Raw genomic sequence first — 57,671 nt, forward strand, 5'->3', positions numbered from 1 at the left:
GGCTTTCTCAGCACCCTGCTAAAGGCGGATTCGCTGACCGCGACGACATGGAGCGAGGGCACCCTCTATCGGGGCCGGGGCATACGTGTGGACTTGAGACGAGACCAGGTAAACGGCGGTTCCGGTTGGCAGCTGACGACGTCAGCATTCCGCAGCGCGAACTTCGATCCCCTCCGCGTGCGCCTCAGCGACTTTGAAAGTCTGTTGGACGTGCGGCCTTTTCAGTCGGATGGCCAACGCGGACACGCGCTGGTGCCCATCGGGGTCTCGAACGGGACACGTCCGGTGGTGCTGCCGGGTCTGAACGCGCTCACGTCCACCCAGCAGTTCGAGGCCCTGGCTCTTTCGGAGCTCGACCCCGCCGCTCCCCGGGTGCAGTTGGCGCTGTGGAAACGGGAGGGGCAGTTCCGACTTACCGCCAGTCTGCCGGACAGTGTTCCTGCCGCCCCGCGGCCACGGCCCTGAGCCACGCCAAAACTGATCGGACGATGTGAGGGCCGGGGGTGACACCGCACGCCGGGGCCACCCGTAGATACATTGCCTCGTCGCCCAGGTCCCGGGCCTCAGTTCTCCCCGAGAGGAATGTCATGCTGCGTGTCGCCCCCCGATCCCTCCTGACCGGTCGCCGTCCGGCCGTCCTTGCCTCACTCGCGCTGGCGTTGGCGGTTGCCGCCTGCGGTAGCGACAGCACCACCGCGCCCAACCCGGGGCCTTCGCGGCCCACCCTGGAAAAGCCGCCGGTGGTGGCGCCCAACGCCACCGGGCGCGGCGAGCTGGTGAGCGCCACGCCGTTCCCGGCGGTCATTACACGAATCGAAGCGGGCGCGGTCATTGCCGGTGCCGGCGGCGCGGGGGTGTTCACGCCGCGCTTCGACGTCCAGGGCTTCACGGTGCGTTATCGCACGCCGGGCCTCAACGGACAACTCACTGAGGCCACGGGCGCAGTCTATCTGCCTGTTGGCGCCACGGCGGCGCTGCCTACGGTGGCCTACATGCATGGCACGGTCACCGCGCGCAACAATGTGCCCAGCAATCCGTTTGCGGCCGAAGGCCGTGTGTTCGGCACGGTGTTCGGTACCGATGGGCATATCGTCGTCATGCCCGACTACCTCGGACTCGGCGGCAGCACCGGTGTGCAGCTCTATCTGCATCAGCAGACGCATGCGTCGGCGGCCATCGACCTGATGCGCGCGGCGCGCACACTGGCCACGCAGCGCAGCGTGAGTGTCGATCGCAATCGTCTGTTTGTGACCGGCTATTCGCAGGGGGGCGCGGTGGCGCTCGGCGTGCTGCGCGAACTCGAACGCAATTACACCACGGAGTTCCCGGTGCGTGGCGCGGCCGGCATGTCGGGGCCCTATGACCTGTCGGGTACCGTGCGCACGGCGCTGCTGCTCAACCCGCCGTATCCGCCGGCCGTAGGCTACACGGCGCTCATCACCGGCTCGATGGCCACCGTGTACAACCTCGGCGCCCTGTCGCAGTTCGTGCGTCCTGAAGCCGTCACCGTGACCAACGCCATTCTGAATGGTTCGGCAACGGACGCTCAGCTCGCCACGCTTCCGCGTACGCCGCAGGACCTCCTGGTGACCAGCTTTGTGACGAAGTTGGCCGTGGATACCAACGATCTTTTCTGGCAGGCGCTGGTGGACAATGATGTGTATGACTGGAAACCGAACACGCCGGTGCGTCTCTACTACGGCGGGGCCGACATCGACGTGCCGCCGCAGAACGCGATCACGGCACAGGGCATCATGCAGGCGCGTGGCACCGAGTCGGTGGCGGCGGTGAATGTGGGCAGCACGCTCACACACGGGACCGCTGTGATTCCCGCAACCCTCGCGACCAAGCGTTTCCTCGACAGTCTCTTCGTGCGGCCGTAAGTTTCCAGTATTCGCACCACCTTCGCACACCACCACGAGGACTTCGCAATGACCAACACGTTGCACCGACGCCGGGCGACGCGAACGATGATGGCGCTGGGCGCTGTGACTCTCAGCGCTGCCGTACTGAGCGTATCCGCCCGCAGCGTGTCCGCCATGATCGTGCCGCCGCCCAAGGCCGCCACACCGCGCGCCTCCGGCATCACGTTCAACTACCGTGTCACGTCCACGTCGGACGACAAGCGGCGACGCGAAGCGTCGAACATGTACGCCACCGTGCGCATGCAGGATGGCAACATCCGCATGGACTATGTGGAAGGCATGACGCCGCTCGGCAAGAAGGACGGCTACGTCATCATTCAGGGCGACGCGCAGAAGTTCATCGTGGTCAATCCGAAGGACAAGCAGGCCATGATCATGACGGCTGATGGCTTCGGCAGCGGGCTTGGGGCGCTGATGAACAATCCCATGCTCAAGATGACCATCAGCAACACGTCGTTCCGCTTCAAGGACATGGGTGCGGGCGAGCCCATACTGGGTTACAAGACGCGCAAGGTGCGGACCTGGTACAGCAGCACCATGGAACTCAAGGCCATGATGATGCCCGACCAGAAGATCGTGAGCAACGATTCCAGCGATCAGTGGATCGCGCAGATCGACATCGGCCAGGGTTCGTTTGAGCAGTGGGCCAAGTCCTTCGGCTCCGGCGTGCGCAGCACCAACCCGGAACTCGCCGAGCAACTCAAGGCCTACAACACCGAGTATGGCCGCAAGGGCATGCCGCTCAAGACCGTCACCTGGTCGTCGCAGACCGACAAGAAGGGCAAGGTGACCACCGACGTCATGACCATGGAGGTCACCGATCTCAAGGCGGGTGACATCGACGCGGCGATGTTCGAGATCCCCAAGGGCTATGAAGTGGTCGACCTGACCAAGATGATGGCTGACGCCAAGGCTTCGATGGACAGTGCGAACGCCGAGGCGGCCAAGAACGGCAAGGGTGAGGAGAAGCCGAGCGCCAAGGACGCGCTCAAGAAGGGCCTCGGGGGCCTGATCAAGAAGAAGTAGGTGCTGTCGGGCTGTCCTCGGACCGGACAGTCCGGGATTCCCTGATAAAGTATTCGTTTTCAGGGGCCGACATACGGAGATGGGTACCGCAGCGCTGCGGGGCGAAGACGCCTCCGGCACGATGCGGTACCCGTTCTCGTTCCGGACTCCCCTTTGCGCTGGTTTCTCGATCGCCCAATCGCCACCAAGTTGCTGATGGCCTTCCTCGCCCTTGCTGCCGCCGCGGCGGCCGTCGGGGTTGAAAGTGTCGTGACCATGCGGCGCATGACCGCTGCCGACAAGGTGCTGTACGAGCGTATGACGGTGCCGCTCTCGCAGATCGGGCATGTGGCCAAGCAGTTCCAGCGCATCCGCGTGAACGTCCGGGATGCGCTTTTCAATTCCGAATCACCCGCGAAACTCGAAGAGCGACGGCAGGTGATTGCCGATCTCACGGTGGACCTCGACACCACCATCAAGCTGTTCACGACCACCGTGGTGAGCGCCGAGATGCGGGAACTGGTGGATTCGCTCAATGCGGCCCGCCAGCGTTTTGTGCCGCTTCGTGACCAGACCGTCGCGCTGGCCGCGGCCGGTGACTCGGCCGGCGCCAGAGCGCTGATGAACGGCGACATGTTGCGTGAAGCCAAGGCTGTGGAAGGTGCCATCGAGGACATTCAGAAGGCCAAGGTGACGGACGCCGGCACACTGGCCGCCGCCAACGAAGCGGCCGCTGCGCGCGCCCTGTGGGTGACGCTGCTGGTGGTAGTGGCTGCCGTCGCCCTGGCGCTGGTCGCGGGTGTGTTCCTTTCCCGCCTCATCGGGCGACCGCTGCAGGATATGGCCGCATCTGCACGACGTCTGGCCCTGGGTGATCTCACGCCAATCACACCGCTCGCGCAGGCCGACGAAACGGGCGCCCTGTCGCAGGCCTTTGCCAGCATGGTGGACGCGCAGCGCAGTCTGGCCGAGTCGGCTTCCCGCCTTGCGGCGGGTGACCTGTCAGTGCGGACCACGCCACGTTCGGACGCGGACGTGCTCGGGCAGTCCTTTGTGCACTTGCATGCCGCCCTGGAAGGACTGATTGCCGACAGCACGCGGCTCGCCAACGCGGCCACAGCCGGTCAACTGTCCACGCGCGGCGATGCGGACCGATTCAAGGGCGCATTCGCCGAACTGGTGCGGGGGTTCAACGCCACGCTCGATGCCGTCATCCTGCCGGTGCAAGAGGCCTCGGCGGTGCTCACGCGTCTTGCGGATCGTGACCTCACGGTCCGCGTGCAGGGCGAATATCAGGGCGATCATGCGCAGATCAAGAACTCGCTCAATGCGGCCATCGACGCGTTGTCCGACGCTCTGACGAATGTGTCGGCGTCCACCAACCAGATTGCGAGCGCGGCGGACCAGATTGCCACGACGAGTCAGTCATTGGCGCAGGGCTCGAGCGAGCAGGCCGCGTCGCTGGAAGAAACAACGGCCAGCCTCGCTGAGCTGGGTGGTGCGGCGGTGCGCAACGCGCAGTCGGCACGGCAGGTGCAGGCCCTGGCCAGCGAAGCGCGCGACGTCACGCAGGACGGCGTGGCTTCGATGAACGAGTTGGAGCAAGCCGTACAGGCCATCGGCACGGCGGCCAATCAGACGGCGCAGATCGTGAAGACCATTGACCTGATCTCCTTCCAGACGAATCTGCTGGCACTCAACGCGGCGGTGGAAGCGGCGCGTGCGGGTGATGCGGGCAAGGGCTTCGCGGTGGTGGCCGAGGAAGTGCGGGCGCTCGCCATTCGCTCCGCCGATGCGGCGCGGCAAACGTCTGCGCTCATCGAACAGTCCGTGGAGCGCGCGGCGCGCGGCGGTGTGATTTCCCGCCAGGTGGCCGAGCGGCTCGGCCAGATCGATCGTCAGGTGCAGAAGGTGCACGAGGCGGTCGGTGATATCACGCAGGCCTCGGATGGTCAGCGCGAGGGTGTGGATCAGGTCAACACCGCCATGAGCCAGATGAACGCCGTCACGCAGGGAGTAGCGGCGAGCGCCGAAGAAAGCTCGAGTGCCAGTGAAGAGCTGGCGGGTCAGGCGCAGATGCTGGCCGAGCTGGTGGGGCAGTTCCGGTTGGAGGCTGGTAGCGCGAAGAAGATTGGCCGCAACGTCGATCGCGTGTTGCAGCGGGTGGCGTAACCGCAGCAGCACCGTCTCGACTGGAAACTGACACTTGAACGCAAAGCTCAGAGCTGACCGACAGTCCGGTGAGCTCTGAGCTTTGAGTTCAAGTTTTGGGTTCGGGGTTACGACTACCCAAAGCTCGAAACCCGAACCCAACACTCGAAACTGATCAGTTCCGGGTTTTGAGTTCGGGTTTTGAGTTGTTGGTACTTCAGTACGCGGCTACGACGGAGTTCAGTACGCTGCCAAATCCACGTAGGCCTGACGGAACGTCTCCACCTGCGGCAGCGTGGCGTCCTCGAGCGAGGGCGCGTAGCCCACGAAGGTGTCGGCGCTGGCGACTCGGCGCACGGGCGCATCGAGCCAGGCGAAGCACTCGTCGGCAATGCGCGCGGCGATTTCGGCACCGTAGCCCCACGAGAGCGAGTCTTCGGTGGCCACGATGACGCGGCCCGTCTTGCGAACGGAGGCGTAGACGGCTTCCTCGTCCCAGGGCGAGAGCGTGCGGAGGTCGATGACTTCCACGCTCGGGCCGCCCTCTTCGGCGATCTGCTTGGCCGCCACGAGCGCGCGCTGCACCGTTGCGCCGTAGGTGACGAGCGTGATGTCGCTGCCTTCGCGCAACACGGCCGCCTTGCCGAACGGAATCATGAAGTTGGGGCCCGGGTACTGGCCCTTGTTGTACGTCTGTCGATACAGGTGCTTGTGCTCGAGGAAGATGACCGGGTCATCGCCGCGAATGGCCGTGCGCAACAGGCCGTTGGCGTCGAGCGCGTTGCTCGGGCACACCACGCGCAGGCCGGGGTTGTGCGTGAACAGCGACGCGCCCGTCTGCGAGTGGTAGATGGCGCCGCGGATGTAGCCGCCGTAGGTGGTGCGCACCACCACCGGCGCGCTGAAGGCGTTGTTGGAGCGCCAGCGCATGGTGGCCAGCTCGTCACGCAGCTGCATGAAGGCGGGCCAGATGTAGTCGAAGAACTGGATTTCGACGACGGGCTTGAAGCCGCGCAGCGCGAGACCGATGGCGCGGCCCACGATGTTGGCTTCGGCGAGCGGTGAGTTGTACACGCGCGCGCTGCCGAACTTCGTCTGCAGACCGTGCGTGACCTTGAACACGCCGCCCTTGCCCTTGACCTTGCCGAGGTACTGCTCGCGCGAGACGTCGGCCACGTCTTCACCGAAGACGAGGATGCGTTCGTCGCGCGCCATCTCGTCGCGCATGCAGGCGTTGAGCAGGTCCACCATGGTGGTGGGCTCGCCGCTGAACTGCGGGTCGTCTTCCGTGTCGAAGCGCTCCGAGGTGGTGTCCACGTCGGGCGAGTACACGCCGAAGGGCACGGTCTCGGGCGCGGGCTGCGGCTGCGCGAGCGCGTCGTCGGTGGCGGCGAGAATTTCGGCGTCCACCGCTTCGCGCATGGCCTCGAGTTCCGCCTCGGTGGCGAGGCCCTGCTCCACGAGATAGCGCGGGAAGGTCACCAGCGGATCACGCGCCGCGTCGGCATCACGCTCTTCCTGCGGACGGTAGAACACCTCGTCGTCGGACAGCGAATGCGAGTAGGGGCGGATGACCTTGGCGTGCACGAGGGCCGGGCCCTTGCGCTCGCGCGCGTGCTGCACGGCGCGCTGCATGACGTCGTACGAGGCCAGCAGATCGCAGCCGTCCACTTCCTGGATGTAGAGGCCAGGGAAGGACGAGACGAGCTTGGAGATGGAGCCACCCGCCGTGTTGACTTCAACGGGCACCGAAATGGCGTAGCCGTTGTCCTCGACGAGATAGACCACCGGCAGCTTGAGATTGGTGGCCGTATTGAGCGACTCCCAGAACTCACCTTCCGAGGTGGTGCCGTCACCGGTGGTCACGAGGGTGACGTCATCGCCGGGGAAGCTGTCGTCGCCGATCTCGATCTGGCTGGCGCGCAGCGTGGACTCGGCGCTGCCCACAGCCTGCAGGAACTGCGTGCCGGTGGGGGAGGACACGGAGACGATGTTGAGCGCCTTGTGGCCCCAGTGGCTCGGCATCTGGCGGCCACCCGAGTTGGGGTCGATGGCGGCGCCGACGGCGCTGTAGAGCATTTCGGCCGGCGTCATGCCGAGCTGCAGGCAGAGCGCGCGATCGCGGTAGTAGAGGAAGAACCAGTCGTAGGCGGGGCGCAGGGCCATGGCCGCTGCGGTGCCGATGGCCTCGTGGCCGGCGCCGGAGATCTGGAAGAAAATGCGGTTCTGCCGCTTGAGCTGGATCTCCTTGTCGTCGAGCCGGCGCGAGGTGTACATGACGCGGTAGGCGTCGAGGAGCTGCTCGCGGCTGAGAGGGGAAGTCGTCAGCGCGGGCTCGGCGGCGTCACCCTTGCGGGCTCGGCTCGGACGGGTCGAAGTGGCCATCGGCTTGCTCGATGAAAACGGAAGATTATGCGACGAACTCTGGAAATTTAGCGGACTTGGAGCCCAAATGGGGGCGCCGGCGACCGATTTCCGCGCGGGGACGATTGGGATACGCTCACTGGTTGCCGGCCGCTGCCGTTTTCGGCAGGTTGACAGGGTCCGCACAATGTCCCACCTGCCGCCCCACCTTACCCATGCACGCGCCCACCGCTCCCCGCGTCCCTTCGTCCGGTCACTGCATTTTCTGTGACCTGATCCGGGGCGCCGCCGAAGTCTCCATATGTTACGAGGATGCAACGGCCATCGCGTTCATGGACATTCAACCGGTGAACCCCGGTCACGTACTGGTGGTCCCGCGCGAGCACTACGAAGTCTTGCAGGACATTCCGGGGTCGGTGGGGCTGCATCTATACCAGGTGGCCACCAAGCTCATCCCGGTGGTGCAGGCATCGGCCGGGGCCAGCGACATGAATATCGTCGTCAACTCGGGCACTGCGGCCGGCCAGAACGTGATGCACTACCACATCCACCTGATCCCGCGTCGTGATGGCGATGGCTTCGACGTGCCGCTGCCGTTCCCGGGCTCCGTGATGCCCAATCGCCAGCAGCTCGACGCCATGGCCGCGCGCATCGGCAGCCAGTTGCGCGACCCCCTGCGCAACTGAATACCGACTGCTCGGCAACTGTTGGACATCTGATTGGCAACAAGGACCGTGAAAGGCGCACCCCACTCTTGACGAGAGCAGGTTCGTGACCCTATAGTCGCGAAGCAGTCGCTGGCGTGTCCACTTGGTTTCCCAGGAGGATGATGCGCTCCATTCGCGGTAGCTCACGGTCCGGCGGGGCATTGCCCCGCTCGTCCGGCGTCCGGCTCCTTCCGAGCCGTCGTCGTCGCCCCTCTGCCCAATCCCGCCCCGCCTCCGGCGCTCGCGCCGCAGCCGGGGCGTCGTCGTTTCGGGGACAGGTGGCCCGAAAACAGGCGCTGCGCAAAGGCGCCCTGCGAGATTGTGGTCAGCGCTGTGTGTACTGCGCGACGCGACTCGATCAGCGCACGGCCACACTCGATCACGTGATTCCCGTGGCGCGCGGTGGCGCGCACGATATCGGCAACCTCGTGTCGGCCTGTGCGCCCTGCAATCGACTCAAGGGTGATCTGCTGCCCTTTGAGTTCTTTGCGCGTCACCCCTGGGCTGGTGCCAACTTCGTACGCTACGCGCGCAACGTGACCCGCGCGCTCAAGCGTGGGGCCAGACGCGCGGTGAGTCTGGCCTTCGCGGAACCGGACGATCGGATGGCGGCCTGAGCATGCGTGGCGCGCTGCGTCCCTTCGTGTCGGGTTCGACACTGCTCATTCTGCTCTTGCTCACGGCATTGCTGCTGCGCCTGTAGGCGGGTCGCAGTGCGCGGGTCGCAGTGCGATGAACAGCAGATTGCCGGTGGCGGGTTATGATTCCTCATGACCCGCTGCCTGCGTTTGTTGGTGGGCCGAGGCGCCGCAGTGCGGCTCGGTTTGATTCTGCTGCTGAGCGTGCCGGCACTCCCGGCGCAGAGCCGACCATCGGCCCCGTCGGACAGCATCGTACGTCTGGCCGTCGATGGCTCGCGGGTGCGCGGGGTGCCGTTTGTGGCGCTGCTCGACGAGCGGCGCTACCGCGTGGAAGCCGACGGGCGATCGGAGACGACCCTGCGTCAGGTGGTGCAGGTGCTTGACGCCAATGCCGTGCGCGGCGCGGCCGAACGCGCCATCGGCTATCACGGCGGCATGCAGCAACTCACGCTGCATTGGGTGCGCGTGCTGCGCCCGAACGGCGAGGTACTCAGCGACTCGGTGGCCCAGTCGCAGGATGCCGAGGTGCCGGTATCCATGAACGCGCCCATCTACACCGGACAGCGTGTGCGGCGGCTGTCACTGGCTGGCGTCGCAGCCGGAGTCATCATCGACATGTCGTACACGGTCACGCAACGCACGCCACCACGGCCTGGCGATGTGTTTGCGCGCTGGACGCAAAGTGGGCCGGCACCGGTTCGGCAATCCATTTTCGAAGTGGACGCGCCATCGGCCATGCCGCTGCGTGTGATTGAGCGCAACCTGACCACACGGCGCACGGAGCGTGACTCCGCCGGCCGCCGCGTCTTACGCTGGACGCTGAGCGACCCGCCGCCGCTACGTGCCGAACCCTTTGCCGCCGATTCCAACGACGTGGTGCCCAGCGTGGTGGTGGGACCCGCCGGCGATTGGACACCGGTTTCGCGCTGGTATGATGCCCTGGCTCGCACACGCTACACGCTCACACCGGCCGTCCTTACACGCGCCGACTCGGTGCTGCGTGCCGCCGCCGTGCGCACTCGGCAGGACAGTGTGCGCGCGTGGCACCGTTGGGTGGCGCAGGATGTCCGATACGTCTCCATTTCGCTGGGGCTCGGGGGCTATCAGCCACGAACGCCCGACGAGGTACTGCAGTCCGGTGTCGGCGACTGCAAGGACAAAACCACGTTGTTCGTGGCGCTGCTGCGTCATGCGGGTATCAAGGCCGAGCCGGTATTGTTGTCGACGGCGGGCCGTCCGCTGGCCGATGTGCCCAGCGTGCTGCAGTTCAATCACGCCATTGCTGCCGTCCCGCAGGATGGTGGCTGGCAACTCACGGATCTCACCGCGGAGCTGGTGCCGTACGGTGAATTGCCGGTGAGCTATCAGGGCGCCTTCGCGCTGCAGGTGGCGGGTGATGGATCAGCCCGACCCATCACCATCCCGGTCGCACCGGCAGGTGCACACGGCACGAGCACGCGCATGCAGGTGGTGGTGGACAGTTCGGGCCACGCCGAGGGCACGAGTGAGGAAACGGCGCGCGGCAACATGGCGCTGGCCATGCGCGCCGTGATGGCCGCCGCACCGGACTCGGCGCGCCGCGATGGACTCATGCGCGGCATGGCGCAACGCATTGGCAGCGGCGTGCTGGACAACGTGCAGATCACCGCCCTCGAGGGGTTCGACGGACGCGATTTGTCGGCTACCCCGCGATTGCGCTATCGCGTGCAATACGATCGCGCCGTGCGCAGCGTGGGCAGCGCGCGCGTGCTCCAGGTCCCGCCGCCGCTGCGTGGGCCGGCGCGGCAGTTCGCGGCCGCCGTGCGCAGTCTGGAGTCGTCACCCGCACGGCGCCTCCCCATTGATGCCGCGCGTCTCTTGCCCCCCAACGAAAGCCTGATCGAGTGGCAGGTCACACTCCCCGAGGGCTGGGTGGCCGAGTTGCCGGCACCGGTGCGCGCCGTGAGTTTCTTTGGCAGCTACGAGTCGGCGTGGAGTCAGTCAGGCCGCATCCTGACGCTGCGTCGGCGCATCGTCGGCACATCCGGCACCTTCCCCCCGGAGCGGATGCCGGAAGTGTTGGTGTGGTTGCGAGCGGTTGGTGCCGATGACGTCGAGTTCGTGACCATGCGCTCGGCACGTTGAACGTTACGCTGAGCGTTACGCTGAGTTACCCGACTTTCCCCCATTCCCGAGTCACCCATGCGTTGGATACCCGGCGGACGTAGCCGCAACCTCGAAGATCGTCGTGGCGCGAGTGGTGGTGCGGGCGGTGGCGGAATGGGCGGCGGTCCACGCGGCGGCATGCGTCTTGGACTGGGCGGCATGGTGTTGTTGCTGGTGCTCAGTCTCATCTTCAAGCGCGATCTCATTACGCCGGTCATGGGCGGGCTGGATGGCGCGGTGGGCGGCAATGCGCCGTCGGCCATGTCGCCCGGCGGCGCGGCAAGTCCCGCGCCCGTCAACGACCCCGCCGAAGAAGACCTCGTGCAGTTCGTATCGATGGTGCTGGACAGCGCACAGTCCACCTGGCAGCGACACATTCCGCGCTATCGTGAGGCGCGGCTGGTGCTGTTCCGGAACGCCACACCCTCGGCCTGTGGCCTTGGGGAATCGGCGACCGGACCGTTCTACTGCCCGGGTGATGACCGCGTGTACATCGACCTCGCGTTCTTCGATCAGTTGCACGCGCAGTTCGGCGCGCCGGGTGACTTTGCGCAGGCCTATGTGCTGGCGCACGAAGTGGGGCACCACGTGCAGAACGTGCTGGGCACCGAACAGCAGGTGCGTCGCCTGCAAGGCGAGAACCCCGGTGCGCGCAATCGTCTGTCGGTCGCCATGGAGCTGCAGGCCGACTGCTACGCGGGCGTGTGGGCCTTCGACGCAGCACGCGCCAACATGCTGGAAGCGGGTGACATCGACGAGGGACTCAATGCCGCCGCGGCCGTGGGTGATGATCGCTTGCAGCAGATGGGTGGTGGCCGTGTGCGTCCCGAATCGTTCACCCATGGGTCCTCTGCGGAACGCCGGCAATGGTTTCGCCGCGGCTTCGAGTCGGGCGATCCGCGGCAGTGCGACACCTTTGCCGCGTTGGGGCAGGGTCGGTGAGCGAGCGACCGGCATACGCACCACGCCCCGGTGTGGTGCAGGAGCAGGCCTGGCCCGCCATGCGTGAGGGGCCATGGCCCGTCGCACTGCTGCCGTTTGGTGCCACTGAGCCACACAACACCCATCTGCCCTACGGGACCGACACCATCCTTGGCTCGCATGTGGCGGCGCAGGTCTCCGCGGCCTGTCTGTCGCGGGGGGTAAACGTGGCCACACTGCCGGCGCTGCCGTTCGGCGTCAACACCACGCAACTCGATCTGCCGTTCACCATCAATTGCATGCCGAGCACGCAGCTCGCGCTGTTGCGCGATGTGGTGCAGAGTCTTGCGCCTCACGGTGTTCGCGCACTGGTGCTGCTCAATGCCCATGGTGGCAATGAGCTGCGCGCCCTCGTGCGCGAACTGCAGCCTTCAACGCCCGTGGTGCTGAGTATCGTGAATTGGTGGCAGGCCGGTGACCATGCGCACTTTGCCGAGGCCGGGGATCACGCCGGAGAGCTGGAAACGGCCGCCATGCTGCACGTGGCACCACAGCTCGTGCAACCGGATCGCGCGAGCTGGGGCGACGGCCATGCGCGGCCAAGCGTGTTCGATGGCGTGCGCGCGGGATGGGCCTGGATGCCGCGTCGCTGGACGCAGGTTACGGATGACACCGGTGTGGGTAATCCGGCCCAGGCCACGGCCGAACGTGGCGCAGCATTTGTGGCACAGGCGGTGGAGCGCATTGCTGCCTATTGCGTGCAGCTCGCCAGCGTCGATCCCGCCGCCATGTGGCGGGATCGACCGCATGACGATCAGTAATCCACGGGACGCAGGTACGATTCGCCAATGCCGGACTGGCTGACCAGTGCGGTCGCGGGCGGACGGCGCTTCCAGTGCGTGCCGTTGAGTCGGCGGGATACCAGCTGCAGTTCGTCTTCGCCGAACCCACGCGCCAGCAGGGCCTCGTGCGAATACCCGTGCAACAGGCCGTTCAGAATCTCGTCGGCGCGCGCGTAGGAAATGCCGAGATCGTTCTCATCGGTCTGGCCGACAATCAGGTCTGCCGTGGGCGGCTTGCTGACGATGACGTCCGGCACTTCGAGATGCCGCGCGAGCTGCCACACCTGCGTCTTGTACAGATCGCCGATGGGGTTGATGGGCGGCGAATCGTCGGCGTGCCAGGTGAAATAACCGAAGAGCCGTTCGGTCTTGTTGCCCGTGCCAAGGGGCAGGGCCCGATAACGCGCGGAGAGATCGAAGAGCGCAATCATGCGCGTGCGGGCCATGACGTTGCCACGGCGTCCGCCATCCGCATCCGGCTCATTGGCGAGATAGCCATCAACGGCCGCCGAAATGTCGATGGTGCGCGACTCGATACCCAACGCGTCGATCACCAGTTGCGCGTGTTCAAGCGACTCGGTGCTGGACGTGCGATACGGCAGACGTACCCCGATGACGTTCTCGGCACCGAGCGCACGCACCGCCAGCGCGGCCGTGACGGCGGAGTCGACGCCACCGGAAATGCCCACCACGGCCTTGCCGAAGCCACGTCGGGTCATCTCGTCGCGCAGAAAGCCCGTGAGCCACTCTTCGGTGAGTGCGGCATCGAGCGTGAGTGGCGGCGGGCCACCATGGTCGCGCATGCCGTGACGGATGACCGGCAATTGCTCGGGCAGGCCACGCACCACCGACTCGGCGCGCTTGAGGGCCTCGGTGGGCACCGGGAATTCGCCGGTGGTGAACCCCCGCGCGCCACGCAGCAGATCGGCGGCAGCCGGCTCCGGCCCGTCGTACGAAAGCGGAACATTGACGCTGTCGGTAATTCGTCGGACGTTGTCCAGTACATGCGGCAGCGCGACGCGCAGATCACTGAGCAACGGGCTGTCGGCCCGCGCGCGCACCAGATCGTCGAGGTCGAGTGTGAGCGAGACAAAGCTCTCCGTCCACACCGGCGCGCGGCCGCGCACGTCGCCACCGGGGCCCACGAGGTGTGAGGTGCCGAAGAAGCGCTTGCCACCCTCGGTACCCACGAGATTGACGAAACTCGCGTACACGCCGTGCTCCTCGGCAATGTCGCGAATGAGGCGCTCCCAGCGCGCGGCGCTGTAGGGGCCGGGCACGCCGTCATCACGAGGCCAGACGCCACGTGCTGGAGCGGCCGACGACACGAACACCACCTGGGCGCCGTCGAGTGCGGCAAGGGTGCCACTCAACGAGTGCCAGGCGTCTTCGCAGACCAGCAGAGCGGCACGCCCCCAGGGCGTTTCGAAGGCGCGGATGTCGGTGCCGCGCTCCACAAAGCGCTCTTCGTCGAAGAGCCCGTAGGTGGGCAGGAAATTCTTGCGGTGCACGTGACGGATGACCGGCGGTCCGTCATCGAGGCCCATGGTGATGTAGGCGGCGCTGTTGTGCAGCGTATCGCGCCAGCGTTCGTAGAAGCCGATCACCACGTCGAGTGGCACGGCGTCGAGGCCGGCGTTCGCGCAGGCCGTGCGGTAGGCCTCGTCAAGATCGTAGGCCAATGCGCCAGCGGAGCAGGCGACCTCGCGTACGCCGCCTTCCACGAAGTAGCCGGAGAGGGCCGTTTCGGGAAACTGCACGACCTGTGGGCGTGGCTCGAGGGCCGAGGCCTGCGCACACAGGCGACCGATACGGGCAAGGTTGCCGGCCACGTCGCCCTTGCGGGGCGCGAACTGGCAGAGAGCGATGGTCAGCGGACGAATTGGGTCACCGGGCATGGTGAAAAGATAGCATGTGACCCTCGTCACCGAACGGGCGCGCCGTCGCCGTGTATGATTCCCCCATGGCCGTGCCACATGAATCCAGACTGCGCCGCCGCGCCGCGATGATGGGGACGTTGCTGTTGGCGGCGCTGACTGCGCCCGGCCCTGTCGTGTCGCAGGCGTCGTCGCAGGCGTCTCCCTCCGCGTCACAGCCCGCGGAGCCCTGGCGCATCATCACACCGCCGCAGGTGACCCAGGTGCTGGCACGCGACGGGACGCTGATCGGTGAAATTGGTCGCGAGCGTCGCCTCAGTGTGCCGCTGCGTTCACTGCCCCGCTATGTGGGGCAGGCCTTCATTGCCGTCGAAGACAAGCGCTTCTACCAGCACGATGGTGTGGACCTGGTGGGCGTGGCCGGCGCACTCAAGGACGCGGTGACCAAGGGTGATTTGCGTGGGGCCAGCACCATCACGCAGTTGCTGGTGGGCAACATGCATCCCGACATCATCGATCGCCGCGACCGTTCGCCATCGCGCAAACTGCGCGAGCAGGCCGCCGCGCGTGAGATGGAGCGCCATTACTCGAAGGAACAGATTCTCGAAGCGTTTCTCAATCAGATCTCCTTTGGGAGTGGCGCGTTTGGCATCGAGATGGCGGCGCGTCAGTACTTCGGCAAGGGCGCGGCGGATCTCACGCTGGCCGAGGCGGCGTCGCTGGCGTCCATGCCCAAGAGTCCCGTGTTGTACGACCCGGTTCGCAATGCGGATCGCAACCGGCAGCGGCGCAACACGGTGCTCGCGCTCATGGCCGAGCAGGGCTACATCACGGCGGCCCAGGCGGCGGCAGCGCAGCGAGAACCGCTCCGCACCGTGTCCCGCACCGTGAGTCTCGCCCCGTGGGTGACCGACGTGGTGCGCGTGCAGGCCGAGCGTGCGGGTGTGCCGGTGATGCAGGGTGGATTTCGCATTCACACCACCGTGGACGCAGCGCTGCAGCGTCAGGCGCAGGAGGCGCTGGCCGAAGGCATTGCAGAGATCGAGTCGCGCCCGGGGTTTCGCGGCAAACGCTGTGCGGGTGAGGCCTCGGCGTCGTCTGCGGCCAGCAAGCGCCCGCGGGTTGACGACTGTCTTGAAGGAGCCGTCGTGGTGCTCGATCCGGCCAGCGGGGATGTGCGCGCGCTGGTGGGCGGACGTGACTATGCGCGATCGAGCTTCAATCGTGCCGTGGATGGCAATCGCCAGCCCGGTTCGAGCTTCAAGGCCTTTGTGTATGCACAGGCGCTGGCACAGGGACTGACCGCCAATGCCATGGTGGCCGATACGGCGCTGCGTGTGCGTCTCGACAACGGTCAGGTGTATGCACCCGACAATGCCGACAACAGCTTTCTTGGTGCGATGACGGTGCGCGAAGCCCTGGCGCGCTCACGCAATCCGGTGGCGGTCCAACTGGCGTTGGCGGTGGGCATGGACTCCGTGGCCGCCCTCGCGCGTCGCGCGGGCTTGCGCGCGCCCATTGCGCTCTACCCCTCGAGTGCACTCGGCGCGAGTGTGGTGCAGCCGCTCGATTTTGTGGCGGCCTACGCCGCGTTCGACAACGGTGGCGTGAGTGTCGATCCGCGCTTCATGCAGCGCATTGAGGATCGCAACGGCCGGGTCGTGCACTCCGCGAGTGGTGGTGCCATGCGCGCCGCCATGGATCCGCGTGTGGCGTTCATCGTGCGCGACATGATGCAGGACGCCGTCACGCGAGGGACCGCCACGGCCGTGCGTCGTCTCGTGCCCGATCATGTGCCGGTGGCCGGCAAGACCGGCACCACCAACGACAATGCCGACGTGTGGTTTGTGGGCATGACGCCCGAGCTGGTCACGGGCGTGTGGCTCGGCTTCGACAAGCCGGCCATGATTGCCCCGGGCGCGGCGGGTGGGACGCTGGCTGGGCCCATTGCCGGGCGCATTCTGGCGGCGGCGTACGCCGGCAAGTCGGCCGGCTCCTGGACGCCGCCTCCCGGCCTCGTGCCGGTGGAACTCGATCGCAGCACCGGCCAACTGGCCACTGCCAACACGGCGCCGGCGCAGCGTTATACGGAGTGGTTCCTGCTTGGTACCGAACCCGGTGCGCAGGCCTGGCCGCTGAGTCTCTTCCGACTCGGGCCTATTGGTCACTAGCCGCATTCATTGACGAGTTGTTTTGTCGGGAATCTGTACCGTAACTGTACGGGGATCACGCAGGTAGAGAACCGGAATGGAATGGCCGGGGGGAGGTGTCGAGCTTTCGTCCCATGACACCTCCGACCTCTCGCCCCGCGCCTCGTTCAGGCTCCGCTTCGGCACAAGACGCCAGGCAATCCCGCGCCCGCGGCGGGACCGGCATTGTCATGATGAACCTCGGTGGACCGGCGACGCTCGACGATGTCGAACCGTTCCTCGTACGCCTCTTCCTGGACAAGGAGATCATCCAGCTCCCGTTTCAGGACGTCCTCGGCAAGTTCATCGCCACGCGTCGTGCTCCCAAGGTGCGCAAGCTGTACGAGGCCATTGGTGGTGGTTCGCCCATTCTGCGCTGGACGACCGCGCAGGGTGAGGCCATGTGCCGACGTCTCGACGAGATGTCGCCCGGGACGGCGCCGCATCGCTTCTACGTGGCATTTCGCTACACGCAGCCGTTTGCCGATGATGCGCTGCGCGCCATGCAGGCCGACGGCGTGGAGCGCGCCGTGGCCTTCACGCAGTATCCACAGTGGTCCTGCTCCACGACGGGTTCGAGTCTCAACGACCTGTGGCGTGCGGCCAAGCGGACGGGCCTCGAGGATGCCTTCACGTGGAGCATCATCGATCGCTGGGGTGAGCATCCGGGCTTCGTGTCGGCCATGGCGAGCACGGTGGAAGACGGCCTGGAGGCGTATCCCGAAGCGGAGCGTGACGATGTGCTGGTGATGTTCTCGGCGCACTCGCTGCCGCTGTCGGTGATCGATCGGGGCGATGCGTATCCAGCGGAAATCGCGGCGTCGGTCAGTCGGGTGGTGGAGACCATCGGGCTCAGGAATCCGTGGATGGTGACGTATCAGTCGGAGGTGGGCCCGGTGCGTTGGCTCGGTCCCAGCACGGAGACGGTCATCGAGCAGCTGGCGGCGCGTGGGCAGAGGAATCTGCTCGTGGTGCCCATTGCATTCACCAGCGATCACATCGAGACGCTGTCGGAGCTCGACATCGAGTACGCCACGCTCGCGCGTGAGCACGGGATGACGGGCTTTCATCGTGCGCCGGCGCTCAATGCGCGGCCCGAGTTTCTCGATGCGCTGGCCGACATCGTGCACGCGCATCTCACGTCGGGCGCGCCGTACAGCACGCAGTACCGCACGCGCTGCCCGGGTTGCGTGAACGCGGCCTGCCGCGGTGTGCCGTCCAAGGTCGTCTCGGCTGACAGCGTCTCCTGCGCAGCGGAAGCCGCCGAAGACGCTGAACGCGAGATGATCAACTCGATGACCTCGTCGGCCGCGTAACCCGTGTTCCTGCTGCCGTTTCATGTGGTGGGCTGCGCGCATGAGAGCACGCGCGCGGATGTGGTGGGGCAGTTGCGTCCCGACCCGCTGCGTCAGCGTGCGCTGCTGCGCGAGCTGGCCGCACAGGGTGTAGAGGCCGTGCTGCTGGCCACCTGCCACCGCAGCGAGTTGTACTGGTGGGGCGACCATGATCTCGAGCCGTGGTTCGAGACGAACATCGTCGGTGCACATCGCCATGCGGTCAACGTGTCGCGGCACGACGCCGACCTCGCCGTGCGTCACCTGTTTGGTGTAGCGGCCGGCATGCACTCGGTGCGCTTTGGTGAGCCGGAAATTCTGGGTCAGGTGCGTCAGGCCTGGCTGACCGCGCGTGACGCTGGGGCCGTGCGCGGTGAATTGGACAGCGTTTTCCGCCATGCGGTTGACGCGGCGCGCCACATCCGCGCGGCCATTGGCGACGAGGTGGATGGCACGCTGGGTGATCGCGTGGTGGCGCGCCTGGCGTCATTCGTGGAGCGCGAAGCTGCACGCAGTGGTGGACCACTCCCGGTAGTGGTGGTGGGATCGGGCGATGCGGCGCGTGGTGTGCTGGACGCCATGGCCCGGGCCGTGCTGCCGGTGCAGGTCGGCGTCACCAATCGCACGATGTCGCGCGCGGAAACGGTGGCCATTGCGCATGGCGCCGAGGTGATTGCCTGGGAGCAGCGTGAGCAGGCCATGGCGGAGGCGCGTGTGGTGATCTTTGCCATCCATGCCTCCACGCCGTTGCTGCGGGGTGAGGCGCTTGCCGTGCTGAGTGCTGCAGGGCCGGCGCGTTTGTGGGTGGATCTCGGGGTGCCGGGTGCGGTGGATCCCGCCGTGTCGGCCACGCCGTCGGCACGCGACGCGTGGGCGGCGGGCGGGCTCGACTTCGTCACGTTGGACGAGTTGTCGCAGGATGTGGGGCCGGAGCGCCGGGCGCAGCGCAGTCGCAAGGCCACCTGGGCGCTGCAACTGGAGCTGGCGCGATTTGCGCGGGCCACGCATCGGCATGCGCTGGGGGCGCGGCTTGGAGCGCTCGAAGCGCAGGCGGTGGCCGTGGCTACGTCGCAGACGGAGGCCAGCCGGGATGAAGTGGCGCGGAGGGTGACGCGGTTGGTGTTGAGGGAATTGACGAGGCAGTGAGAGGGCGGGCGCTCGATAACTGCGGCCGCTCGATCCACCGTTCTGGGCCGTGAGCTATGAGTTCTGGGTGAGAGTGGTGTTGGCCGCAACACCACGCAATCCGGAAGTTGCGGATCGCGAGATCCCGCCCTTGCACCACTCACACTCAAACCCCATCACACAGATCCCAGAACGGTGGATCGAGCGACCGCAGTTCTCGAGCGTCGCGCCCGCGTCCGCCCTATTCATGCCGAATCGCGTCGATCGGACTGAGTCGCGCCGCACGTCGCGCGGGATACGTGCCAAACACCAATCCCACGACAATGGGTGCCAGCGACGCCACGATGAGCGTGGACAGCGAGAAGCTGGCCTGCAGGAAGCCCGCGTCGGATTGCGCGCGAATGATGGCGGTGATGCCAAAGGCCGCCACCAAGCCAAGGGCAATGCCCACCGCACTGCCGGTGCCGGCCACCGCCACCGACTCGGCGAGGAACTGCAGCAGAATGTCCCGGCGTCGCGCGCCCATGGCCTTGCGAATGCCGATTTCGCGCGTGCGCTCGCTCACCGAAGCCAACAGCACGTTCATGATGCCGATGCCGCCCACGATGAGCGAAATGCCCGTGATGGCGCCAAGGAACAGCTTGAACATGAGAATGCCCTGCATGGCCTGCTGCAGTCTCGCCCGCGACGTTTGCACCAGCACCTTTTCGCTACGCTTGCCCCAGCGTTCGGCCACCCACCCCTGCACCTCGGCTTCGAGCGCCGGCACCTGTTCCACGCGGGGCGCACGCACGATCAGCGTGGTGGGGCGTGGGGTCGCCATGGGCGGCAGCACGGCATGCGCGGTGGCAAAGGGAATGAGCGCCGACTGACTGCCATCGCGCTCGCCTTCAAACGGCTCCAGCACGCCAATCACTTCGGTTGGCTGACCATTGATGCGCACATTGCGTCCGACGATGCTGTGCGGGGCCCGCCCGTCCATGAGATCGCGAGCCAGCAACCAGGACAGCACCGCCACCTTGGCACCACGCGATGCCTCGGCGTCGGTAAAGAATCGGCCGGCATCGAGCTCGAGGTGGCTGAACTCCTCAATGCGGGCCAATGAACCCGTAATCGAGGTCTGCCGCCGTTTGCCGGTCTCGGGCAGGTCCACGGTGGTTGTGCCACTCACCTGCAGGGCGACCGCGTCAGCCAGCGGCACGTCCTTCACGTCGGCCGCGTCCTGTGGGCCAAAGATCGGATAGTCGCGAACCGGGAAGACCTGACCGTCCACCCGCTCGGTCGTGCGGGCCGCGATGCTCACGGTCTGCACATCGGTGGTTCGCTCGATTTGTGATCGCGCGGCCTGCTCCATGCCGTCGCCGAGGCAGAGGACCGCGACCAGGGAGGCCACACCGATCACGACACCGAGGGTGGAGAGAATGGTGCGCAGCGGATTGACGCGCATGGCGTCCACGCCCACCCAGGCGCCGGTCCGAATACTGGTCAGGAAATGAATCATGGGCCCAACTACGAGGGCCGCCCGCCGGGAGTTCCAGCGGACGGCCCCAATCTCCAGCAAAGGCCTCAGACGCCGACGAGTTCCGGTTCGGGCTCGGCGACCGGGGCGTCCACCAGGGCAATGCGCAGCACGTCCCGCAGGGTCTCCACCGGGTGGAAGCGCAGGAGCTGGCGCACCTCCTCCGGCACGTCCTCGAGATCGGCCTCGTTGGCCTTGGGAATGATGACTTCCTTGATGCCGGCACGATGGGCGCCGAGGACCTTCTCCTTCACGCCGCCGATGGGCAGCACGCGCCCACGCAGCGTGATTTCGCCGGTCATGGAGACGTCGCGCCGCACCTTGCGATTGCTCATCTCGCTCACGAGTGCCGTGGCAATCGCGATACCCGCGCTCGGGCCATCCTTGGGAATGGCGCCGGCCGGCACGTGGATGTGTGCCTCGCTCGCACTGGCCACCCGCTCCAGCGGAATGCCCAGCGCTTCGGCGTTGTTGGTGGCATAGGTCAGCGCGGCGCGCGCGCTCTCCTTCATCACATCACCCAGCTGACCGGTGAGAATGAGGGAGATGGGCCCCACACGCACCTGCTCCTCGTCGTCGGTGGGACGCGTGCGGGACCCGCGGCGAATGCTGGCCTCGACGAACATGATGTCGCCACCCATCGGCGTGTAGTACATGCCCGTGGAGATACCCACCTCGTCGTGTTCGGCGGCCCGCTCGGGATGCACCTTGGGTCGGCCGAGCAGTTCACGCACCTCGTCGGCGCTGATGATCTGATCGTCGATGGTGCCGGTGTCGCCCATGGCCACACGCCGTGCCACCTTGCGCGCCACCTTGCCAAGCTCACGCTCGAGCTGACGCACACCGCTTTCGCGCGTGTATTCGCTGATGACCTTCATCACCGCATCGTCGGTGAAGTTGAGATCGCGATTGGACAGGCCCGACTCCTCGAGCTGACGCGGCACGAGATACTTCTTGGCAATCTCCGCCTTCACACGCTCGGTGTAGCCGCTGAACTCCACCACTTCCATGCGGTCGAGCAGCGGACCGGGAATGTTCTGGATGAAGTTGGAGGTGGCGATGAACAGCACCTCGCTCAGGTCGAAGGGCACCCCGAGGTAGTGATCGGTGAAGGAGTCGTTCTGCGCCGGATCGAGCACCTCCAGCAGGGCGCTCGACGGGTCACCCTGGTACGACTGGCCGAGCTTGTCGACTTCGTCGAGCAGGAAGACGGGATTGCGGGTCCCCGCCTGCTTGAGGCCCTGGATGATGCGGCCCGGCATGGCGCCAACATACGTGCGGCGATGGCCGCGAATGTCGGCCTCGTCGCGTGCACCACCGAGGGCCACGCGCACGTATTCGCGGCCCAGCGCGCGGGCGATGGACTTGGCGATGCTGGTCTTGCCCACACCCGGCGGGCCGTTGAAGAGCAGAATGGGGCCGCGGGCCATGGCCCGTGACTTGGCTTCGCGCGTATCGGTGATGGTGCGCTCTTCCCCGTTGGCACCCAGCGCCGGCGTGGCGTCGCTGGTGTCGCCCTTGAGCTTCGAGACGGGGAACTCACCTGTGGTGGCCACTTCACTGGCCACCTGCTGCGCGCGCAACTGACGCACGGCCAGGAACTCGAGGACGCGGTCCTTCACGTCCTTGAGGCCATAGTGATCCTCGTCGAGGATGGTGCCGGCGTTGGCCAGTTCCAGCTGGTCATCGCTGCGCGTGTTCCAGGGCAGCTCGGCAATCCACTCGAGGTAGGTGCGGATGACCTGCGCCTCCATGCTCTCGCGACCGGCGCGCTCGAGGCGACCGAGTTCGCGTTCCACCTCGGCGCGGGCCTCCTTGGGCAGTTCGAGGGCCGTGAGCTTCTCGCGCAGTTCGGCGATTTCCTTGCCGGTGTCGTCGTCGCCCAGCTCCTTCTGAATGGCCTTGAGCTGCTCGCGCAGGAACATCTCGCGCTGCCGCTCGCCAAGCTCTTCCTGCACCTGCGACTTGATGTCTTCCTGCGCTTCGAGCAACCCGATCTGGCGCTGCACGTGCACCAGCACGCGGCGCAGCCGCTCTTCCACGCTCAGCGTTTCGAGCAGGCCCTGCTTCTCGGGCACCGTGAGTTCGATGTAGCCGGCCACGAGGTCGGCAAAGCGGCCGGCGTCTTCCACGGAGTCGAGCACCTGATGCACGACCTCCTCGGGCAGACCGCGCTTCTCGCCGAGTTCGGCGGCGCGCTCGCGTGCTTCCTTGTGGAGGGCGGTGAAGGCGGCGTCCTTGAGGTCGAGCGGCATCATTTCCTCGGCCGGCACGAGCACGGCCGAGAGATATCCGTCGACTTCACTGTACTGCAGCGCGGTGGCCCGCTGTTCGCCCTGCAGCAGCAACTGCACTCCACCGAGGCCACGTTGCACCTGGCCGATGCGGGCAATGACGCCCGTGGTGAAGAGAATGTCGGGTGTGGGTTCTTCGCTGTTGTCGCGCTGGGCGACGGCAAAGACGAGGCGGTCACCCTTGAGCGCCGTTTCGATGGCGCGCAGGGTGCCGGGGCGACCGGCCGCAATGGGTGCGGTGATGCCGGGAAACATGACGGTTCCCCGCAGGGGGAGAACCGGGAGAGTCTGACGCTGTCCCATGAGGAATCCTGAGCAGAAGGAATGACGACTCATACCCCGCACGAACTGCACCGGGACATTACTGCCAAAGTGTCGGGTTCGGAGGGACGACCCTGATCCGATCCTGGCAGCGGCCTGCCGATGTGCCCGGGTCCCGTCACATCGGCAGCGCGTCGCGGTGCGAGTTCGTGACACAGGGGTCCTTTGCGGCACGGTGGAACTTTTCCCGGTCCTGCCTACGTAAGGACGCGGGTCGTCCCAGTTGGCGGCGACCGGCCGGGCTTCCCGGTGCGGTCCGCTGGCCTGGCCGGCCGGCCAGCGATGGCCGGTGACGGCCACCCGTGCTGTTCCGGTTTGTTCCCATGTGCTACACTAGGACAGACCGGCCCGAACTCCCCAGACCCTCTCGAGTGTCCGAACCCGTCCCGCCATCTGCTGAAGACGCCGAGCTGCGCGCCCACGTGGAACAGGCGCTCAGTGCCGCCTATGAGTTGGATCAGGAGATCGGCCGGGGTGGCATGGGCATCGTGTACCGCGCCAAGGACCGCCGTCTCAAGCGTCACGTCGCCATCAAGCTGCTGCCCCCGGAACTGTCGTTCCGGCGGGACGTGCGCTCGCGCTTCCTGCGTGAGGCGGAAACGGCGGCGCAGCTGAGCCATCCCAACATCGTCCCGATCTATTCGGTTGACGAGGTGGGCAGCCTGGTGTTCTTCGTCATGGCCTGCATTGACGGTGACAACCTGGCCACCAAGCTGCAGAAGCGTGGGCCGCTGCCCATCGACGACGTGCGACGCTGGATGATGGAAGTGGGCGACGCGCTTGCGTACGCGCATTCGCGCGGCGTGGTGCACCGCGACATCAAGCCGGACAACATCCTGCTTGACGGCATCGACGGCCGCGCGCTGGTGACCGACTTCGGCATCGCCCGCGCCGCCAGCGACAGCGGCGAAACCTCGCGGCTCACGGCCACGGGCATGGCCATCGGCACGCCCGCCTACATGTCACCCGAGCAGGCGTCGGGCGATCGCGACCTCGATGCGCGCAGCGATCTCTACTCCCTGGGCATCGTGGCCTACCAGATGTTGTGCGGTGAACCGCCGTTCCTCGGCAACAGCACGCCGGCGCTGCTGGTCAAGCATCTGGCCGAGCAGCCGGTGCCGATCAGTCAGCGGCGCGCCGATGTGCCGCCGGTCATGGCGGCCACGGTCATGCGTCTGCTGGAGAAGAACCCCGATCATCGCTTCCAGACGGCGAGCGACATGGTACAGGCGTTGCGCACCGGTGTGCTGCCGCCCGCGCCGCCGGGTTCCACCTCGGCCACCATGCCGGCCCCCGCCGCCCCGGTGTCTTTCAACGGGGCGCCCATTGGTGGGATGCCCATGCCTGCGGGCGCCCCGCCGGGAACGCCTGGCTACCAGGCGCCAGCCTACACGCAGCGCACGCTGACGGGTGAGCCCGCGCAGCGTCTCGAGCCGTTCTGGTACATCCCGTCGGCCGAGGCCCGCGCCGGCGCCATGGCTGCCGATGCCGATGGGTACGTCGCCACAGCCGCCGATCTGGCACGCTGGGAAGCGCCGCCCGTGGTCAAGTTCCGCAAGCATCTCGTGCCGTACCTCGCGGTCAACGGCGCGTTCATGTTCTTCTCCATCTTCGGCAATTCGGACTTCTGGGGCGTGACCACGTTCTGGACCGTGTTCATTGCCTGGAAGTACGCCAAGCTCTGGTCGGATGGATTCGACTGGAAGGACGTGCTGCGTCAGCCGCGGCACCGCCTTTTCGGCGAGGTGCTCGAGGATCTCGGCAACAGCGTGGTGGCGACCTTCAGCCCCAAGAAGCGCGAGGAATTGCGCGCGCAGGGTCGCCTGCGCGGACGTCTGTCGGGTGTGCTGGCCCCGTCGGGACCCGCTCCGGCCACGGGTAATCCGACAGCAGGTGGGCTGGTGCCGCAGGCACCGCTGTCCGAGCAGGACATGGGTGCCTATCGCGATCTGGTGCGCGGAGTGCGCGCGGATCGGGAGGAAATCGGCCGGCTGCTCAGCACCCTGCCACCCGACGAGCGCAAGCGCATTCCGGATGTGGCCAGCACGGCGGTGGATCTGGTGAACAAGGTGGAAACCATCGTGCGGGATCTGGTGCGGCTCGAGGCCTCGGCCGATCCGGGGCAGCTCGCGCGCGTGGAAGCCGAGATCACCACGCTGGAGGCGGAGGCCAATCCGCTCGACAGCGCGCGCAGCGAGTCGCGCGTGCGGCGCCTCGCGCAGCTGCGCCGTGACCGGCGTGCCGTGCTGGACGTGTCGAAGAAGGTGGAGTCGCGCCGCGCACAGCTCGAGAGCTGCCGCCTCGCCCTCGAGAACGTGCGACTCGATCTCGTGCGTCTGCGCACCGGCAACAGCAACGTGCAGAGCGTGACGCTGGTGGCGGAGCAGGCCATGCAGCTGGCGCGCGAAGTGGACATTGCAGTGCAGGCCATGAGCGAAGTGCGGGATCTCACCACGGCGCGCTCGGGATCGTGAGCGTCGGCATGGTGGACACACCAAACGGCGTGCTCGGTCACAAGGCAGTGGGTGCGCCGGATCCCAACAAGGCCGGTGCGTTCGCCACGGACGGACAGGCCCTGCGGGACCGCATCACGGCGGCCATCGGCGACCAGTATCTCATCGGTGCCGAAGTGGGACGCGGCGGCATGGCGGTGGTGTATGCGGCCGAGGATCTGCGGCTGCAGCGCAAGGTGGCGCTGAAGGTGCTGCCGCCCGATCTCGCCTTTCGCAGTGATGTGCGTGAGCGCTTCGTGCGTGAGGCGCAGACGGCGGCGCGGCTCAATCACCCGCACATCGTGCCCATCTATGCCGTGCACGAGGCTCAGGGCATGGTGGCCTTTGCCATGGCACTGGTGCATGGGGAGACGCTCGCGGTGCGACTGCAGCGCGAGTCGCGGCCGCCGTTTCCCGTGGTGGCGTCGGTACTCGAGCAGATGGCCGATGCGCTGGCCTATGCGCATGCGTCGGGAGTGGTGCATCGCGACATCAAGCCCGACAACGTGCTGATGGACCGTGAGACCGGCCGCGCCATGCTGACGGATTTTGGCATCGCGCGCGCCGCCGAGAGTGGATCGCGGCTCACGCAGACCGGCATTGCCGTGGGCACGCCCGCGTTCATGAGCCCTGAGCAGGCCATGGGCGACAAGGATGTCGACGGCCGCAGTGATCTCTATTCGGTGGGCATCGTGGGTTATCTCATGCTCACGGGTCGCCTTCCGTTCGAGGCACCCAACACGCCGGCCATGCTCATGAAGCACGTGAGCGAAACGCCGCTGCCTTTGCGCTCCCTGCGTCCCGATGTACCGCCGGCCTTGTCGGATATCGTTGATCGCTGTCTGGCCAAGCGGCCCGCTGATCGCTGGCAGAGCGCGCTGCAGTTGCGCGACGCGTTGCGTCATGTGCAGCGTGGCGGTCAACTGGATGGCCGCGCGGCGGTGGTGCCATATGCTCCTCCAGCCTCGGCGCCGGCGACTCGTCCGTATTCGCCGAACAGCGCGCGGCCCGACCGCGATGATCACCGCTTCGGGCACCGCGCCGAAGATTGGGCACCGCGCCGCCTGAGCGAGGCGGAGCCCGCGCCGCGCAGTCTGCCGGCACCGGGCGCCCTGCCGCCCATTCCGCAGTTGCCGCCCTTGCCGGCCGGCGCCGATCGCAGTGCCAAGCGCGAGTGGAAGAAGGCCAATCAGGAGGCCATCAAGGATTGGCGACGCGCCGTGCGTCAGCAGCGTGACCTGCAGCAGCAGCTCTGGCGCGAACAGCAGCGGGCGGAAGGGCGTTCCACGTCGCGCTCCCGTCTGGCCTTCTGGCGCCGCGAGTCGCTGGCTCCGGCGGCGCCACCCATGACGCCGGCGCAGATCGCCGATCAGGTCATGGTGTTCCGCAAGCGCGTCAAGGCGCTCGCCATTTCGAGCGGTGTGTCCCTCTCCTCGCTCATTGTCGGCGTCAGTCTCAATTTCGAGCCCATGCTGGTGCCGGTGTTTGCGGGCCTGGCGGGTGCCGCGGTGTATCTGCCGCTCTCGGTGCGCAGCATGCGTCGTCTGTGGCGAGTGGGAATTTCACCGGCGTCGGCCATGGGCGATGCCTGGCAGAAGATCGCAGCCGCCGCCGATACGCGTTCGCACGAAACCAAGCTGCAGGAACTCGTGGCTCGGCATGCGAGCGCAGCGGTGCTTGGCTCGCGCTACGGTGAGACGGTACGCAACGCGGCCGACGATCGCCTCGTCATCCAGGACATCACCAGCCGCCTGCCCGATGCCGAGCGCCTGATGGTGCCCGACGTCGAACCAACGGCCGATGCCCTGCTCGAGCGGGTGGGCGCCCTGGCCAACGGACTCGAGCGCCTCGATCGCGACCTGCCCGGAGCGGCTCTCGACGATCTCGCCCGTCGCATCGCGTCCCTTGAGGCTGAACCCCCCGAGTCACCCGATCGCGAGCGGCGGCTGTCGCTGCTCACGCGGCAGCAGGCCTCGCTGCAGGAGTTGGCCAGCCGCCGCGAAACCATGCAGCGCCAGCTCGACAGCGCGGCCATGGCACTGCGTTCGTTGCGCTTCGACATCGTGAAGCTGCGCACGCTGGGCGTGGACGCGTCAGTCACGGATATCACGAGCGCCACGCAGGAAGCCCGCGCGCTCTCGCGCGATCTGGGCTACGTGCTCGACGCCGCCGAGGAAAGCCGGCGGCTCTGACCTGCCGTGCGTGATGCCCCCCACGCGATACCCTGCGCGCGGGTGATGGCCTCAGAGACTGTCCAGTCGATCTTCGAATTCGGCCACCACCGCGCCGTGTCCGTAGCGTGTGGCGGCGTCGGTGCCCCGCGCAATCGCCTCGCGCACTTCGCTGTCGCGTCCGAGCGTGCGCAAGGTGTCCACATAGCGCAGCCAGCCGTAGCCCTCGTCGTCGTACACGGCGAGATAGGCCTGCAACTCCGCCGCGGCTTCTTCGTGCAGATTGGCCTTGAGCAGTTCGTTGGCCAGCCCGAACCGCACGAGCGCGTTCTGCGGCTGCTTGGCGGCCATGGTGCGCATGGCAGAAAGTCGATCAGTGGTCATGCGAGTGATGTCGGTGTTCGAGGAGCGACGTCGAATGCAGGAGGTGCGGTCCGCTCAGCGCGCCAGCAGTTCACCCACGAGCGTGCCGAGACGGTCCGGGGCTTCTTCCGGGGCAACATGCGCAACGCCCGGCAGCACATGCACACTGAGGTCACGCATGGTGGCCTCCTGCAGCGTGTCACGCAAACGACGCAGGCGCGTATCGCGCAGGAAGGGATCGGTGCTCCCAACCACGAGGGAGGTTTCGCAGCGAATGGCGTTGGGTGCCAGCGCGTCCATGCTGTCATGTCGCGAGGCGGCTAGGGCCCTGAGCTGCGCACACGCTGCGTCACGCCCCTGCTTCAGCATGAAGGGCTTGAGATACACATCGAGTGAGCGCGCGCCCACATCGCGATGCGCAAAGCAGGGCAGCAGCGCGGCGTGCAGCGCCGAGGCCATCCAGGAGGGCGAGAGTCGCGTCCAGAGCGGCACGAGTGCCGCCACGCGCTGAATGCGCCGCGTGAGATAGGCGTCCCGTGGCACGTTGGTGAGCAGCGCGGGATTGACGAGCATGAGCTGCGACACGCGTTCGGGCTGCGTGTGCGCCACCCGCGCCGCGATGGCCGCCCCCATGCCGTGGCCCACCAGTATGGCTTCGCGCACCCCCATGATGTCGAGCAGGGTGGCCACGCGGCTTGTGTGGCCGGCCACCGTCATGGACGCCTCGCCCGGCGGATCGCTGCGGCCGTGACCCAGCAGGTCGAGGACCAGCACCCGGTGGCCCTTGGGCAACCGCGGCAGCACGTCCTGCCACAGGCGCGAGGACGTAAAGCACCCGTGAATGAGGACGATGGGGTGTCCGGCGCCACGCTGACCAAAGGCGTAGCAGTAGAGCCGGGCACCACCAACATCGACAAATTCGCCGCGCATTCAGCGTCGGGACGGGGCGGGGCGGACCATCATGGCATGGAAGGCTAATGCCCCACACGCCACGAGGGCACCGTGCCGGGATGGCGCGGTGCCCTCGTGTGTAACGCGGTTGGTCAGGCGCTGAGCGCTGCCCGCCCCAAAAACGGTGACCGTATCAGCGGCGCAATCAGAGACCGCCGCGGCGCCCCTGGGGCATGGCGGCGAGGTTCTCGTCGAACTTCTTCTTGTGCTCGTCGGTGGTGAGCAGCGCCTTGAGGGCCGCGTTGCGTTCGCCGTTGACCTTCTGCATGGCTTCACGCGCCGCGCCCTGGTCGCCACTGGCGCGCGCGGCCTGCATGGCCTCCATCTGGCTGCGCATGCTCTTCATGATGATGGTGTCGGCCTTGGCCGACTGCTCGGCCGACAGGGTGATGTCCTTGAACAGCATTTCCTTCTGACGGGCGACGCGCTGCTCGGGCGTCATCTGCTGCATGCCGCCACCGCCGCCGCCCTGAGCGTACGCGGGTGCGGCAATGGCGAGGAGCGCAACGGCAGTGAACAGGCGGAGCGAGGTCTTCATGGACGGGATCCGTGTGCGGAAGTGGTGGGACAGGCGGTCGCATGGGGACCGCCTTGGGTGAGACGCCGGCAGGGGCGAAACGTTAAGTGCCTTGGCCGCAAGCGGTTTGCCGATTTCCAGTCGTCGAGAATGCAGGGAATGGCGAGCTCACGTTTGCCTCTGGCGCGGGCCCGGTTTGGCGGTACGTTTGCGCGATATGACGATCCCTCCGTCTGTCCCATTCCTGCCGCCGGATCAGGTGGTCGCTGTGCCCGGCGAACTGCTCGAGGCCCCGCCGGCCCCCCCGGCCCCTCCGCCACCACCGGCCCCCGTTGCGGCGCCCATGGCCTGGTTGCTGGCGGAAGGTGGCGCGGTGGTGCGGGCGCGGCTGCTGCGCGACATCGCCCCGTCGGTGCCGGCCCTGCGCGATGTGCTGGAGGCGGCGTCGCCGTCCGGGGTGGCCACACTGCCGTATGGAAGCCGAGCCGGGTGGCATCTGCTGGGACAACAGGGGGTGGACGGCCACTGGCCGGCCGGGTGGCTCGTGGTGCCTCCGGGGGCTGAGCGGGTGGGGGTGGGCACCATTCCGGCCTATCGGCGACTGCTGGAGCTCGGCTGGGACCCGGAGATTCCGTCGCTGCAAGTCGCCCGTCGGGGCCTGTTCCGGCTGCTGGCCGAAGATCTCGACTGGTCCGTCATGGGGGAGCTGACCCCCCAGTTCGACGACGAAGACCAGATCCGGCATGGCCGGCGGATTCTGCGTGAAGCGGCGGCGGCGGCGCTGGCGCAATCCGGCCATGAGGATGATCCGCGGCTGCGCGGGGCCGCCAGGCGGCTCGTGCAGCGGGTGAACACCTTCCTCAAGAGTCCGCTGGCGGCCAAGCCTTGGGTGCGGCTGGGTAATCAGCATGTGCTGGACGCCGACGCGGCGCCCCCCAGCTTTCACCTGCTGGTCATGCTGGCCTACATGCCCACCTTCCGCAGTGAACACGCGGAGTTCATGGAGCGGCTCTACGAGTGGCTGTCGCAGCCCTGGCCGCGTCAGACGGCGGTGCAGTTGGTGGGCGAGGTGGTGCAGGAGCAACCGCAACTGGCGCTTGGTGACTATCTGGCCACACGCAATACCTTGGACGGCGACATCGTGAGTGCGCTGGCCTGGCTGGAAATCATGGCCCGCCTGGGTTTCCTCAACCGTCACGAGGGCTGGACCCGTCTCCTGGACCGCATGCTGGGCGACCGCGACCGGCGTGGTGTGTGGACGCCGCCACGTTCGGTGGAGGCTCCCGCACAGGTTCCGGTCTGGTCCTGGCCGGTGGCGCCGCTGTTTGATGCCGGCTGGGAGGACGCCGACCGCGGGTGGTCATTGGACGTGACCTTCCGGCTGCTGCTGATTGCCCAGTTGGCGGGGCGGGAATTGCTGCTGGGATAGCGTCGCCCCATATGGCGCTGTCCCATTAGCTTTCAGGGATCCATGACGATTCTCGATTCTGAAGCGACCGTCGGCGATGTGACCTTCGCCGACCTGGGGCTGGCTGAGCCCCTTCTCGACGCCCTGCGTGACGCGGGGTACGAACGCCCGACTCCCATCCAGCGCGAAGCCATTCCGCTGGCCCTGCGTGGCCGGGACCTGATCGGCCTGGCCCAGACGGGCACCGGCAAGACGGCGTCCTTCACGCTGCCGATGGTGCATCGCCTGCTGGGCGGTCCGCGGCGCACGCGGGTGCTGGTGCTGACCCCGACGCGTGAGCTCTGCCTGCAGGTGGAGGAGAGCGTGCGCAAATACTCGCGACATGCGCCGGTGGACGTGATCCCCGTCTTCGGCGGCGTGGGTTACGAGCCGCAGGAGCGCGCGCTGCGCCAGGGGGTCGATGTGGTAGTGGCCACCCCCGGCCGTCTGCTCGACCATCTCGAGAAGCGCAACGTCGACTTCACGTATCTCGAGACGCTGGTGCTCGACGAAGCCGATCGCATGCTCGACATGGGCTTTGCGCCGCAGCTCAATCGCATCGTGGAGCAGGTGCCGCGCTACCGGCAGACGCTGCTCTTTTCGGCCACCATGCCGCCGGAAGTGGAAGCGCTGGCGCGCAAGTATCTGCGCAAGCCGGTGGTGGTGCAGGTGGGACGACGCTCGAGTGCGGCCACGACGGTCACGCACGCCGTGTACCCGGTGCCACGTCATCGCAAGAACGACCTGCTGGTGCATCTGCTCACGGCCGCCGATCACGATTCGGTGCTGGTGTTCACGCGCACCAAGAGCGGCGCCGACCGTGTGGTGCGCGACCTGTCGCAGGCCTGCGTCCACGCCGGCGCCATGCACGCCGACAAGTCGCAGCGCGAGCGCATGCAGGCACTCGAGGACTTCAAGAGTGGCAAGCTGCGCGTGCTGGTGGCCACCGACATCGCGCAGCGCGGGCTCGACATCAGCGGCATCACGCACGTCATCAATTTTGATGTGCCGCAGCAGCCCGAGGACTACGTCCACCGCATTGGCCGTACGGGCCGCGCCGCCAGCACCGGCGACGCGTACACGTTCATGAGCGCCGAGGAGATTGGCCTGGTGCGCACCATCGAGCGCACCATTGGCCAGGAGATTCCACGGGTGAGTGTGCCGGGGTTCGACTTCGGTACCTGAGGGTGAACGGGGGCAACTCCAAACTCAGAACTTGCACTCAAAGCTCACAGCTGACCGAACTGTCGGTTAGCTGTGAGCTTTGAGTTCAAGTGGTGAGTGTCGAGTGCGGACCAACAACTCGGAACTCGAACCCAGAACTCGAAACTGATCAGTTCCGGGTCTTGCGTTGAGGTTCCGGGCCATAGGTCGGCTCAACTCCAGACTCAGAACTCAAACTCAAAGCTCAGAGCTGACCGGACTGTCGGGTAGCTGTGAGCTTTGAGTTCAAGTGGTGAGTGTCGAATGCAAACCATGAACTCGATACTCGAACCCAGAACCCGAAACTGATCAGCTCCGGGTCTTGAGTAGGAGTTCCGAGTCTTGAGTTGAAGGACCGAATCGTCCGGCGCCCGTCTGAATTCGGCCGTAGCTTGACGCCGCCGATGCGGGGCCGCACAATCTGAGAATCAGATGCGCCGCCACGCGGGGCAATTCGGTATTGTGGCGCGTTCGATCAGTCGGGAGCGTATCTCATGCGTGCAATCATTGCCATGGTCCGATTAGCTGCAGTGTATTCGGCCGCACTGTGCGTTGGTGCTGCCGTCACGACTGCCCATGCTCAGTCATCCGACCTGCGTTCACGCGTTGAACCGCGACTTCAGTTCATGGTTGGCGAGTATCACGCAGCGTGGCAGCGGGCCTGGCGGGACAGCGAAGAGTATCGGCGGTTTCGGATCTCGAACGAGTTGTATGCGCTCCGACACACCATGCTTCATTGCCATCCTGAGTATTTTGATGAGGCCCACCGATGGCGTTGGAACTTCCCAGACTCGTTGCCCGTCGCATTCCAAGCCGTTATCAATGCCAAGGAACCGTCGCACTGGCTTTGCCCAGGTTGGCGATTGACTTCGCAGCTCATCGACGCCGCCGATGAATCCGTGTGGCGCGACTTTGCGTTGCGCCCGCAATACCGGACAAACATTGCTGCCAGGCGGTCGCACCTGTTAGCCACGCTCGACAGTGCACAATCCGTTGACCCAGGCAACGCGTGGATCTCGGGTCAACTAGTTCGGCTTCGTCTGGCCGACCTCGACGAACGTGGAGCCGCACGCGCAGCGGCAAACTGTCGAACCGAAGGGTGGTGGTGTCTCGCGCTGAGGGGACTTGTGCAGGCACGGAGTGGCCAATACCTGGCCGCCGATTCCAGCTTTCGTGGCATGCGACAGACCATGGGCGACAGCCTGCGTTGCGAGTGGGACGATGTGTCCGAGCTGCTGGAAGGGGGCGACCAGGCACGATTCCGGTCCATGAGCTGTGCGGCGCGGGAACAGTTCACTGGCACCATCTGGTGGCTAGCCGATCCGCTCTGGCGCGAGCCCGGAAATGCACGGCGAATGGAGCACGATGCGAGGCGCACCGAAATCAACATTGGGCGAATGGCAACTCAGGATGAGCGTTTCAGCTACGACCGGCAGCGTGGCGGAGAAGCGGTGGCCTCGATGATCCTTCGATTTGGCTGGCCAACCTACCGTGGATGGCTGGGAATGTTTGATGAACGCGATCATACCAACTGGCTTACCGTCACCCACAGGGCCTGGCCTCCGTCCCCCCCATACTCGACACTCGAGTTCTCTCTGGACCGCATCCACACGCTTCCGAGTTGGCGCGCTGCGCTGAATCCATTCGAGGCCAAATCCGAGGACTGGCGCTTCATCGACGAAGACAGCACCGGCATGCCAACGGCGATTTGGTGGCCCACCGAGCACTTCCGGCCGGCCCGTCGTCTTGTGCAATTGCCCGAGGGACAGACCGTTTCCGTGCGTCGGCAGTCGTATATCGAAGTGGTCAGCGCCGTCACGATGGGGCATCCTGCGCAACTCCGGGCCCGCGACCGCTACGATGTCATGTTGCTGGCCTCGTCTGGCCCAGAGCGCGCGGATTCGCTCGACCAACAGTGGGCGGCCAGTGGCGACACGGTACGATTGCGTGGGCGTCTCTCCGGTGAGCCCACCCTGCTTGGCATTGAAGCGGTGGGCCAGGCGGCCGACGGTTTGGATGCGCGTACGCGCTTTGGCTTTTCTCCACCGCGGCCGCTGTCGGCGCTGGCTGCCGATGAACCGGCGGTGTCGGACCTCGCATTACTGCCTCCGTTGAGTGCCGCACAACTGGCGGCGCCGTCGGATACGCTGCTGCATCTGCTACGGCCCTCTTCGATGCTGACCGCCAACGACCGTCGCCTGAGCCTTTACTGGGAGAGCTACAACACGCGGCCCAGTGACAGCGTGCAGATCGTATTGCGCGTGGTGCCGGAGAACGGCGCCAGCCTGCTTCGGCGACTGGGCATTGCGGCACGACTGATTGCCGATCCCACCGAAGGCGTGGAGGTCCGGTGGTTGGATTCGGAGCCATTGGGCGGCCAAACCACTCTCGTTGGGCCGGTGTCGGCCCAGATGCGCGCCATCACCCTGGATCTTGGTCGCCTCAAGCCGGGCCGGTACCTGATTGACCTGCGCATGCAGCGGAAGGATGGGCGCATGGCGGTGCAGCAAACGGCCGTGGAGTTGTTGCCATGAAACAACCGCTGCTGGCCCTGGGCTTCCTGGTCTTCGTGGCGAACACCGCACACGCCCAATTGCGAACGCAGGGGGTGTATCGAGGCTCGGTCCCCATTCGCGAGTACGACCGCGAAACCAAGGTGTTTCGCGAGCACGTGGTGGTCAATCTGCCACCCGGCTATCTCGGGGTTCCGCGCCCAGGTCAACCTGTTTCGGGCTACTATGCGTGGAAGCTCAGCTTCAATGGGAACACTCCGTTGACGTTTGTGCTGCGCACCGATTCGGCGCTGGCGGCCAAGGACGATCAGACGGTGCTTCGTGCTGCGCGATTGTATTTGTGCCGAGACAGCGAGCAGTGGTTGCTGGAATGCGATACGCCGGTGCGGGCCACCGCCCGTCGCTCGCGCGAGCATATCGAGTTGGATATTCAGGACCCGGCGCTGGCCTCGAGACTCAGGGCGGGCAAGCCCACGCTGCTGTTCCGGCAGCTCATCGAGCCCGGAGGGCGATTCCGGGTGGATGAGGTGGGGGTGCTGGTCCCCTGAACACCACCCCGAACTCAACACTTGTACTCAAAGCTCAGAGCTGACCGAACTGTCGGTTAGCTGTGAGCTTTGAGTTCAAGTGGTGAGTGTCGAGTGCAAACCATGAACTCGATACTCGAACCCACAACTCGAAACTGATCAGTTCCGGGTGGTGCGTTGAGGTTCCGGGTCATAGGTCGGCTCAACTCCAACCCCAAAACTCGAAACTGATCAGTTCCGGGTTGTGGGTAGAAGTTTCGAGTTCTGAGTTGCTCTATCGTCGCTGCACCCGCCCCAGCCTCGATACCGTCAATGTGTCCGCCCGCCCTCCGCGGGCCAGCACCAGCCGCAGATTCGCGGCTCCCACGCCCAGCGCGTCGGGCCCGTAGGCCATGGAGTCGCGTGTGCTCTGCAGAACGATCCGCCGTTCGGCAAACTCAGCGCGCGCCAACGTATCGCTGCCCCGGTGCACCACCACCCGCCGGCCCGACGCATCAATACGAACCGCCACCCGCGTGCCGCTCGCCCAGGCCTGATCGCGCGCGAAGGCCAAGAGGTCGGCCGCTTCGGCGGCCGCCGTTTCCACGGTCAGTGCGTCGAGCAGCGGTAGGCTGCGGGCGAGGGCCAGGGCGAGCAGCACGCCGAGCAGGGCCAGCACCACCACCTGCTCGACCAGCGTGACGCCGGTGCGGGCACGGGCACGGGCGCGGGCTCGCCGAGGCCGACGACGAGAATCACTGGGCGATGGTCGAGTTGAGACACGCATGCGCCACAGTGCACACAACCGGCGCCCGCTGTTGCACCGTTTTTACGCCAGCGGTGCGCCGGCAACGCAGCAAGCCCTGCTGCAGACCCGGGCACAAAGTACATTACGGCTTCCTCCTACCCACTCCCGATCATTTCCACCCCCATGCGGATTGCCATTTCCACCGGCGGCGGCGACGCGCCGGGTCTCAACGCCGTCATACGCGCGGCCGTGCTCTCGGCGCGCACCCGCGGCTGGGATGTGCTCGGCATCAAGCGCGGTTTTGCCGGCCTGCTTGGCGAAGACGAAATCGTGCCACTCACTGCTGACTCGGTGCGCGGCATCGCGGCACAGGGCGGCACGATCATCAAGACCACCAATCGTGGCAGCCCGTTTGCCTATCCCGTGCAGCAGCCCGACGGGACCTGGGCGAGTGTCGATCGCTCCGACGAACTGGTGGAGAACGCGCGCAACCTCGGCATCGAGGCCATCATCTCCATTGGTGGGGACGGCTCCCTCGCGATTGCGCAGAAGCTCAGCCAGAAGGGGGTGCGGGTGGTGAGCGTGCCCAAGACCATCGACAACGATGTGGCGGGCACCATCACCACCTTCGGCTTCGACACGGCCGTCAACACGGCCATGGAAGCCATCGACAAGCTGCACACCACGGCGGAGTCGCACGATCGCGTGATGGTGCTGGAGGTGATGGGTCGCGAAGCGGGCTTCATTGCGCTGCACGCGGGCGTGGCCGGCACCGCCGATGTGATTCTCATCCCCGAAATCGAGTGGGACATCGAAAAGGTGTGCGCGAAGATCGTGGAGCGTGACGCGTCGGGTCGGCGCTTCAGCATTGTGGTGGTGGCCGAAGGGTCCAAGCCCAAGGGTGGCTCGGAGTCCATCATCGGGGCGTCGCTCCCGGGTCAGGACCGGCGCCTGGGCGGTATCGCCGAGCGCATCGCGTATGACATCCAGCGCATCACGGGCAAGGAAACGCGTTCCATGGTGCTGGGGCATTTGCAGCGCGGTGGCTCGCCGACCGGTTACGACCGTCTGTTGGCCACGCGTTTTGGCGCAGCGGCCGTACAGGCGGTGGCCGACAAGAAGTGGGGGCACATGGTGGCGCTGCAATCGCCGCACATCGTGGCCATTCCCATCGAAGAGGTGTTGGCGGAAACCAAGCGGGTGGACCCGAAGCATGACGTGGTACAGACCGCGCGCATGATCGGTATTTCCTTCGGCGACTGAACAGCAGCCCCACCTGTCCAGTCAGGAGGCCGCCCCTGTCCCCAAAGCATGACAGAAGGCGGCCGGGATGTGACCCGGCGGACCCTCGTACTGTCCGTAGGGTACCGTAGTGTCGATACTTACGACGAAAGCGGCGGCGTTCCCGTGCATGGCACGCCGGTTGCACGTCACTCGCAGTAGGGTGGCCGGCTGTCCGTTCGTGGGGAACGGAGGCTCGGGATACCGGTGGAGAGCGTTCTCATGATTCGAACTTCCTGGCGGGTGCTGACAGCTGGCGTGGTCCTGTCGCTCATGGCGACGGGTTCCTCGGCGTGGGCGCAGGCCAAGAACGCGCGTCCGTCGGGCAAGGCGGCCGAAAAGGACAGCATCCCGAAGGAGTATCTGCCGCCGGCCGGCATGTGTCGGGTCTGGGTGGACGGGGTGCCCGCCAACCAGCAGCCGGCGCCCACCGACTGTGCCACCGCAGTGCGCAACAAGCCCGCCAATGGCCGCGTGGTTTACGGTGAAGACAAGTCGAAAGGCAAGAAGGTCGACGACCTGCCCATCAATCGACTCAAGTCCGACGTGAAGAAGGGGCCGCCGCTCATTCCGCCGCTGGCGGCCAACCCGGACCCTCGGGCCCGCGAGGCCTGGGAGGCCAAAAAAATCTCCGATGCCCAACTTCACGGCGATGCGCCGGCGTCTCAAGCGCCGGCGTCGGCATTTCCGGGTGGGGCCATGTCACCACAGGGGCCCCTGGGGTCATACGGCGGGTACGTGACGCCCGGCGGGGTGGTGGTGCCGGGCGCCGTGTCCGACCCGCGTTACTTCGCCCCGGGCATGACACCGCCGGGCACCGGTTCCTCGGCCTGTCTGGACCGCGATGAGGACGGCTGGTGCGATGATCAGCGCTTCGGGCCGCCGGTCTGTCTCGACCGGGACAAGGACGGGCGCTGCGACGACCTGCCGGAGTTCGCCTCACGGGCCTATCCGCAGGTGCTGCCCATGATGCGCAGCACCATTGATGTGCTGCAGGGGCGGCCCAGTCAGGACATCATGCAGTGGCTGGGCACCAACGAGTTTGTGCTACGGGTGCCCGATCAGGGCCGCGGCGGCGTGCCCTGGCGCGCCATCTTCCTCGACACCAACAGCCAGTTGCTGCAGGTGTGGACGGACGTGAATCGCGATGGCCGGGCTGACCGCATCGAAATCTTCCGTAATGGTCAGCGGGTCAAGCTCATTCAGCGCTGAGTTGTGACGGCCGACGGCCGGCGTGAGATGACGCCGGCCGAGTAGATTGCAGAGTGCGCACACCCATTGATCGCTATCTGCCGCCCGATCCGGCGGCCTTCGTGGCGGCCGCGCCGCCCACCGGACGTGTCATCGTGATCGCGCCAACACGCGCGGCCTGCGAGACCATCGAACTCGCGGTCGGTCTGCACCTCGACACCTTCCTCGAACGCACGCGCGGCGCCGACCTGCGTCGCCTGGCCGGCAGCGGGAAGGGGTTCGGCATCGTCGCGGGCACGGGCACCGGCAAGACGCTCGCCATCCGCCCGATTGCCGAGACCATTCTTGGCACGACGGCGCTGCGTGTTGGGGTGGTGAACCGAGAGCGTGAAGCGACACCGGAGACGCCGTCGTGGAACGTGATCATCGTGACCACCGGCATTGCGCGGCGCTGGTTTCAGGACGGCGACATTCACCCCACGGACACGCTGGTGGTGGACGAGATTCACCAGACCAGTGCCGAGCTGGAGCTCTGTCTTGCACTGGGCAAGCGGGTGGGCTGCCGCTACATCTGGCTGTCAGCCACCGTGGATCCGCGCTTCTATGCGCGCTATCTCGAAAGCGCCGACGTGCTGGAAGTGTCGGCCTTCGATGCCAGCAAGGCCGCGCGCGTGGAGGTGCAGCGCAAACAGCCGCTCGAGTTTCTCGACGAGCGCTTCCTGCAGAAGCTCGCGCGCAGCGAACGTGGCGTGGCCATGTTCCTGCCCACGCGGGCGGCGGTGGAAGAGGCCGCGGAATGGGTGCGGCATCGCTATCCGCGGGTGAGTGCCGCACACTATCACGGCGGCGAACCCATTCGGGTCATCCGGCCTTTCCTCGAGGGCGAGGTGGCCAAGCCCTACTTCCTGGCCATGACGGCCGCGGGGCAGAGCGCGCTCAATGTGCCGGGTCTCGACACGGTCATCATCGACGACACGCGTTTCACCAACGTGATCGATCGCGGACGCAATGTGCTGACGCGTGTGCATCTGGGCGCCAACGAGATTCTCCAAATGGCGGGGCGTGTGCACGGGCGTGTGGAAGGTGGCCGCGTGTACATCCTGAGTGATCGGGACATTCGCTTCGAGGCGCTGCGGCCCACGGAGCCCGAGTTCCAGTTGGCCGGTGACAGCGAGCGCGTGGCGCTGACCTGCGCGGATCTGGGGGTGCGCGCCGATGCCCTGGACCTGCCGGTACCGCTTGACCGTGCCGCCTATCGCCGTGCGCTCGATCATCTCACCACCCGTGGCCTCATCGCCAACGATCGTCTCACGCCCTATGGCCGCGCGGTGGAGGCCCTGCCGGTGGAGCGCGCCTGGGGTGAGCTCATCGTCAATGGCGAAGACGACTTGTTGCCCGTGCTGGCGGTGATGAGCGGCATCGAGTCGCTGCATCGCATGACGCGTGAGGGGCGTGATCTGGAAGGACTGGTGGTGCGCGGCAGTGATCATCTCACGGCGTACAACGTGTATGCCGACGCGTATCGCGCGGCCGGCTACATCGGCGATGTGTATGGCCTGCCGCGTCATCTGTTCGATGCCGATCGCATTGCGCATTGGGCGGAGCAACGTGGCGTGCTGGTCAAGTCGCTCGAAGATGCGGCGCTGGCCATGGCCAGTGTGTATCGCAGTGTGGGCCTGCCATTGCCGCACACGCTGCCACTCGCCGGCCACGCAGTCCATCGGCGATTTGCCGACCTGGTGGCGCGCTTCATGCCCTTTGATCTCGTCATCGAAGAAGAAACGGCGGACGGCCACGAAGCACGCGTGTCCAAGACCAGCGTGTGCGGTTCCTGGGGCGCGGTGGCGGGTACGCTGCGCTACTTCGCCGATCGCCACGGCATTCCGCGCGCGAGCATCGAGGGCACGCAGCTCAGCATGGATCTCGTGCGCCAATATGCGCTGCGGCATCCGCCGGAGCTGGCGCTCGATCCGGAGCGCAAGCAGGCGCCGGTGCTGCTGCGTCGTCGCGTCACGTATTTTGGCTTCGAGCTCTCACGTGAGAGCGAGCCGCTGCCGGAGTTCCCGCCCGATCTGGCCGACGGTGCGCGCGCGTTGCTGGCGGAAGCGGCGGCGCGTGGCGAGCTGCGGCATCCGGCCATGCGACGCAATCAGCCGGTCGTGGACGAAGTGCGCGAGGTGTATCGCCGTCTGGGCGGACGCACGGCACGCCTCGGACAGGCCGAGCTGGCGGCGTGGTATCAGCGGGCCATGGGTCAGGAGCGCAGCTGGGAGCGCATTCGTTCGCTCCCCATGCTGCTGGACCGCCGCGATTTCGTGAGCGACGCAGATCTGGCGGCGGCGCGTGCGCTGCCGGGCAGCGTGGAGATTCGCGACCGCGCGGTCACGCTGGATTACGACGTGGAGGAGCGGGACGGCCAGATCGTGCCGGTCGTGCGACTGCGTCTGCCGGAGAAGCTCGCGCGCACACTGGTGGCGGAAGAGCTGCCCACCCTCGACCGGGCGCTGCGCTTTGTGGTGGTGCGGGGACAGCGTGGTGCGGTGCGCGCGGACACGCTGGAGGCGCTGCATGAGCGGCTCGATGATCCGTACACGGACGAGGAGCGCGCGAGAACAGCAAACCGCGATAGCCGGGGCAGCGGAAGCCGTAGTGACAGAAGCCGTGGAGACGGAAGCCGTGGGGGCAGTTACCGCGGAGGCGGTTCAGGCGGTGGTCGGGGTGGCGGTCACCGTGGTGGTCGGGGTGGTGGCCGCCCCGGTGGCCGCCCCGGCGGGAAGCCTAAGCGGCGTGGGCCACCGCGGTAGGAAGTGCCGAGGTGGCGCCACGGTCACGGTGTTCGCGCAGGAACTGCCGCAGCAGTTCATCAGTGAGCGGGCGGCTGTACAGGTAACCCTGCCCGACATCGCACTGCAGTTCGTGTAGCAAGGCGTGCTGGCCCGGCGTTTCAATGCCCTCGGCCACCACCAGCGCGCCCAGTGACTTGCCGAGCTGCACGATAGTGCGCACGAGCGCACGATCGCGCTCGCCGTCTTCCACGCGTTGTACAAACGCGCGGTCTATCTTCAGTTCGTCGAACGGCAGGAACTGCAGGTAGCTCAGCGACGAATAGCCGGTGCCGAAGTCGTCAATGGCGATGTGCACACCCACGTCGCGCAGTTCCTGCAGCACGCGGAGGGCGCGATCGGGTTGGCGCATGATGTCGCTTTCGGTGAGCTCGAGTACCAGGTGCGACGCGGGCAGTCCACTTTCACGAAGGGCTTCGCGCACAGTGTGCACCAGATCCGGCGCATCGAGCTGTCTGGCCGCCACGTTCACACTCATGGTGAAATCCGCGCCGGCCACCTCGCGTAGCCGAACCGCTTGTCGGCAGGCTTCACGCAGGACCCAACGACCAAGCGGCACGATGAGACCCGTGGCCTCGGCGATGGGCAGGAAGGTGCAGGGGGGGACATCGTCGCGCTTCGGATGTCGCCAGCGCAGCAAGGCTTCGGCGCCCACCACACGGCCGTCGTGCATCTGCACCAGCGGCTGGAAAGCGAGATACAGCGATTGCCGCTCGATGGCTTCGCGAAGGTCGTTCTCGAGCTCCAGCCAGTTGAGGGCGTCCTGATGCATGGCCGGGTCAAAGCGGCGCACCGCGCAGCGCCCATCGGCTTTGGCCGTGTACATCGCCGCGTCGGCGTCACGCAGCGCCGAGATGTCGTCGTCGTCCGGCATGGTGAGCTTGTAGCCGATGCTGACCCCAACTGAGACGTCGCGGCCGCTGATCTGTACCGGACGCGTAATGGACTCCAGCAATCGCTCGGCGAGTCGTTCGACCTGTTCGACGCTTTCGATATCGTCGAGCAGGATGGCGAACTCGTCGCCGCCCAGTCGCGCCGCCGTGTCGCCGGCACGCACCACCGCTTCGAGTCGGCGGGCAATGGCAACGAGCAATTGATCGCCGGCGGCGTGCCCCAGGGAATCGTTGACGCGCTTGAAGCCATCGAGATCGAGCAGCATGACCGCCGCCTGACTGGCATGCCGCGTGCCGCGCGCCAATGCGTGCCGAAGGCGGTCACCAAAGAGGGCCCGATTGGCAAGACCCGTGAGGTCGTCATTGAAGGCCTGACGCACGAGCGCGGCCTCCATGCGTTTGCGCTCACTGATGTCCTGGATCATGCCGATGAGATAGCTCTCGCTGTGCTGCTTCATGCGCGACACGGTGAGCTGGCCCCAGACGATGTGGCCTTCACGGTGGAAGAAGCGACGCTCCACCGTGACCGATTCCCGCAGGCCGTGCCGGAGTTCATGCCCCAGTTCCCGTGTGCTCTCCACGTCTTCGTCGGGCGAGAGCGAGGTGGCCGAGCGGCCAATAAGTTCACCGGGACCGTAGCCGAGCAGGGCTTCGGCGGCAGGGTTGGCCTCGAGGATGACGCCGTCGAAGGAGAGCACGTGAATGGCCACTCCCGCGTATTCGAAAAAGGTGCGGAAGCGGGCATCACTCTCCCGCTGCTTGCGTGCGGCTTGTCGCTCCTCGGTGCGATCGCGCACATGCAGCACGATGTTCTGGCGGTCGGCCAGCGACACATGCTGCAGCGTGACAACGGTGTCCCGTGGCGAGCCATCGCGGTGGGTCAGTACGAGATCGAGGGTTCGCGTGGCGCCCGGCGCGAGCGTCAGCACCTGTGGCGTGAACGGGCATTCGCTGCCGGTCTTTCGGGCCAGCTGATCGAGCGGACGGCCCAGCACGTCCGCCGCGCTGTGGCCCAGCAGGCGTTCTGCGGCGCCGTTCCATGTTTCCACGGCTAGATCGCTGGCGCGCAGGGCGATCATGGCCACCGGGCTGTCCTCAAACAGTCGGCGGTAGCGATGCTCGCTGCGCTCGATGCGCTCGAGTCGCTCGTGCAGTTCTTGCGCGAGAGACTCCATGGCTACTTCATCGAGCTGCCGCTGCTGATCTACATCGTCGAGCAGGCGGCTGATGGCGTGCAGGACCGGCGTCAGCTTGCCGTCATCCTGCACCCAGTGGCGTCGCAACTGGCGTTCGAGATAGGGGTGGATCCGCGGATCCGCGAAAAGCTCTTCGGGTGTGGACATTGAATGGGGCGATCCCAACGGCGGGGGCCAGACACATGGCGTGACTGGACAGTGTCGGCGGCTGGACCCACTTCCTGAACCCGCGCGCTGTCAGAACCCGTGGGAACCGCGCAAGACCGTAGAGTCCTAAAAGTGCTGGTTTCAGTTAGGGTTCACCGGTCCGCGGCGCTCGACCAGGTAGCCATAAAGCCTTGTAAAACAACAGGTTGTGACGCTTGTGGTTTCGGCCTTGCACTTTGGACCGTACGGTCCTACATTGATGCCCATGCAGGAACGCCGAGTACAGATCCTTGATGCCGCTGCGGCACTCATCGCCGAGCGTGGATTCACGTCCACGTCAGTTGATGACGTCATCCGCGGGGCCAAGCTGAGTGGCAAGAGCCACTTCTATCACTACTTCAAGTCGAAAGAAGAACTCGGCTACGAAGTGCTCAATCGTCAGTTCGAGCGCTTTGCCGAGCGTGGTCTCGCGATCCTTCGCGAGCCCATGATCGACCCGCTGGAGCGCCTGTCGTTGTTCATCGACGGCGTGGTGGCGCTGCAGGCAGAGAGCGGCGGCCGTCGCGGTTCACCGTTCGGCAACCTGGCGGCCGAGCTGGCTGATGCGCATGAAGGGTTCCGCGTGCGCATCGAGGCCGTGTTCGAGCGCTGGGCCAGTCAGATCGGTTCGCTCCTGTGGGAAGCGCGTCCGGTGCTGCAGGACGATGTGGACGCGGTACGGTTGTCCCGGTTCATCATTGCCACGCTCGAGGGCGCGGTGCTCATGACGCGTGTCAAGCGTGACCTGACGGTCCTCGAAGGGATCGCAGCTGACCTCAAGCGGTTCATCGCGATGCATGTGCGCGATGTCGAACAGGTGGAGCGTCGTCCATGGTAAGCGTGAACAGCGAAGCACAGCAGCAGGTGCTCGAGAACCGCGATGCAGCGGCACAGGGTGACCGCGCCGAACGTCGTGCCCGTTTCGAGCAGGAGGCGCTGGTCCATCTCGATGCCCTGTACAGCTTCGCGCTCAAACTCACGCGCTCGCGCGATGATGCCGAAGATCTCGTGTCCGATACCATGCTTCGCGCCATCGAGCGCTGGGAGCAGTATCACCTCGGGACCAACATCCGCGCCTGGCTGTTCACCATTCTGTACCACGTGTTCGTGAGCCGTACGCGGCGTATCGACTCACGTGAAGTGCAGCAGCCCAGCGACACGGAAGGTTGGGCGCTGTTCGAAGCCGTGGGCGAGGCCGACCCGGAAGGTCGTTTCTACGACTCCTTCCTCGACGACGAGATCACACGGGCCATTCGCGGGTTGCCGGAGGAGTATCGGGCCGCGGTGGTGCTGAGCGATCTCCAGGGACTGCGCTACGGCGAAATCGCACAGGTGCTCGGTGTGCCCGAGGGCACCGTCAAGTCGCGCCTCTTCCGTGGTCGCCGTCTGCTGCAGCGCAAACTGGCCAATTATGCCGTCGAGATGGGCTACCTGCGCGACTCGGTGGTGCGCGCGGTGCTGCAGCCCGCTCCGGCGCCCCGCGCGGCGCTGACAGGCGCCTGATTCACGAGTGCATCGTATCGGGTCAGTCCGCGAGATGACGGGCTGACCCGGCCAAATCAATGAGCGCGACTTCCACGCGCTCCCCCCAATGACGCAACTGCTCGCGCAACATGGCGAGCTCCTGCCGCGAAGCCGCGGCCTGCGCGGCTGCGTCATCGTGCATCACGGTGAGTTCCACGACGCGCTCGCGCATCACGGAGAGTTCGCCCAGTGCGGCGTGATGCTCGGTCTCGGTTGCTTCGAGCAACTCCTGCATGCCGGCCCGCGTCTGCGTGAGCAGTGTGCACATGGCCCGCCAGGCGTCCCGCTCGAGCAGCAGTTGCCGCCGATCCGCCGCGTCCTCTGCGAGACGATCCCGCAGTCGGGCGAGGCGCTGCACGAGCGTGCCGTTGCCGTTGACCGCCGTGCCGGGGCCCAGCATGGCGAGTGCGGTCTGCAGGTCGCGCTCGAGTTCGGCGACGCGCCGCGTTTGCTCATCGCGTGCGGCGCGTGTTTCGTCGAGTGTGGCGAGTGCTTCGCGCAGCGCGCGCAACTCCACGGCAATACGCCGGACGCCGCGTGCATCGCCTTCGGCCACCAGCCAGCGCAGCGAGGCCACGAAACCCCGCTCCAGTGAGAGCGGGTCGTTTTCCGGTCCGGGCTGTGCGCTGTACTCGCCGCTCACGCGCCGCCCAGCGTGCGAGCGCGATGCCGCGCGGCCTTGGCGCGATTGCCGCAGGTGCCCATGTCACACCAGCGCCGCAGACCGTTCTTGGTGCCGTCGATGAAGACACGATGACAGCGCGGGTCGGCGCAGCGGCGCACGCGGCCCAGCTCCTTCTCGATCAGCGTATCGGCTGCCGACTCGACAATGGGAATCATGAGGCCCGCAAAGGCGTCGCCGGTGGGCACGAAGATGCGGGTAAACCCACCGCCCGGCGTCGGGTCAAGGCGCCGCGTGCCGGCGCTGCGGCCCAACACGCGGTTGATTTCGACAATGGCGTCCTCGCGCACCCGCTCCACCTGCTGCCCGCGCTCAGCCAGGGCGCGCAGCGCGGCGCGCACGCGGCGCGCATCGACGAGGGTGGCGGCGGCCGCAGCCGGTTGCAGCAGCGCGCGACGACGGATGCCGCCCGCGCGCTCCTCGTCCACCACGTCCTGACTCTGCAGCCAGGTGAGCAGGGCTTCGAAGTCGCGCAGCAAGTCGCCACCGGGGGGCTGTGAGGCCGTGTCGGTGTTGACGAAGTCCAGCCAGAGACGGGTTCGCGGGGGAACCGGACCGGGCGCCTGATCGCGCGATTCGGCCCGCCGCGCTTTGGATGAGGTGACGGGCATATGGTCAAAGCGGTGGATGAGAGGTTACTTGTCTACGTGGCTGCAAGCAAGCGGCAGCGGGCAAGCGGCCGCGCCTGTTCTCCCGTTTTTGGTGTCGTGCGATGCATCGGCTCTTCCCGGATGACGCGGTCGTGGTAGTGGGATCGGGCAATCCCGTCAAACTGGCCGCTGTGCGTGCGGTGCTGGCCTCGGTGAATGCGGCGGTACGCGTGGAGGCCATCGAAGTCGCCAGCGGTGTGGCGGATCAGCCCATCGGGGACGACGTCACCCAGGCGGGGGCCCGTCAACGCGCGCTGGCCGCGCTGGCCGCCACGCCGCACGCGCATTTCGGCGTGGGGCTTGAAGGTGGCGTGGTGCGAACGGCCAGCGGCGGATTGCGCACCTGTGCGTGGTGCGTGGTGGTGGATCGCGCCGGCGGTGAAGGCCTTGGCGGTTCACTGTCCATGCCGCTGCCGGAGCGGGTGGCCGCCCGCATAACGGCGGGAGAGGAACTGGGGCACGCCATGGACGCCGAGGCGCGCACGACGGGCACCAAACACGGCCGGGGAGCGGTGGGCATCCTCACGGCCGGTCTGGTGGATCGCCAACGGGCTTATGAACCCATGGTGGCGTATGCGTTCGCGCCGTGGCTGGCGCCCGAGTTTTACGCGCCTTCGGTGGGGCGATAGACGAACACGGGCGTGGTGGCGTGACGAATGACTTCGTCGGTCACGCTGCCCAGCATGAAGCGCTTGAATCCGCCGCGTCCGTGGGTGGCCAGCGCGATGGCGCCAACCTGACGTGTCTCGGCCAGCTCCACGAGCGCGCGGGCCACACTCATGTCCGTCACGCAGACGTGTTCGGTGCCCGCGGGCAGTGTGGCGGCGATGCGGGAGAGGTAGTCATCGCGACCCGCCTCTTCGGCCCGCAGCGCCGAGTCGTCGGCGAGCAGGGCTTCGGCGCCAAATGGGGCCATGGGAATGGCGTGCGGGACGGTGACACCGGCCAGCAGGAGCGGTACGCCAACAGCCGCCGCGAAGGCCTGGGCGTGTGGCAGCATGGCTTCGGAGAACGGGGAGCCGTCGAGTCCGCAGAGCAGCGGTGCGGTGGGCAGTGGCGCCGCGTCGTCGGGCGTGGCGTCCCCGCTGCCGCGCACGAGGTACACCGGCGCCGTGGCGCGCGTCAGGAAGGCCGAGGCCACGGAGCCCACCCGCAGTCGCTCGAAACCGCTGCGTCCATGCGTGGTCATGATGGTGAGATCCACCGCATGACGCTGGCTGAATTCCTCGAGCGCCTCGACCACCGTGCCTTCGAGTACTTCCCCGTCGGCCGTGAGGCCCTGTGCGCGCAGGTGCGCCACGGTGGCCGCCAGCACCTCGGCATCGCGTTCGCGCTGCGACTGCACGAGCTCCTGATCGAAGACCGGGATGGCGACCTCGCCGGGCACAAAGGGGATGTACGCACTCGGGTCGTGCACGAGCGCGAGTTGAATGCGGGCGCCGGTGCGACGCGCGATGGCGGCGGCAACGGGCAGGGCCCGCGCACTCAGCGCGGAGCCGTCGACAGGCACAAAGAGAGTCCGGTACATAGCTTGAGGGTGCATCCGTGACGGCGATTCGGCCAGTGGGAGATCCCCGACAGCGGGGGATTCGACTGCGCCGTTACATGGCCGTTCCTTCGTTGTTCCTTCGCTCATGGTTCCCAGAACACCACATGACCGGTCGCCCCTTCGAAGTTGTTGAACATGTGCGCTGGGCCGACGTGGACCTGGCCGGCATCATGCGCTTCAGCGCCGTGCCCCGCTTTGTGGAGCTGGCGGAGCAGGAACTCATGCGTGCGGCGGGCTATCCGTACTCGCGGCTGATGGATCACCCGAGCTTCTGGATGCCGCGGCGCCAGTTGCTGGTGGACTATCTCGCACCGGCCCGTCTGGACGAGGCGCTGACGCTGGTGACCTATGTGCCGCGCTTTGGTGAGTCGTCGCTGACCCTGCACGTGGATTTGTATGGCACGGGCGGGCGCGCCGTGGCCACCACCGCCATGGTCCTGGTGTGTGTCAACGCACAGGACTTTCGCACACAGCCCCTGCCGGAGGAGTATCGCCGGGTGTTGGAGCCCTACGCCTGTCCGGTGGAGTTGGCGCGTGCGCCACGTGCAGGCAGCGCCTCACGCGAGACCCCCGGCGTCCGCTAGATTTCCCGGATGGCTTCCACTCCATCCTCCGCCGACCCGACGTACGTTCGCAAGGGCTTCGGGCTCAAGGCCGAAGTACAGGACACCCTGGCCGCCGATTACAACGGCCGGCTGGTGGATCTGCTGCGCGAGCGCGACTACCACCTCGAGGTGGGCGACACCACCATCCGGCTGGCCCGGGAGTTCGGGTTCTGCTACGGCGTGGAGCGTGCGGTGGACTACGCCTATCAAACCCGCCGCAAGTTTCCCGATCGTCGCATTTTTCTCGCGGGTGAGATCATCCACAACCCACACGTGAACGAGAAGCTGCGCGAGATGGGGGTGGAGTTTCTCTCGGCGAGTGGCAAGGGCTTCGACTATTCGCCGGTTGCCGCACAGGATGTGGTCATTCTGCCGGCGTTCGGCGTGACCATTCAGGACTTCCAGACGTTGCGGGAGTTGGGCTGTGTGGTGGTCGACACCACCTGCGGCTCGGTGCTGAACGTGTGGAAGCGTGTGGAGGCGTATGCGCGCGACGGCTACACCTCGCTCATTCACGGCAAGTACTACCACGAAGAGACGCGCGCCACCGCCTCACAGGTGGAGAAGTACCCCGGCGGCCAATACCTCGTGGTGCGGGACATGGACGAGGCGGAGCTGGTGATGGACTACATCGAAGCGCGCGCCGGCCTGCCGACGACACGCGCGCCCCTCTCGCGTGCCGCGTTCCTCGAGAAGTTTGCCGTGGCCGCCAGCGATGGTTTTGACCCGGATGTGCATCTGGCGCGCATTGGTGTGGCCAACCAGACCACGATGCTCGCACGCGAGTCGCTGGCCATTGGTGCGGCGGTAGGCGAGGCCATGGTGCGCGCGTACGGTCCCGCGCATCGCGAGGCCCATTTCCGCACCTTCGATACCATCTGCAGCGCCACGCAGGACCGACAGGATGCCGTCAAGGAGTTGCTGCAGGAGCCGATTGACCTGATGGTGGTGGTGGGCGGTTACAACTCCAGCAACACCATCTCGCTGGCCGCGTTGTGTGCGGAGCAGGTGCCCACGTATCACATTGCCGATCCCGACGACATCGACGTGGGGGGCAATGCGGTGCGCTATCGCCGCATCGACAAGCACCATCACGAAGACACGATGTCGCCGTGGCTGCCCACCAGCGGTCCGCTGCGGGTGGGCATCACGGCCGGTGCCAGCACGCCCAACAACAAGATCGAGCAGGCGGTGGCGCGTGTCTTTCTGCTGCGCGGTGTGAATCCCGCGGCTATCGCCTGACGGACACGGTGTGCGCCCTCAGGCGCACACGATCAGGCGTTCGCCCTCAGGCGTACGTCCTCAGGCGTACGTCCTCAGGCGTACACCTCGAAGATGCCGGCGGCGCCCATGCCGCCGCCGATGCACATGGTGACCATGCCGTAGCCGCCACCGCGTCGGCGCAGTTCGTGAATGAGCTGCGTGGTGAGTTTGGCGCCGGTGGCGCCCAGCGGATGGCCGAGCGCGATGGCCCCACCGTTCACGTTGATGATGTCGGTGGGCATATCGAGTTCCTTGATGACGGCCAGGGCCTGCGCGGCAAAGGCCTCATTGAACTCGATGAGTTTGAGGTCGGCCAGCGTGATTCCCGCACGCTTGAGCGCCTTGGGCACCGCCTTGATGGGTCCTACGCCCATGATGTCCGGGTCTACTCCGCCCACTCCGAAACTCACGAAACGCGCGAGTGGCACAAGGCCCTGCGCTTTGGCCGCGCTTGCCGACATGACCAGCACGGCGGCCGCGCCGTCGGAATAGGGGCTGGCATTGCCGGCCGTCACGGAACCCGTGGGCACGAACGCCGGTCGCAGCTTGGCGAGGCCCTCGGCCGTGGTGTCGAGACGTGGGCATTCGTCCACGGCAAACACGCGCTCGCTCACGGTCTTCTTCGCACCCTCCCAGCGGTACTGCGGCACGGCGATGGGCACGATTTCGTCGGCAAACACACCGCGTGCCAGTGCATCGGCCGCCTTCTGCTGACTGTGCAGCGCAAATGCGTCCTGCTGTTCACGCGTGATGCCCCAGCGCTTTGCCACCCGTTCGGCCGTGAAGCCCATGCCGATGTAGGACTCCACGATTTCCGGTGAGAGTCGCGCGTTGTAGCCCGACATGGGCACCTGCGACATCATCTCGATGCCGCCGGCCAGCACCGCGTCGCCCTGGCCCGCCCCAACGGCTTGCGCGGCGTAGGCCACCGCCTGCAATCCACTGGAACAGAAGCGATTGATGGTGGCGGCTGCCGTTTCCACGGGAAAGCCGCCACGCAACCACGCCAGTCGCGCATGATTGAGGCCCTGCGAGGCCTCCGGCATGGCGCAGCCCCACTGCACGTCTTCCACGCTGGCCGGATTGACGCCGGCCCGTTCCATGGCCGCACGCATGACGGCCGACGATACATCCACCGGATGCACGGTGGCCAGCGCGCCATCGGCCTTGCCACGGGCCACGGCCGTGCGCGCGCAACTCACGATCACGACTTCAGTCATCGATCTGCTCCTCGCGCTCAGTTGCGCAGCGGCTTGCCGGTCTTGAGGGTGTAGGCGATGCGCTCCTGCGTTTCCTTTGTGCCCAGCAAGGACAGGAAGTGCTCGCGCTCGAGGTCCAGCAGGTCGGTTTCCGTCACATCGCGCGGAGCACCATCGCCTCCGCACAGCACCTGCGCAACGGCGCGGCCCACCCGCACATCGTGCGCACTGGCCTGTCCCGCTTCGTGCGCGGCCCAGAGCGCGTACTCGAGATTGCCGAGTCCCTCGCGGCCAAGGGCGCGCACGGTTCGCTCGGTTGGTGGGAGGTAGCCGGGTGCGAGGTCGAGCACACGTTGCTTGGCATCAGCCAACTGATGATCGCGGTTCATGCTGATGCGATCACTCTGACGGAGATAGCCGAGACTGCGGGCCTCATGCGCCGAGGTGCTGGTGGTGGCAAATGCAATGAGCTTGAACGCGCGCTTGACTGCGGCAAACAGATCGAGTTCCTCGTACTGCTGCAGCTCGCCGGTGAAGCGCATGAGCAGTTCCTTGGTGCCGCCACCTCCAGGCAAGAGGCCCACACCCACTTCCACGAGGCCCATGTAGGTCTCGGCATGCGCCTGCACCGCATCGGCGTGCAGCGTGACTTCGGCGCCACCACCCAGCGTCATGCCGGCCGGGGCGACAACCACCGGGAACGGCGCGCGCCGAATGGACATGGTGGCATCCTGAAACGCCTTGATGGAGGCTTCGATGTCCTCCCATGCGCCGGCCGCCACGGCAAATGACACGAGCGACAGATCGGCGCCAACGCTGAACGCGCGTGCGTCTTCGTTGCCGATGACGAGGCCGTTGAAGCCCAGCTTCTCCACCTTGCGCAGCGCACTGGCCAGGCCGTCGAGCACGCCCTGGCCGAGGCTGTTCATCTTGGAGCGGAACTCGAAGCAGGCCACGCCGTCGCCCATGTCCAGCAGGCGCGACAGGCCGTTGTCTTCGAGCACACGACCGGTCTGCGCCATGGCCGCGAGCGAGACGCGACCCGGCACGGCCGGAATGCTTTCGTAATTCCCGTCGAAGGTGAGCGCTTCGTCGCCCTTGTAGAACGCGCCCTGCGCGTGCTCGAGCAGGGCCGGTACGTCGCGTCCTTCCGCACCGAACTCGGCGCGCAACCAGTCGAGTCCGAGCGCGTCCATGATCTGAAACGGGCCAGCCTCCCAGCCGTACCCCCACTCCATGGCGCGATCGATGGCGACGAGATCGTAGGCCAACTGCGGCGCGAGTGTGAGCGTGTAGTGCGCCACGTCGGCGAGATGATCGCGCAGGAAGGCGCCGTGTGCCCCAGGCAGCTTGACCGCCGCCTTCAGCCGCTGCGCGAGGGGCATGCGAATGAGCTGACCGATCTCGCCGCCTTCGAGCCGCTGCTGCGGCACGTACTCGCCGGTCTTCCAGTCGAAAGTGAAGGTGCCGTCTTTCGCCTTGCGATAGAATCCGCCGCCGGTCTTGTCACCCAGCTTGCCGGTGGCGACCAGTTGGTCGCCCACCCACGCGGGCATGGCAAAGTCTTCGCCGGTGGCCGCGCCGATGCCGCGCGTGACATGCTGCAGCACATCGATACCGGTGAGGTCACCGGTGCGAAAGGTGGCCGTGCGCGCGCGTCCAATGAGCGCGCCCGTCAGCCCGTCCACTTCGTCGATGCTGAGCCCGTGCTGCTCCATGCGGCGCATGGTGGCCACCATGCCGTAGACGCCAAGTCGATTGGCCACAAAGCCCGGGACATCCTTCGCAATGACGATGCCCTTGCCCAGCGTGCGCTCGGCGAAGGCGCGCATGGCCCCGATGACGGCCGGATCAGTGTCCGGAGTGGGGATGAGCTCGAGCAAGTGCATGTAGCGCGGCGGATTGAAGAAGTGCGCGCCGAGGAAGCGGCGGCGGAACTTCTCTCCGCGTCCGTCGAGCAATACGGCCATGGGGATGCCCGAGGTGTTGCTCGAGATGATGGCCGTCGGCTTCATGAGCGCTTCGATGCGCGCGAACAGCGCCTGCTTGGGGGCGGGCTGCTCGATGATGGCCTCGACGATCCAGTCGCACTCGGCCAGCCAGGCGAGATGGTCTTCGGTGTTGCCGGGGCGCACACGCGCGGCGGCACTGGCGTCCATGAACGCCGCGGGCTTGGCCTTGAGGGTCTTCTGCAGGCCGTTGCGCGCCGGGGCGCTGCGATTGGGCGAGGCTGGATCAGGGTCGCCGGGGATGTCGAGCAGCACCACGCGGCAACCCGCGGACGCTGCCAGTGCGGCGATGCCACTTCCCATGGCGCCGGCGCCCACCACGCCGACGGTCGTCACACGCATACAGGGCTCTCTCCGTGAGGGATACCATGGAAACTCCGATGCGGAGCGCGGGGAGGGAAGGGGGAAAACGCAAAAAACGCGACGAAATCGTCGCGTTTTAACCCCCGGGTCGTGTTTGGCGCGCGCGATCAGTCGAGGGCAATCCGCTGGGAGCGGTCATAGCCACGGACCTCGCCAAAGGCCGCGCGCACCCGGGCGATGCCGGCGGCGGTGTCGTCTTCGTCGGCGGTGAGGACGGGACCCAGCCGGATTTCGTGGCGCTCCCAGTCGAAGGCCACACAGCAGATGGGCACATTGGCGCCCTTGGCCACATGCCAGAAGCCGGACCGCCATTCGGTGACCCGTTTGCGCGTGCCTTCGGGACTGAGGGCGAGCGCAAAGCGTTCACTGGCCCGCATGGCGGCGATGGTCTGTTCGACCACGTTGTGCTTGTTGTGCCGGTCCACGGGAATGCCGCCATTGGCGCGCATGAACCAGCCCAGTGGAGGGCGAAACAGCGTGTCCTTGCCCCACCAATGCGCATCGAAGCCCAGGGCCCACTTGGCTGCGAGACCGACCGGGAAATCCCAGTTGGAGGTATGTGGCGCCACGATGACGACAAAGCGCGGCAGGTTGGGCATCTGGCCGGTGAACCGCCAGCCGGCGCGTTGCAGCAGCCAGCGACCGAGTCGACGCAGCCACGGCCTACGCGTTTGCGGTACGGCGGGACCCAGTTCCCAGGACGCGGATGTCACGACGAAATCGGTGGAGGGGACGAATGTGCGGCGAGGCCCCCCGTGCTGGCGGGCCGCATGCTCATGGCGTTCATTTGACACATGCTTCTCCCGAATCGCAAGCTGCCGCTTCGCCGCGCGCTCACCGCGGCCTCTCATGTTCTCGCCTTCACTGTGTTGGCGCTCCCACTTGTTGCACGCGAGCTGTCCGCTCAGCGACGCAGTGGGCCGCTGGTGCTGCGCGCGCCCAGCAGCGCGCGTGTCCTTGCTCTCGGAAACGCCGGCGCGGCCATTACCGACGCCGATGCGGTGTTCACGGCACCCGCCATGCTCATCACGGCGCGCGGCGCGTCCGCGTCGGTGCAGCGCTATGGTGGAGCGGCCACCCATGGCAGTGTGTCCACCATCAGCACGGTAGGCGGCACCACCATCGGACTCGGTGCACAGGTGCTGGATTGGCGGGCCCCCGCGCTGCCGTACGGTGAGGTGCTGCGCAACGGCACCACCACACTCAGTGATGGCGGCGAGCGCGAGGCGGGCAGTCAGTTGGTGGCCCTCGGTCTGGCGCGGGTGTTCAAGGGGCAGCGCCTGGGTGTGGCGGTCAAGTACGCCGAGGAGCGCATTGGCGGCGAATCGGAGTCGGTGGTGGCCGTTGACCTCGGCTACGCGCGAGCCTTCGGCCCGGGTGCGCTCAGCGTGACGGTGCAGAACCTCGGCATGCGCCCGCAACTCGGTGATGCGCGCGTGCCCTTGCCGCTGCGCTATACCGTGGGCTTTGGCGGTGGCATGATGCCCATGGGCGAGTATCTCGACATGGGCGCGCAGGTTCAGCTCAGTGTGGACGGCGACGGCTTTGTCCGACCCGCCGGTGGCATTGAATTGGGATACGTGCCCATCGAGGGCGTGTCCATTGTGTGGCGACAGGGTCTGCGTTTGCCGCGTGAGCCCGACGAGTCGCTGATTACAGCGGGTGTCGGGCTCACGGTGGACAGACTCTCAGTGGATTACAGCGTGGAGCCCATGCGTGGCGGGCGTCCCGTGTCGCATCGCGTGGGACTCAGGCTGCGTTGAACTCCGCGGCGACTCAGCTGCAGGATGGCCGGCCGCGCGGCAGCGTGATGCTGCAGGTCTTGGTGGTGCCGTTCTCGGTGATGACGAGCGTGGCGGTGTTGCTGCCGTTGTAGGTCAACACTTCCCGGCGCTCGTTAGTGGTGGCCGCGCCGCCGTTGATGGCGGTCTGCACCGACATCACACGCACCACCGTGCCGGCCGTGGGATAGGCCGCGCTCGTCGTCGTTGCCGTGGGCACGACGAGCCCCTTGGTGGTGTCGGAGGCGTTGCGAATAGCGGTGAAGCGCTCACCGTCGCGGTTGGTGCCACTGATGGACTCGGCGCTCTTCGACCAGCCGTTCACCGTGCGCTGCGTGCTGCCAGCCGCGAGGCCACTCACGGTGCGATCGCTGCTCGCGTTGACGGTGGCGGTGATGGTTGGCGCGGCCGCCGAATCACGTCCGGGGGCCGGCACGCGCCGTGTGGTGGTCCCGGTAACGGTGGTGCGGGTGCGCACGGTGTTGGTGGTGACTGAATCAATGCGTGTTTGCGCCGCGCCGTCCACCGAGGTGATGGTGAAGATGCTGCTGGTGGTGAGGCCATTGCGCACATTGGTGCAGTTCACGTCGTTGCCGGACAGCGTACAGGTGGAGTCGATGCGCACGGCGAAGGGTCCGCGGTGCGGATGCGGCCGCGGTCCGTTTGCGCTGTCGCCACGGAAGTCACCGCGCAGGCCGCCACCCATCAGCCCATCAATGCCGGGGCCACCGTGAATGCCGCGTCCGCCGAACGCGCCCATGCCACCCATGCCGCGCATTGGGCCACGCATGGGGCCTTCCCATTCCGACGCGGCATCACCGCCGTAACTCGATGAGGCGACATCGAGGCCGCTCGGAACGGCGCTGAAGGCGCCTCCCACGAGCAGACCGGATTCGGTCGGCCGCGACACGCTGTCGGAATTGCACGCGGCCAGTGTGGCGAGCAGCGCGCCGCCCAACAGCGTCGATACGATGGCTGACGAATTTCCTGAAGAACGCATGTGTGTCTCCGGCAGGGCACTGGCGCAGCCTCCCACTCGGTGGGCGCAGCCGGTGCATGTTTGACGTAGGTGCCGGGGTGACACACCAGTGACGGGATACCCCACGTCACGATCACGCCGCCTGCTTGCCGACCTTACATGAAGCGGGCGAGGCGCTCGCGCAAATGTCGCAGCGCGCGACTCATGTTGGCCTCGACGGCCTTCACGGAAATGCCAAGCAAGTCGGCGATTTCGACGTACCGCAGATTGCGTTCGCGACTGAGCGTGAAGACTTCGCGCGTGCGCGGTGGCAGTGCAGCGACCGCGTCATGGATGGCCGCCATGAGCTCGGTGCTGCGCGTCTCGGTATCGGCCGCAACTGACGGTTCGTGCAACGCTTCCATATGAATTTGCGACTTCTGTTGCACCTTGAGGTGTCGCAGATGATTCAGGGCGCGGTTGCGTGCGGACTGCATGAGGTAGGCCGGTACGGAACTGCCGTCCGGCAGGCTGTCCTTCCGGCGCCACAGCTCCAGGAAGACATCCTGTGTGATTTCCTCGGCCACCCCCTGATCACGCAGGATGCGATGGGCCACGCGGACGACCGGCTCGTACCATTGACGGAAGAGCGCGTCAAAGGCGTCGTGTTCTCCGGAACGAAGGCGGGCCAGGAGGTCGGCGTCGGTCACGTGGGGGGCGAAAGGCGAGCGGGTACGCGGCGCGAGCGGCGCGTGCGTCGGGCTGCTGATATACTAATGCGGGAGGTAGGGTTCCATTCCCCCGCGGTGTTTTCACGGTATGTCTGACGAAATCCACAACGAGCCGAAGCCAGGCGCCGACCCGGAATGGGAGGCGTTGGCGCGTTACGTGGCCGGCGAGTGCGAACCGCCGGAGGCCGCGGCCGTTGAGGCCCGACTGGCAGACGATCCGGATCTGCGGATGTTTGTGTACACGCTGCACACGGCGGAGGCCCACGAGAGCCAGCACCGGGAGCGTGTGGCGCCGTTCACTGTGGACACCGAGGCGGCGCTGCGCGCGGTGCGTGCCAACATCGAGGCACTCGATGCGGTGCCGCTCACGCCGCCGTCGGCGCGTCCGGTACTGGTGCCTCAGGAGCACGGGCCGGAGCGTCGTGTGGCGGCCGGTGTGCGGAACTCGCCGCGGACATCCCAACTGCCCGGTCGCCGCGTGCCGTGGCGCGGGTTG

45 protein-coding genes and 1 pseudogene (1 of these 46 running past the window's edge) are annotated in these 57,671 nt (G+C 66.5%); 28 read left to right on the forward strand and 18 right to left on the reverse strand.

Annotated features, from left to right (window positions below; all coding sequences use genetic code 11):
• The 4 genes from B2747_RS11015 to B2747_RS11030 form a co-directional block, all read left to right on the forward strand.
• On the forward strand, positions 1 to 465 hold a 465-nt coding region (locus B2747_RS11015; RefSeq protein WP_291160472.1), incomplete at its 5' end, for a hypothetical protein.
• 122 nt (positions 466 to 587) lie between these two features.
• Positions 588 to 1,883, forward strand: a complete 1,296-nt coding sequence (locus tag B2747_RS11020; protein WP_291160474.1) for a lipase family protein — start codon at positions 588 to 590, stop codon at positions 1,881 to 1,883.
• 156 nt (positions 1,884 to 2,039) lie between these two features.
• A complete protein-coding gene (locus B2747_RS11025) occupies positions 2,040 to 2,951 on the forward strand; it encodes a DUF4412 domain-containing protein (protein ID WP_291160794.1) in 912 nt (303 codons plus the stop codon).
• 153 nt (positions 2,952 to 3,104) lie between these two features.
• A complete protein-coding gene (locus tag B2747_RS11030; protein WP_291160476.1) occupies positions 3,105 to 5,102 on the forward strand; it encodes a HAMP domain-containing methyl-accepting chemotaxis protein in 1,998 nt (665 codons plus the stop codon).
• 219 nt (positions 5,103 to 5,321) lie between these two features.
• Here the strand turns inward: B2747_RS11030 and B2747_RS11035 are convergent, their stop codons facing one another.
• Positions 5,322 to 7,466, reverse strand: coding sequence for an alpha-ketoacid dehydrogenase subunit alpha/beta (locus B2747_RS11035; protein ID WP_291160478.1), 2,145 nt, complete (start codon positions 7,464 to 7,466; stop codon positions 5,322 to 5,324).
• A gap of 194 nt (positions 7,467 to 7,660) precedes the next feature.
• Here B2747_RS11035 and B2747_RS11040 point away from each other — a divergent pair, with 194 nt between their 5' ends.
• From B2747_RS11040 to B2747_RS11060, 5 genes are all read left to right on the forward strand, one after another.
• Positions 7,661 to 8,131 carry an HIT family protein gene (locus B2747_RS11040; protein ID WP_291160481.1) on the forward strand — a complete coding sequence of 157 codons (471 nt, stop codon included), beginning with the start codon at positions 7,661 to 7,663 and terminating at the stop codon, positions 8,129 to 8,131.
• A gap of 299 nt (positions 8,132 to 8,430) precedes the next feature.
• The gene (locus B2747_RS11045) at positions 8,431 to 8,769 is read left to right on the forward strand and encodes an HNH endonuclease (RefSeq protein ID WP_291160485.1); all 339 of its coding nucleotides are present in this window, start codon (positions 8,431 to 8,433) and stop codon (positions 8,767 to 8,769) included.
• 153 nt (positions 8,770 to 8,922) lie between these two features.
• Positions 8,923 to 10,917, forward strand: a complete 1,995-nt coding sequence (locus B2747_RS11050; protein ID WP_291160490.1) for a DUF3857 domain-containing transglutaminase family protein — start codon at positions 8,923 to 8,925, stop codon at positions 10,915 to 10,917.
• 57 nt (positions 10,918 to 10,974) lie between these two features.
• The gene (gene ypfJ / locus B2747_RS11055; RefSeq protein ID WP_291160496.1) at positions 10,975 to 11,880 is read left to right on the forward strand and encodes a KPN_02809 family neutral zinc metallopeptidase; all 906 of its coding nucleotides are present in this window, start codon (positions 10,975 to 10,977) and stop codon (positions 11,878 to 11,880) included.
• A complete protein-coding gene (locus B2747_RS11060) occupies positions 11,877 to 12,680 on the forward strand; it encodes a creatininase family protein (protein WP_291160499.1) in 804 nt (267 codons plus the stop codon). Before ypfJ ends, B2747_RS11060 begins: the two co-directional genes overlap by 4 nt.
• On the opposite strand, the gene B2747_RS20250 is transcribed toward B2747_RS11060, so the two are convergent.
• The gene (locus B2747_RS20250; RefSeq protein ID WP_414652194.1) at positions 12,674 to 13,504 is read right to left on the reverse strand and encodes an NAD+ synthase; all 831 of its coding nucleotides are present in this window, start codon (positions 13,502 to 13,504) and stop codon (positions 12,674 to 12,676) included. The two genes, B2747_RS11060 and B2747_RS20250, sit on opposite strands and share 7 nt — an antisense overlap.
• A gap of 258 nt (positions 13,505 to 13,762) precedes the next feature.
• Positions 13,763 to 14,599 (reverse strand): annotated as a pseudogene (locus B2747_RS20255) (nitrilase-related carbon-nitrogen hydrolase); the annotation flags it as partial.
• A 65-nt stretch (positions 14,600 to 14,664) separates the two neighbouring features.
• Here B2747_RS20255 and B2747_RS11070 point away from each other — a divergent pair.
• From B2747_RS11070 to B2747_RS11080, 3 genes are all read left to right on the forward strand, one after another.
• Positions 14,665 to 16,749 carry a penicillin-binding protein 1A gene (locus tag B2747_RS11070; RefSeq protein ID WP_291160505.1) on the forward strand — a complete coding sequence of 695 codons (2,085 nt, stop codon included), beginning with the start codon at positions 14,665 to 14,667 and terminating at the stop codon, positions 16,747 to 16,749.
• Positions 16,750 to 16,958: 209 nt separating this feature from the next.
• Positions 16,959 to 18,083 (forward strand): ferrochelatase, encoded by a 1,125-nt coding sequence (gene hemH, locus B2747_RS11075; RefSeq protein WP_414652193.1) that lies wholly within the window; start codon positions 16,959 to 16,961, stop codon positions 18,081 to 18,083.
• 3 nt (positions 18,084 to 18,086) lie between these two features.
• Positions 18,087 to 19,247, forward strand: coding sequence for a hypothetical protein (locus tag B2747_RS11080; protein WP_291160508.1), 1,161 nt, complete (start codon positions 18,087 to 18,089; stop codon positions 19,245 to 19,247).
• 220 nt (positions 19,248 to 19,467) lie between these two features.
• Here B2747_RS11080 and B2747_RS11085 read toward each other — a convergent pair whose 3' ends face one another.
• Entirely contained in the window at positions 19,468 to 20,727 is a 1,260-nt protein-coding gene (locus tag B2747_RS11085; protein WP_291160511.1) for an ABC transporter permease, read from the reverse strand.
• A gap of 65 nt (positions 20,728 to 20,792) precedes the next feature.
• A complete protein-coding gene (gene lon / locus B2747_RS11090) occupies positions 20,793 to 23,342 on the reverse strand; it encodes an endopeptidase La (protein ID WP_291160514.1) in 2,550 nt (849 codons plus the stop codon).
• Between the two features lie 389 nt (positions 23,343 to 23,731).
• Between lon and B2747_RS11095 the strand changes: the two genes are divergently transcribed.
• Complete coding sequence (locus B2747_RS11095) at positions 23,732 to 25,834, forward strand: serine/threonine-protein kinase (RefSeq protein WP_291160517.1); 2,103 nt, start codon at positions 23,732 to 23,734, stop codon at positions 25,832 to 25,834.
• Between the two features lie 8 nt (positions 25,835 to 25,842).
• On the forward strand, positions 25,843 to 28,044 hold the full coding sequence (locus tag B2747_RS11100) for a serine/threonine-protein kinase (protein ID WP_291160519.1): 2,202 nt from the start codon (positions 25,843 to 25,845) through the stop codon (positions 28,042 to 28,044).
• A gap of 51 nt (positions 28,045 to 28,095) precedes the next feature.
• Here the strand turns inward: B2747_RS11100 and B2747_RS11105 are convergent, their stop codons facing one another.
• From B2747_RS11105 to B2747_RS11115, 3 genes are all read right to left on the reverse strand, one after another.
• Entirely contained in the window at positions 28,096 to 28,407 is a 312-nt protein-coding gene (locus B2747_RS11105; RefSeq protein ID WP_291160522.1) for a hypothetical protein, read from the reverse strand.
• Between the two features lie 54 nt (positions 28,408 to 28,461).
• Positions 28,462 to 29,316: an alpha/beta fold hydrolase gene (locus B2747_RS11110; RefSeq protein WP_291160526.1), complete on the reverse strand. Its 855-nt coding sequence runs from the start codon at positions 29,314 to 29,316 to the stop codon at positions 28,462 to 28,464.
• A gap of 166 nt (positions 29,317 to 29,482) precedes the next feature.
• Positions 29,483 to 29,875 carry a hypothetical protein gene (locus tag B2747_RS11115; RefSeq protein ID WP_291160527.1) on the reverse strand — a complete coding sequence of 131 codons (393 nt, stop codon included), beginning with the start codon at positions 29,873 to 29,875 and terminating at the stop codon, positions 29,483 to 29,485.
• A 196-nt stretch (positions 29,876 to 30,071) separates the two neighbouring features.
• On the opposite strand from B2747_RS11115, the gene B2747_RS11120 reads away from it, so the two are divergent.
• From B2747_RS11120 to B2747_RS11135, 4 genes are all read left to right on the forward strand, one after another.
• A complete protein-coding gene (locus B2747_RS11120; RefSeq protein ID WP_291160530.1) occupies positions 30,072 to 31,283 on the forward strand; it encodes a hypothetical protein in 1,212 nt (403 codons plus the stop codon).
• A 42-nt stretch (positions 31,284 to 31,325) separates the two neighbouring features.
• Entirely contained in the window at positions 31,326 to 32,486 is a 1,161-nt protein-coding gene (locus B2747_RS11125) for a DEAD/DEAH box helicase (protein WP_291160533.1), read from the forward strand.
• Between the two features lie 1,196 nt (positions 32,487 to 33,682).
• On the forward strand, positions 33,683 to 35,038 hold the full coding sequence (locus B2747_RS11130) for a hypothetical protein (protein ID WP_291160536.1): 1,356 nt from the start codon (positions 33,683 to 33,685) through the stop codon (positions 35,036 to 35,038).
• On the forward strand, positions 35,035 to 35,565 hold the full coding sequence (locus tag B2747_RS11135; protein WP_291160538.1) for a hypothetical protein: 531 nt from the start codon (positions 35,035 to 35,037) through the stop codon (positions 35,563 to 35,565). The genes B2747_RS11130 and B2747_RS11135 overlap by 4 nt, the downstream gene beginning before the upstream one ends.
• Positions 35,566 to 35,818: 253 nt before the next feature.
• Here the strand turns inward: B2747_RS11135 and B2747_RS11140 are convergent, their stop codons facing one another.
• Entirely contained in the window at positions 35,819 to 36,310 is a 492-nt protein-coding gene (locus B2747_RS11140) for a GspH/FimT family pseudopilin (protein WP_291160540.1), read from the reverse strand.
• Between the two features lie 144 nt (positions 36,311 to 36,454).
• On the opposite strand from B2747_RS11140, the gene B2747_RS11145 reads away from it, so the two are divergent.
• The 3 genes from B2747_RS11145 (at position 36,455) to B2747_RS11155 (ending at position 41,547) form a co-directional block, all read left to right on the forward strand.
• Positions 36,455 to 37,534: a 6-phosphofructokinase gene (locus tag B2747_RS11145; protein WP_291160542.1), complete on the forward strand. Its 1,080-nt coding sequence runs from the start codon at positions 36,455 to 36,457 to the stop codon at positions 37,532 to 37,534.
• Between the two features lie 240 nt (positions 37,535 to 37,774).
• The gene (locus B2747_RS11150) at positions 37,775 to 38,764 is read left to right on the forward strand and encodes a hypothetical protein (protein ID WP_291160544.1); all 990 of its coding nucleotides are present in this window, start codon (positions 37,775 to 37,777) and stop codon (positions 38,762 to 38,764) included.
• Between the two features lie 53 nt (positions 38,765 to 38,817).
• Positions 38,818 to 41,547: a DEAD/DEAH box helicase gene (locus B2747_RS11155; RefSeq protein ID WP_291160546.1), complete on the forward strand. Its 2,730-nt coding sequence runs from the start codon at positions 38,818 to 38,820 to the stop codon at positions 41,545 to 41,547.
• Here B2747_RS11155 and B2747_RS11160 read toward each other — a convergent pair.
• Entirely contained in the window at positions 41,522 to 43,822 is a 2,301-nt protein-coding gene (locus tag B2747_RS11160; RefSeq protein WP_291160548.1) for a putative bifunctional diguanylate cyclase/phosphodiesterase, read from the reverse strand. The two genes, B2747_RS11155 and B2747_RS11160, sit on opposite strands and share 26 nt — an antisense overlap.
• Before the next feature lie 265 nt (positions 43,823 to 44,087).
• On the opposite strand from B2747_RS11160, the gene B2747_RS11165 reads away from it, so the two are divergent.
• Together B2747_RS11165 and B2747_RS11170 are read left to right on the forward strand one after the other, a co-directional pair.
• Positions 44,088 to 44,699 carry a TetR/AcrR family transcriptional regulator gene (locus B2747_RS11165; protein WP_291160550.1) on the forward strand — a complete coding sequence of 204 codons (612 nt, stop codon included), beginning with the start codon at positions 44,088 to 44,090 and terminating at the stop codon, positions 44,697 to 44,699.
• A gap of 2 nt (positions 44,700 to 44,701) precedes the next feature.
• On the forward strand, positions 44,702 to 45,364 hold the full coding sequence (locus tag B2747_RS11170) for a sigma-70 family RNA polymerase sigma factor (protein ID WP_291160552.1): 663 nt from the start codon (positions 44,702 to 44,704) through the stop codon (positions 45,362 to 45,364).
• Positions 45,365 to 45,386: 22 nt separating this feature from the next.
• On the opposite strand, the gene B2747_RS11175 is transcribed toward B2747_RS11170, so the two are convergent.
• Both B2747_RS11175 and B2747_RS11180 read right to left on the reverse strand, forming a co-directional pair.
• Positions 45,387 to 46,028 carry a hypothetical protein gene (locus tag B2747_RS11175; protein ID WP_291160554.1) on the reverse strand — a complete coding sequence of 214 codons (642 nt, stop codon included), beginning with the start codon at positions 46,026 to 46,028 and terminating at the stop codon, positions 45,387 to 45,389.
• The gene (locus B2747_RS11180) at positions 46,025 to 46,678 is read right to left on the reverse strand and encodes a CGNR zinc finger domain-containing protein (protein WP_291160556.1); all 654 of its coding nucleotides are present in this window, start codon (positions 46,676 to 46,678) and stop codon (positions 46,025 to 46,027) included. The genes B2747_RS11175 and B2747_RS11180 overlap by 4 nt, the downstream gene beginning before the upstream one ends.
• 101 nt (positions 46,679 to 46,779) lie before the next feature.
• Here B2747_RS11180 and B2747_RS11185 point away from each other — a divergent pair, with 101 nt between their 5' ends.
• A complete protein-coding gene (locus B2747_RS11185; protein ID WP_291160558.1) occupies positions 46,780 to 47,346 on the forward strand; it encodes an inosine/xanthosine triphosphatase in 567 nt (188 codons plus the stop codon).
• Here B2747_RS11185 and B2747_RS11190 read toward each other — a convergent pair.
• Positions 47,322 to 48,245: a universal stress protein gene (locus tag B2747_RS11190; RefSeq protein ID WP_291160560.1), complete on the reverse strand. Its 924-nt coding sequence runs from the start codon at positions 48,243 to 48,245 to the stop codon at positions 47,322 to 47,324. The two genes, B2747_RS11185 and B2747_RS11190, sit on opposite strands and share 25 nt — an antisense overlap.
• Before the next feature lie 125 nt (positions 48,246 to 48,370).
• Here B2747_RS11190 and B2747_RS11195 point away from each other — a divergent pair, with 125 nt between their 5' ends.
• Together B2747_RS11195 and B2747_RS11200 are read left to right on the forward strand one after the other, a co-directional pair.
• Positions 48,371 to 48,850: an acyl-CoA thioesterase gene (locus B2747_RS11195; protein WP_291160562.1), complete on the forward strand. Its 480-nt coding sequence runs from the start codon at positions 48,371 to 48,373 to the stop codon at positions 48,848 to 48,850.
• A gap of 9 nt (positions 48,851 to 48,859) precedes the next feature.
• Complete coding sequence (locus B2747_RS11200; protein ID WP_291160564.1) at positions 48,860 to 50,113, forward strand: 4-hydroxy-3-methylbut-2-enyl diphosphate reductase; 1,254 nt, start codon at positions 48,860 to 48,862, stop codon at positions 50,111 to 50,113.
• Between the two features lie 74 nt (positions 50,114 to 50,187).
• Here the strand turns inward: B2747_RS11200 and B2747_RS11205 are convergent, their stop codons facing one another.
• The 3 genes from B2747_RS11205 to B2747_RS11215 all read right to left on the reverse strand — a co-directional run bounded on the left by B2747_RS11205 (position 50,188) and on the right by B2747_RS11215 (position 54,418).
• A complete protein-coding gene (locus B2747_RS11205; protein WP_291160567.1) occupies positions 50,188 to 51,354 on the reverse strand; it encodes a thiolase family protein in 1,167 nt (388 codons plus the stop codon).
• Between the two features lie 17 nt (positions 51,355 to 51,371).
• On the reverse strand, positions 51,372 to 53,684 hold the full coding sequence (locus B2747_RS11210; protein ID WP_291160570.1) for a 3-hydroxyacyl-CoA dehydrogenase/enoyl-CoA hydratase family protein: 2,313 nt from the start codon (positions 53,682 to 53,684) through the stop codon (positions 51,372 to 51,374).
• Between the two features lie 128 nt (positions 53,685 to 53,812).
• Complete coding sequence (locus tag B2747_RS11215; RefSeq protein WP_291160573.1) at positions 53,813 to 54,418, reverse strand: lysophospholipid acyltransferase family protein; 606 nt, start codon at positions 54,416 to 54,418, stop codon at positions 53,813 to 53,815.
• An 81-nt stretch (positions 54,419 to 54,499) separates the two neighbouring features.
• Here B2747_RS11215 and B2747_RS11220 point away from each other — a divergent pair, with 81 nt between their 5' ends.
• Complete coding sequence (locus B2747_RS11220) at positions 54,500 to 55,468, forward strand: hypothetical protein (protein WP_291160575.1); 969 nt, start codon at positions 54,500 to 54,502, stop codon at positions 55,466 to 55,468.
• 13 nt (positions 55,469 to 55,481) lie between these two features.
• On the opposite strand, the gene B2747_RS11225 is transcribed toward B2747_RS11220, so the two are convergent.
• Together B2747_RS11225 and B2747_RS11230 are read right to left on the reverse strand one after the other, a co-directional pair.
• Positions 55,482 to 56,486, reverse strand: coding sequence for a hypothetical protein (locus tag B2747_RS11225; protein ID WP_291160577.1), 1,005 nt, complete (start codon positions 56,484 to 56,486; stop codon positions 55,482 to 55,484).
• Between the two features lie 134 nt (positions 56,487 to 56,620).
• The gene (locus B2747_RS11230; protein WP_291160579.1) at positions 56,621 to 57,154 is read right to left on the reverse strand and encodes an RNA polymerase sigma-70 factor; all 534 of its coding nucleotides are present in this window, start codon (positions 57,152 to 57,154) and stop codon (positions 56,621 to 56,623) included.
• Positions 57,155 to 57,263: 109 nt separating this feature from the next.
• Between B2747_RS11230 and B2747_RS11235 the strand changes: the two genes are divergently transcribed.
• Positions 57,264 to 57,671, forward strand: partial view of a FecR family protein gene (locus tag B2747_RS11235; RefSeq protein ID WP_291160581.1) — the 5' end (the start) only. 735 nt of this gene lie beyond the right edge of the window; the window shows 408 of its 1,143 coding nt (coding positions 1-408); its start codon is at positions 57,264 to 57,266; its stop codon lies beyond the right edge, outside the window.

This window comes from Gemmatimonas sp. UBA7669, from assembly GCF_002483225.1.
Classification (GTDB): domain Bacteria; phylum Gemmatimonadota; class Gemmatimonadetes; order Gemmatimonadales; family Gemmatimonadaceae; genus Gemmatimonas.

Bases quoted from the DNA above. Each gene is read 5' to 3' on its own strand.
- B2747_RS11020 (WP_291160474.1), top strand. From the start codon at position 588: ATGCTGCGTGTCGCCCCCCGATCCCTCCTGACCGGTCGCCGTCCGGCC.
- B2747_RS11025 (WP_291160794.1), top strand. From the start codon at position 2,040: ATGATCGTGCCGCCGCCCAAGGCCGCCACACCGCGCGCCTCCGGCATC.
- B2747_RS11035 (WP_291160478.1), bottom strand. From the start codon at position 7,466: ATGGCCACTTCGACCCGTCCGAGCCGAGCCCGCAAGGGTGACGCCGCC.
- B2747_RS11040 (WP_291160481.1), top strand. From the start codon at position 7,661: ATGCACGCGCCCACCGCTCCCCGCGTCCCTTCGTCCGGTCACTGCATT.
- B2747_RS11050 (WP_291160490.1), top strand. From the start codon at position 8,923: ATGACCCGCTGCCTGCGTTTGTTGGTGGGCCGAGGCGCCGCAGTGCGG.
- ypfJ (WP_291160496.1), top strand. From the start codon at position 10,975: ATGCGTTGGATACCCGGCGGACGTAGCCGCAACCTCGAAGATCGTCGT.
- B2747_RS20250 (WP_414652194.1), bottom strand. From the start codon at position 13,504: ATGCGCGACCATGGTGGCCCGCCGCCACTCACGCTCGATGCCGCACTC.
- B2747_RS11070 (WP_291160505.1), top strand. From the start codon at position 14,665: ATGGCCGTGCCACATGAATCCAGACTGCGCCGCCGCGCCGCGATGATG.
- hemH (WP_414652193.1), top strand. From the start codon at position 16,959: ATGATGAACCTCGGTGGACCGGCGACGCTCGACGATGTCGAACCGTTC.
- B2747_RS11085 (WP_291160511.1), bottom strand. From the start codon at position 20,727: ATGATTCATTTCCTGACCAGTATTCGGACCGGCGCCTGGGTGGGCGTG.
- lon (WP_291160514.1), bottom strand. From the start codon at position 23,342: ATGGGACAGCGTCAGACTCTCCCGGTTCTCCCCCTGCGGGGAACCGTC.
- B2747_RS11100 (WP_291160519.1), top strand. From the start codon at position 25,843: ATGGTGGACACACCAAACGGCGTGCTCGGTCACAAGGCAGTGGGTGCG.
- B2747_RS11105 (WP_291160522.1), bottom strand. From the start codon at position 28,407: ATGACCACTGATCGACTTTCTGCCATGCGCACCATGGCCGCCAAGCAG.
- B2747_RS11110 (WP_291160526.1), bottom strand. From the start codon at position 29,316: ATGCGCGGCGAATTTGTCGATGTTGGTGGTGCCCGGCTCTACTGCTAC.
- B2747_RS11115 (WP_291160527.1), bottom strand. From the start codon at position 29,875: ATGAAGACCTCGCTCCGCCTGTTCACTGCCGTTGCGCTCCTCGCCATT.
- B2747_RS11120 (WP_291160530.1), top strand. From the start codon at position 30,072: ATGACGATCCCTCCGTCTGTCCCATTCCTGCCGCCGGATCAGGTGGTC.
- B2747_RS11125 (WP_291160533.1), top strand. From the start codon at position 31,326: ATGACGATTCTCGATTCTGAAGCGACCGTCGGCGATGTGACCTTCGCC.
- B2747_RS11130 (WP_291160536.1), top strand. From the start codon at position 33,683: ATGCGACAGACCATGGGCGACAGCCTGCGTTGCGAGTGGGACGATGTG.
- B2747_RS11135 (WP_291160538.1), top strand. From the start codon at position 35,035: ATGAAACAACCGCTGCTGGCCCTGGGCTTCCTGGTCTTCGTGGCGAAC.
- B2747_RS11140 (WP_291160540.1), bottom strand. From the start codon at position 36,310: ATGCGTGTCTCAACTCGACCATCGCCCAGTGATTCTCGTCGTCGGCCT.
- B2747_RS11145 (WP_291160542.1), top strand. From the start codon at position 36,455: ATGCGGATTGCCATTTCCACCGGCGGCGGCGACGCGCCGGGTCTCAAC.
- B2747_RS11150 (WP_291160544.1), top strand. From the start codon at position 37,775: ATGATTCGAACTTCCTGGCGGGTGCTGACAGCTGGCGTGGTCCTGTCG.
- B2747_RS11160 (WP_291160548.1), bottom strand. From the start codon at position 43,822: ATGTCCACACCCGAAGAGCTTTTCGCGGATCCGCGGATCCACCCCTAT.
- B2747_RS11165 (WP_291160550.1), top strand. From the start codon at position 44,088: ATGCAGGAACGCCGAGTACAGATCCTTGATGCCGCTGCGGCACTCATC.
- B2747_RS11180 (WP_291160556.1), bottom strand. From the start codon at position 46,678: ATGCCCGTCACCTCATCCAAAGCGCGGCGGGCCGAATCGCGCGATCAG.
- B2747_RS11185 (WP_291160558.1), top strand. From the start codon at position 46,780: ATGCATCGGCTCTTCCCGGATGACGCGGTCGTGGTAGTGGGATCGGGC.
- B2747_RS11190 (WP_291160560.1), bottom strand. From the start codon at position 48,245: ATGTACCGGACTCTCTTTGTGCCTGTCGACGGCTCCGCGCTGAGTGCG.
- B2747_RS11195 (WP_291160562.1), top strand. From the start codon at position 48,371: ATGACCGGTCGCCCCTTCGAAGTTGTTGAACATGTGCGCTGGGCCGAC.
- B2747_RS11200 (WP_291160564.1), top strand. From the start codon at position 48,860: ATGGCTTCCACTCCATCCTCCGCCGACCCGACGTACGTTCGCAAGGGC.
- B2747_RS11205 (WP_291160567.1), bottom strand. From the start codon at position 51,354: ATGACTGAAGTCGTGATCGTGAGTTGCGCGCGCACGGCCGTGGCCCGT.
- B2747_RS11210 (WP_291160570.1), bottom strand. From the start codon at position 53,684: ATGCGTGTGACGACCGTCGGCGTGGTGGGCGCCGGCGCCATGGGAAGT.
- B2747_RS11220 (WP_291160575.1), top strand. From the start codon at position 54,500: ATGCTTCTCCCGAATCGCAAGCTGCCGCTTCGCCGCGCGCTCACCGCG.
- B2747_RS11225 (WP_291160577.1), bottom strand. From the start codon at position 56,486: ATGCGTTCTTCAGGAAATTCGTCAGCCATCGTATCGACGCTGTTGGGC.